Genomic DNA, 42,574 nt, shown 5'->3' with positions numbered 1-42,574 from the left:
GCGGTAGTTCAGTCGGTTAGAATACCGGCCTGTCACGCCGGGGGTCGCGGGTTCGAGTCCCGTCCGCTCCGCCACTATTTAGAAAGCCCAGTCGAAAGACTGGGCTTTTTTTCGTTTCAAGCATGCCGACACTGCACGCATTTCCCCCTCGCCTCGACACCATTTTCACCCGATCATCGCCGCTGACCGTGGTTGCCGCTATAATGGCCGCCCTCAAGCAAGGTGGTGATATGAAAGCAGAATATCTACAGCGATTCGGGGGCATTGCCCGTCTTTATGGTCAGCGCGCCCTTGGTTCCTTCAGCCAGGCCAAGGTCTGTGTGGTGGGGATAGGCGGGGTCGGCTCCTGGGCGGCGGAGGCGCTGGCCCGCGCCGGTATCAACCAGATCACCCTGATCGACATGGATGATATCTGCATCACCAACACCAATCGCCAGATCCACGCCATGCAGGGGACGGTCGGTCGCCTCAAGACCGAGGTGATGGCCGAGCGCATTCGCGCCATCAATCCGGATTGCGAAGTGATCGAGGTGGACGATTTCGTTACTGCTGACAACCTGGCCGAGCATATCAAGCGGGAGTTTGACTATGTGGTGGACGCCATCGACTCGGTCAAGGCCAAGGTGGCGCTGATTGCCTTCTGCAAGCGCAACAAGATCCCGGTGATCGTAGCGGGCGGTGCCGGCGGGCAGATGGATCCGACCCAAATCACAGTGGCGGATCTGGCCAAGACCATTCAGGATCCGCTGGCGGCCAAGGTGCGATCCGACCTGCGCCGGTTGCACAACTTCAGCAAGAATCCGGCTCGCAAGTTCGGAGTGGAGTGTGTCTTTTCGACCGAGCAGCTGAGCTATCCCGATGGCAATGGCGGCACTTGTCAGGCCAAGGCGGCCAGCGACGGCAACATGAAGATGGATTGCGCCTCCGGCTTTGGCGCCGTGACGCCGGTGACGGCGACCTTCGGTCTGGTGGCCGCGTCCCGGGTCTTGAAGAAGATTGCCGAGCGGGGCGCCCGCGCCGAGAAAGAGGCCGGGAATGAAGACACAGGGTCGATTAGCGAAGCCTGATCGACCACTGAACAATGGGGGTTAGGCTGCCAGCTCCCGGATCGCCAGCACGATTGCCCTGAGCCCGTTGCCCCGTGACGGGCTCAAGTGTTTCTCCAGCCCAAGTTCGGTGAAATAGGCTTCCATATCAAAGGCCTGAATCACCTCTGCGGATTGGTGGTTGAGCGCCGCCAGCACGATGACGATCAGCCCGCGCACGATGCGGGCATCGGAGTCGCAGGCAAAGTGCCAGCAACCATCCTCGCTTTTCTCTCCCTTCAGCCAGGCCTGGCTTTCGCACCCTTTCAGGCGGTTCTCTTCCTGTTGCCACTCACCGGGCAGTGCAGGCAGCTGTTTGCCGAGCTGGATTATGAGGCGGTACTGGTTCTCCCAGCCAGGTGCGGCGGCAAACTGCTGGCGGATGCTGTCAGCGTCGGGCTCAAGGCCGATCCGGGTATAGGTTGCGAGGTCACTCATTCGATTGTCTGCCTTAGAAGAAATCACTTAACTTGTGCAGGGCCGCCAGCAGGGCTTCCACATCGTCCCGGTTGTTGTAACAGGCCAGGGAGACCCGCAGGGTGCCGCCTATACCGAGGCTGTCCATCAACGGCATGGCGCAGTGATGGCCGACTCGCAGTGCTATGCCCTGCATGTCGAGCAGGGTGGCGGCATCCTGGGGGTGGATGTCGTCCAGCAGGAAGGAGACGGCGCCTGCCCGTTGTGCTGGTTCCCCGATGAGGCGCAGGCCCGGCACCTGGCGCAGGCCAGCGACCAGATGGTCGGTGAGTGCCTGTTCGTGGCGCACCAGCGCAGCCCTGTCTTGGGTCCTGATAAAGTCGATGGCGGCAGCCAGGCCAATGGCCCCGGCGATATGGGGGGTCCCCGCCTCGAACTTGAAGGGCAGGGCGTTGAAGGTGGTGCCGCTGAAACTGACTCTGTCGATCATCTCGCCCCCCGCCTGCCAGGGCGGCATCCGCTCCAGCAATCCGGTTCTGCCCCAGAGCACGCCGATACCGGTCGGGCCGTAGAGCTTGTGACCGGAGAAGGCGTAGAAGTCGCAGCCTATGGCTTGCACATCTACCTCGAGGTGGGCCACCGCCTGGGCGCCGTCGATCAGCGTCAGGGCGCCAACCGCCTTGGCGGCAGCCACCATCCGGGTGATCGGATTGACGGTGCCGAGGGCATTGGAGACGTGGGCCACGCTCACCAGCCGGGTGCGCGGCCCCAGCATGGCCAGGTAAGCCTCCATATCCAGATCCCCGCGCTTATCCAGCGGAATGACCCGAATGATGGCGCCGGTGCGTTCGGCAATCAACTGCCAGGGGACTATGTTGGCGTGGTGCTCCAGGGTGCTGAGGACGATCTCGTCCCCTGCCTTGAGTTCGCTCATGCCCCAGCTCTGGGCCACCAGATTGATCGCCTCGGTGGTGCCGCGGGTCCAGATCACCTCGTGGCTGCGGGGCGCATTGATAAAGCGGGCGACCGTCTCGCGGGCCGCCTCGAAGGCGCGGGTGGCGCGGCCGCTCAGGGCATGGGCGGCGCGGTGCACGTTGGCGTTGTCGGCCCGATAGTAGTGAGCGATGGCGTCCAGCACCGCCTGCGGCTTCTGGGTGGTGGCGGCGTTGTCCAGATAGATCAGAGGGTGGCCGTTCACCTCCTGTGCCAGGGCCGGAAACTGGCTACGCAATTGGGCGTGCTGTTGCTGATTCATGCTCCCCTCACCTCCTCTGGAAAAGTCGGCCATGATCCGGAAAATGACGGGCAAACACAAGGCGAAGTGGCGGGATCCTGTGTCCGGTTTCGGCTGCCCGCGGGATCTCTGTTACAATGCCGCCCCTCATCATAAGCCAAGAGATCCGGCCCATGAAGCTCAACCCCAATCAGAACGAAGCGGTCAAGTTTGTCTCCGGCCCTTGCCTGGTGCTGGCGGGTGCCGGATCGGGCAAGACCCGCGTCATCACCAACAAGATCGCCTATCTGGTGCAGCAGTGCGGCTACAACGCCCGCAACATCGCCGCTGTGACCTTTACCAACAAGGCGGCGAGGGAGATGAAGGAGCGGGTCGGCCAGACCCTGGGCCGCAAGGAGGCGCGGGGGCTCATGGTCTCCACCTTCCATACCCTGGGGCTCGAGATCATACGTCGCGAGCACAAGAGCCTGAATCTCAAGGCGAACTTCTCCCTGTTCGACGATACCGACCAGCTGGCGCTGCTGAAAGAATTGACTGAGGCTGAGCTCGACAACGACAAGGACAAGCTGTCGGCCCTCATCAGCCAGATCTCCAACTGGAAGAACGACCTCATCCTGCCGGCGCGCGCCATGCGCATCGCCCGAGGGCCGGAAGAGGTGCTGATGGCCCAGCTCTACGAGCGCTATCACCGTCAGATGGTGGCCTACAACGCGCTGGATTTTGATGACCTCATCGTGATGCCGACCCTGCTGCTGAAGAACAACGAGGAGGTTCGGACCCGCTGGCAAAACAAGATCCGCTACCTGCTGGTCGATGAGTATCAGGACACCAACACCAGCCAGTACGAGCTGGTGAAACAGATCGTCGGCGAGCGGGCCCGCTTCACCGTGGTGGGGGATGACGATCAGTCCATCTACTCCTGGCGCGGTGCCAAGCCGCAGAACCTGGTGTTGCTGAACGAGGATTTCCCCAGCCTCAAGCTCATCAAGCTGGAGCAGAACTACCGCTCCAAGGGGCGCATCCTCAAGTGCGCCAACATATTGATCGCCAACAACCCCCATGTGTTCGACAAGGCGCTCTTCTCCGAGCTCGACTACGGGGTGCCGGTCAAGGTGCTGTTCGCCAAGAACGAGGAGCACGAGGCGGAGCGGATCGCCGCCGAGATGATGGGCCACAAGTTCATGAACCGCACCCGGTTCAAGGATTACGCCATCCTCTACCGGGGCAACCATCAGTCGCGCATCTTCGAGAAGGCGCTGATGACCAACCGCATTCCCTATCGCATCTCCGGTGGCACCTCGTTTTTCTCCCGCACCGAGATCAAGGACATCATGGCCTACCTCAAGCTGCTGGTGAATCCGGACGAAGACACCGCCTTCCTGCGGGTGGTCAATCTGCCGCGCCGGGAAATCGGCCCCACCACCCTCGAGAAGCTGGGGCAATACGCCAACCAGCGCGGCAAGAGCCTGTTTGCCGCCAGCTTCGAGCTGGGGCTGGAGCAGCACCTCTCCGGCCGTGGCCTCGTGGCCCTGCAGGCCTTCACCAACTGGCTGGTGCGGCTCGGCGATCAGGCGCTGCGAGGCAACCCGGTGGAGGCGGTGCGGGACATGATCAAGGAGATCCACTACGAGGAGTGGCTCTATGAGACCTCCCCCAGCCCGAAGGCGGCCGAGATGCGGATGCAGAACGTATCCACCCTCTATCGCTGGATCACCGAGATGCTGGAGGGGGACGAGCTGGAGGAGGCCATGACGCTCGCTCAGGTGGTCACTCGCCTCACCCTGCGGGACATGATGGAGCGCAACGAGGGGGAGGACGATGCGGATCAGGTGCAGCTGATGACACTGCACGCCTCCAAGGGGCTGGAGTTCCCCTATGTCTACATGGTGGGAATGGAAGAGGGCTTGCTGCCCCACCAGACCAGCATCGACGAGGACAACGTGGAGGAGGAGCGCCGTCTCGCCTACGTGGGTATCACCCGGGCCCAGACCGAACTGACTTTCACCCTCTGCAAGGAGCGGCGTCAGTATGGCGAGTCGGTGCGCCCCGAGCCGAGCCGTTTCCTGCTGGAGCTGCCCCAGGACGATCTGGAGTGGGAGAACCAGAAGAAGGTGACGGCCGAGGAGCGCCAGCAGAAGGGGCAGGTCGGCGTTGCCAACCTGAGGGCCCTGTTCAAGAAGGATTGAGAGAAGGCTAGGCCGGGGGCTCTGCGAGCAGCGGTATGATGTCGGATCCTGGCAGCGGCGGGGAGATGTGGCGCCCCTGCCCCAGGGCGCAGCCCAGCTCGATCAGCTTCTGCAGTTGCTGCTGGTTCTCTATGCCCTCGACCACCAGGGTGAAGTCGAGATCCTGACAGATGTCCCGCATGGCACGGATCAGCGCCAGATCCTTGGGGGAGTTCAGCATGCGATGGGTGAAGCTGTCATCCACCTTGATGTAGTCCACCGGGAAGTGGAACAGGGCATTGAGGGAGGAGAAACCGGTCCCGAAGTCGTCGAGGCTGATCTGGATCCCCTTGGCCCTGAGCTCATGGAGCGAGGTGAGGGAGTCGGCACTCTGCCTAGAGAGCTCCCGCTCGTTGAATTCGAAGATGAAGTAGCCGGGTATCACCCCCTCCTCCTCCATGATGTGGACCAGCGCCATAATCTGTTCGCGGCTGGCCAGGTGCTTGCCGGACAGGTTGAGCGATATCTTGAAGCGGCCGCCCCCCGAGAGCTGCAGCCAGCTCTTCAACTGCTGGCAGGTGCGTCTGAGGATCTGGCGATCCAGATCCTGAATGAGGCCGCACTGCTCGGCCAGAGGAATGAAGTCGAATGCATCCTTGAGCTCCCCCTCCTCCGTTATCCAGCGCGCCATCACCTCCAGACCGACCAGGCGGCTGTCACACAGCCTGATCACGGGCTGGAAGTAGGGGACAATCCGCCCTTCCCGCAATGCCCTGAACAGCCGCTCCTCCGGCGAGCCCGAGTGCTCCATGCAGGCGTCTGAGTACATGACGATGCGACTGCGGCCGTTGCGCTTGGCCTGGTACATGGCGAGATCGGCCTGGTGCAGCAGCTCGCTGATGTCCGTGGTCTGCTCCGACACACTGGCCACCCCCAGGCTGACGGTCACGGTCAGCTCATTGCCCTGAAGCCGGAACGGGTGGGCGATGCGGCCTACAATGCGGTTGAGTACGGGGCTGACGTCCTCCTCCTGCTGACTGTTGTCCAGATAGATGACGAACTCGTCGCCCCCCAGCCTGGCCACCATGTCATTTTGCCGGATGCAGCTCTGCAGGCGCTTGGCCAGCTCCTGCAGCAGCTGGTCACCGGCACTGTGGCCCAGGGCGTCATTGACCTGCTTGAAATGATCAACGTCGGCGAAGATCAGGGTGAAGCCGGCCGTCTGGTAACGGCGGTAACGGGTCATGGCGTGATGGAGGTGGTTCATCAGCAGGGCCCGGTTCGGCAACTGGGTCAGCGGGTCGTGCAGCGCATTGAACTGGAGTCGCCGCTCCAGCTCCTGATGATGCCTGAGTCGTTTCTGCAACCGCAGGTTGGTCTGGCGCAACTGCTGGAGCCGCTGGTTGATGGACTCTTCCGAGTTGAGTTCATCCAGCTGCTGCCTGACTCTCGTGAGCTCAAGCAGCAGGGTCAACTGGTGGCGCAGGAAGTCGAGGAACAGCCTGTCATCGGCTTCCAGGGGCTGGGCAGTATTGATGATGAGGTGGGCGAAATACTGCTGCTGCTGACGCAGTGGCAGGCTGTACCAGAACAATCCGGCCTCGCTGCGCTCTATGCTGTTGGTGCTGTGGCACAGGGCCCTGATGACGTCGTCAGCATAGGCAAGCCGCATCGGATAGAGTTTCTCCAGCCGCGAGTTGTCGAGGCGGACCAGCAGCATGTCATTGACGGCCAGCATCTGGCGCAGCACGGCCTCAAGCTGGGAAAACAGGGCATGCTGCGGCAGGTTGTGGGCCAACCGCATGATACGGCTGATTTTTTCAATCTTCTGCTGCCATTGGGGATCCCGTTGCATGAGGGGGGACGCCTGCCCCGCCAGCTGGGTGCCGGTCTGGGTTTCGTGCAGGCGCTTGGCCAGACACTCCAGCAGCAGTCTCAGGGTCGGGGTCTGTTCGGGGGCGCCGCGGGCCAGCAGCCATTGCACCTCATAGTGCTCCACCGCCTGCACGCACCATCCCTGATGTTCATCGAGCCGGGTGAGCTGTTCGGTGAGACGAGGCCCTTCACGCCCCAGTTGCTGCTTGAACGCCTCGGGCAGCCGATGTTCATACAACCAGTGCAGGCCGCCATCGGCCAGCCCCAGCATGGCAAAGTGCTGCAGGGGGCAGAGTCTGCCCAGCTGCTCTACCAGTCTGGCGTAGTCCTCAGGAGAGGCGATGCCGGGCGCGGGAAAATCCATGATGGAAGAAACGACCGCCAGCAAGGGGGGGGGATCTGGCGGTGTGAGGGGCTGGACTGACATGCAACACTCCCGAATTAACTCATCTACAAGCGTAGTCGGAAGTGATTGGATTGAAAGGGCTGCTATAGAAGCCCTTTCAACCACTTAGAGCTTGTCGATCATGTAGTGAATGGCGTTTTCGATCTCTTCGTCACTACAGGCCGCGCAAGTACCCCGTGCCGGCATCATGCCGGCCTTGCCGGTGAAGCCTTCGATGGCATGCTTGCGCAGGGTGTCGAACCCCTGGGCGATGCGTGGTTCCCAGGCGGCCTTGTCCCCGCGCTTGGGCGCGCCGGCCGCGCCGGTATCGTGGCAGGCAAAGCAGGCGCCCTTGAACACTGTCTCGCCATCCCGAGGGCCGGACGAGGCAGCAGCAGGGGCGGCCGCTGCGGTCGCAATGCCTTCCAGATCCTTGGCGGTGTAGACCTGGCCGACCGGGGCTATGCGCTCGGCGATGGCTTCCGTCGACATCTCATCGGCGGCAAGGACGGCGCCGGACAGGGTGGCGGCCGCCATCCCGGCAGCCAGCAAATAGCTCAGTTTTTTCAACACGCTCATGTACTCCCAGCAGGCTCTTATTATCCCTAGAAAACGACGGGATTATAACCGAATAGTTACAGGCATTTAAACGCTTGTGTGTGAAGTGTTAAGCAATCTGCGAACAAAGTTTCTGCGGCGGCAGGGGCAGCAGGCAAGGCAAGGGCAAAAAGAAACCCGGCTTTCGCCGGGTTTTTGCATTCAGCCGTGAAAAAGGCTGACTTGTCTCCACTCAGGATCCCGGTGCTGGACCGGGCCTTCGCACCTATCCACAAGCAGTTGTCCAGGCTTCTCAATCCCAGTTCAGGATCACCTTGCCGGACTTGCCTGAACCCATGGCTTCGAAGCCCTGCTGGAAGTCATCGATGTGGAAGTGATGGGTGATGATGGGGCTGAGATCCAGTCCAGACTGGATGAGGCTGGCCATCTTGTACCAGGTCTCGAACATCTCGCGGCCGTAGATCCCCTTGATGAACAGTCCCTTGAAGATCACCTTGTTCCAGTCGATGGCCATGGTGGAGGGGGGAATGCCGAGCATGGCGATCTTGCCGCCGTGGTTCATCTTGTCGATCATGTCCTGGAAGGCGCTGGGCACGCCGGACATCTCCAGCCCCACGTCGAAGCCTTCGGTCATGCCGAGCTCGGCCATCACGTCGGAGAGCTTCTCCTTGGCCACGTTGACGGCGCGGGTGGCGCCCATCTTGCGGGCCAGCTCCAGCCGGTATTCGTTGACGTCGGTGATCACCACGTGACGGGCGCCCACATGGCGGCAGACGGCGGCAGCCATGATCCCGATGGGGCCGGCGCCGGTGATGAGCACGTCTTCACCCACCAGATCGAAGGAGAGGGCGGTATGCACGGCGTTGCCGAACGGATCGAAGATGGCGGCCAGCTCGTCGGGGATGTTGTCCGGCAGCTTGAAGGCGTTGAAGGCCGGGATCACCAGGTATTCGGCGAAGGAGCCCGGGCGGTTGACGCCGACCCCTATGGTGTTGCGGCACAGGTGGGTGCGACCGGCGCGGCAGTTGCGGCAGTGGCCGCAGGTGATGTGGCCTTCGCCGGAGACGCGATCGCCGATGGCGAAGCCGCGCACTTCCTGGCCGACGGCGACCACCTCTCCCACATACTCGTGACCGACCACCATGGGCACGGGTATGGTCTTCTGGGCCCACTCGTCCCAGTTGTAGATGTGCATGTCGGTGCCGCAGATGGCGGTCTTGCGGATCTTGATCAGCAGATCGTTGTGGCCGAGCTCGGGAGCCGGGACGTCCGTCATCCAGATGCCGGCTTCGGATTTGAGTTTGGAGAGTGCTTTCATGACAGATTCCTCACGGCGCTGTGCCGGGTACAGAGGGTAATAAAATGGGGCCCAACCTTGGCCCCCGTTTTAATCAGCTAGCCATGTGATCAAATCACACCGAGCTCGCGGCCGATGCGGATGAAGGCATCGATGGCCTTGTCCAGCTGCTCGCGGGTATGGGCGGCAGACATCTGGGTACGGATGCGGGCCTGGCCCTTGGGCACCACGGGGAAGGAGAAGCCCACCACGTAGATGCCGGCGGCCAGCATGCGGCTCGCCATCTCGGCGGCCAGCTTGGCATCCCCCAGCATGACCGGAATGATGGCGTGATCGGCACCGGCCAGGGTGAAGCCGGCGGCGCTCATCCGGGTGCGGAAGTACTCGCTGTTCTCTTTCAACTGGGCACGCAGGGCGTGGCCATCGGCCAGCATGTCGATCACCTTGATGGTGGCCGAGACGATGGAGGGCGCCAGGGAGTTGGAGAAGAGGTAGGGACGGGAGCGTTGACGCAGCCAGTCGATCACCTCTTTCTTGCCGGAGGTGTAGCCGCCGGAGGCGCCGCCGAGCGCCTTGCCCAGGGTGCCTGTGATAATGTCGACCCGCTCCAGCACGTCGCAGTATTCGTGGGTGCCGCGGCCGTTCTCGCCGATGAAGCCCACCGCGTGGGAGTCATCCACCATCACCAGGGCATCGTACTTGTCGGCCAGATCGCAGATGGATTTGAGGTCTGCGATGACACCGTCCATGGAGAAGACGCCGTCGGTGGCGATCAGCTTGAAGCGGGCGCCGTCGGTATTGGCCTGCTTGAGCTGGGCTTCCAGCTCGGCCATGTCGTTATTGGCGTAGCGATAGCGCCTGGCCTTGCACAGCCGCACGCCGTCGATGATGGAAGCGTGGTTGAGTGCATCTGAGATGATGGCGTCTTCGGCGCCGAACAGGGTCTCGAACAGACCGCCGTTGGCATCGAAACAGGAGGAGTAGAGGATGCTGTCCTCGGTGCCGAGGAAGGCGGACAGCTTCTGCTCCAGCACCTTGTGCTGATCCTGAGTGCCGCAGATGAAGCGCACCGAGGCCATGCCGAAGCCGTGGCTGTCGAGCCCCTGATGGGCGGCGGCGATCAGATCCGGGTGGTTGGCCAGCCCCAGGTAGTTGTTGGCACAGAAGTTCAGAACCTGCTCGCCGCCCACCGCAATCTGGGCCTGCTGAGCCGAGGTGATGATGCGTTCCTGCTTGTATAGCCCTTCCGCCTTGACCTGTTCGAGCTGTTCGGCCAGGTGACGATAGAATCCGTTAGACATCCTCGGTCCTCATTGACTGTGTCGACTGTGTTATCAGGATCTTGGGCCGTGCGAGGTGCACGGACTGACGTCGTCGCGGTCGTGACGAAACCTCGACAGACCCTGGAATGGGCAACATTTTACTGCAATCGTTGCGCACCAATTCAAATTATTATGCTGATATTCAACAATTGTGAAACAGATCTCACCCTGCTGGTTGGGCCAGTTGGTGGTAGTGCTGCTCCAGTTGGCGGATCTGGGCGATCACCTGGGGCTGGACATAGGGGCGCAGCAGGAATAGCACCCGCAAGACCCCCTGATAAAGCAAGGGCTTGGTGATGCGGGTATGGGGCGCCTGGGCAATCTGGAAGGGGATCCAGCAGGTGACCACCATCTTGATGGTCTGGCCGAGATCCGGCAGGTCTTCGTCGCTGACGTCTATGATGCCACCCTCGCGCAGGCTCCTCAGCAGCGCCTCCACGGCGGCGCGCAGCTGCTCCTGGGCCTTGAGGTACTTGTGCTGCAAGGGTTCGTCGCGACTCAGGATGTCCGGCAGATTCGCGTAGAAGAAGCGGAACTGCCACATCAGATAGAAGATGGCATCCAGATAACCCATCAGATCTTCCAGCTTGATCTCGTGGCTGCGGGCCGGAGTGAAGCTCTCGCTCAGATGGCGGGCGTACTGATCGAAGATGGAGTGGATGATGTCTTCTTTATTGCGGAAGTGGTAGTAAAGGTTGCCCGGGCTGATGCCGAGATGGGCGGCAATGTGGTTGGTGGTGATGTTGCGTTCACCCTGATCGTTGAACAGCTCGGTGGCGCTGTGGATGATCCTGTCTCTGGTCTTCATCACTGATCCCTCTGCCGGGCCCTGTGCGCCGAGGTCGAATCCCCTGGCGGCCCGTGATAAACTTTTCGGCAATTTCAAATTGGCCCACTATACACAGCTTTAACAGGCAGTCACACGGGGCCATCAACGTACGCGAGGCAAACTCCATGATCGTAGTAACTGGCGGTGCTGGCTTTATCGGCAGCAATCTGGTCAAGCAGCTGAACGCTCAAGGACGGACCGATATCGTGGTCATCGACGACCTGACCGACGGCACCAAGTTCGTCAACCTGGTCGATCTCACCATCGCCGACTACATGGACAAGGACGAGTTCCAGGCGCGGATCGTCTCCGGTGACGAGTTTGAAGAGTGGGATGGCGGCATCGAGGTGATCTTCCACGAAGGTGCCTGCTCTGCGACTACCGAGTGGAACGGCAAGTTCATCATGGAGGTCAACTACGAGTACTCCAAGGATCTGTTCCACTACTGCATCGAGCGGGAAATTCCCTTCATCTATGCCTCCTCCGCCGCGACCTATGGCGGCCGCAACGACAACTTCATCGAAGATCCCAAGTTCGAGCAGCCGTTGAACGTCTATGGCTACTCCAAGCAGCTGTTCGATCAATACGTGCGCCGCTGGCTGCCGGAGATCGACTCCCAGGTGGTGGGCCTGAAGTACTTCAACGTCTACGGTCCGCGCGAACAGCACAAGGGTTCCATGGCCTCCGTCGCCTTCCACCTCAACAACCAGGTGAAGCAAGGGGACAATCCCAAGCTGTTCGAGGGCTGCGACGGCTTCCCGGATGGCGGCCAGATGCGCGACTTCATCTATGTGGACGACGTCTGCAAGGTGAACCTCTGGTTCTGGCAGAACCCGCAGCACTCCGGCATCTTCAACTGCGGCACCGGCCGTGCCGAGCCGTTCCAGAACGTGGCCGAGGCCGTGATCAAGCATCACCAGCAAGGCGCCATCGAGTACATCCCCTTCCCGGATCACCTCAAGGGTCGCTATCAGAGCTTCACCCAGGCCGATCTCACCCGCTTGCGTGGCGTCGGTTATGACGGCGAGTTCAAGACTGTCGCCGAAGGCGTGGCCGATTACATGGCCTGGTTGAACCGGGCTTGATCCCCCTCTGACGGGCGGCCCTGGCCGCCCGTCGATCGGATGCGCTTGCATGAACATATTGATGGCACTCTCCCAGCTCGAAGTCACGGGAGCTGAGGTCTATGCCACCACGGTCGGCAACGAGCTGACCCGGCGTGGTCACAACGTCTTTTACGTGTCAGATACCCTGACCAAGCCCACGCAAGGGCCCGTATTCAAGCTGAGGTTCAACAAACGCAGCATACTGCGCCGCTTCTGGCATGTGTTTTACCTCATCTATCTCATCAGGAAGCACCACATCCAGCTGGTCCATGCCCACTCCCGCGCCTCCGGCTGGAGCAGCTACGTGGCCTGCAAGCTGACCGGCACCCCCATGATCACCACAGTTCATGGTCGTCAGCCGGTGCATGCCTCCCGCAAGGCCTTCCATGCCCTTGGCTATCGGGCGGTTGCCGTTTGTGAAGATATCGCCCGCCAGATCATCGACAACCTGGGGGTGGATCCCGCCATGGTGCAGGTGCTGCGCAACGGCATAGAAACCGACAAATTCCAGCCTGTGCCTGCGCCGGATAATCCCAAGCCGGTGATCGCCATCATAGGGCGACTGAGCGGCCCCAAGGGGGAGCTCTGCTATCGCCTGCTGGACGAGGTGCTGGATCTGGACGCCAGCCAAGTCCGTGTCGTCAGCGGCACCCGAGTGCCGGAGCGCTTTGCCCGCTTCCAGGACAAGGCCGATTTCGTCGGCTATGTGGATGATGTGCCCGCCCTGCTGGCACAGTGCGATCTGGTGATCGGCGCCGGCCGGGTGGCGATGGAAGCCCTGCTGTGCGGCCGTCCGGCGTTTGCCATCGGCGAGGCCAAGGCCATCGGGCTGGTGACCGAACAGAATCTGGACGAGGCGCTGGCCAGCAACTTCGGCGACATAGGGCCCAGCGATCTGGCCATCGATTTTGCCGCGCTGAAGGGGCAGATAGCCCCTGCGCTCGCGAGCAAGAGCGCGCCGGACAGCCTGCGTCAGCGCATCCGGCAGGAGTATGACTTGCAGGAGGTGGTGAGCGGGCTCGAGTCCATCTATCAGGATGCCGTGGTCGAGACCCTGCGCCGGGAGATGCCGGTCATCATGTATCACCGCTTCATCGAGCAGGAGAGCGAGAAGGGGGTGCACGGCACCTGGCTGCCCATCGCCATGTTCGAGAAACACCTCAAGCTGATGAAGTGGCTGGGTTACGAGAGCCTGACGTTCGCCGATCTGGCAGAGAAAGGGTTTATCCACCGGCTGCAATACGGCAAGAAGTACCTGATGATCACCGTCGACGACGGTTATCGGGACAACCTCACCCGCATGCTGCCCCTGCTGGAAAAATATGGTTACAAGGCGGTGGTGTACATAGTGACCGGCGAGGATCACAATCGCTGGGACGTGGAGCATCCGACCCACCCCGATACGCCTGTGGCCCTGATGAATGGCGACGAGATCAAGGCGCTGGTGGCCTCCGGTCACGTGGAGATCGGTGGCCACACCCTGACGCACCCGCGCCTCAGCACGCTGGCTCCCGAACAGCAGGCCCAGGAGATCCGGGCCAACAAGGAGAGGCTGGAACGGCTGCTTGGCCAGCCGCTCCTGTCGTTTGCCTACCCTTACGGGGATCTGAACGAGAGCGCGAAAGCCGAGGCCTGTGCCGCAGGCTACCGCTATGCTGTGGCCACCAACAGCGGCCCCAGGGCCATGCATCGGGATCCGCTCCAGATCCGCCGGATCGCCATCTTCCCCCGCACCGACATGTTCGGGTTGTGGCGCAAGATCCGTGGCAACTATGTCTTCAGAAAATCTTGATGGGAAAATACACATTGCTCGGGATGAAAGATCAGGCCTTGTCGACGAATCACGATTTCCTCGGCTTTTTTCACGGCAAGGCGTTCAGCAGCTTCATCTTCCTGAATATTCTGGGTTACACCCTGTTCAAGGATTCGATACAGCTGATCGCCGACGTCTGCCAGACCATCATCGTCTTCGCGACTCTGCTGGCATTCTATGTGGACAGGGCTTTTTTCATAAAAAACAGAGTCTTTCAACTGCTCTGTCTGGCCGTGGTGATACAGTGCCTGAGCTGGGTGTCATCGCGATATTATGTCCATGACTATGCCCTCAAGTACCCTTCGGTGAAGTCGATGGCCTACCTCTTCTTCTTCATCGGCCTCGCCTACTGGCTGAAGGGGGACACTCGCCGCATCGTTATCACCTTGCTGACCTTCTGCGTCGGGGTGGTCTTCACCTTTGCCTACCACTCGGCCTTTTTCTCCATCTTCGAGACGGGGCTCGACGGTGCCAGGGTGGATTTCAATTACCGCAATGCCCAACATGGCTCCCTGATCGCGGGGGCCTGTTTCCTGTTTTTTGCCCTGTTGCTGCTCACCTCAAAATTCAGGAAACTGTCGCTGATCAATGGGGGCATACTGCTCGGCATAGTGCTGTTCGGCGTCTTCTCCATCATTTTGCAATCCCGCCAGTCCTGGCTGGCCATCTCGGTCTCCCTGGCCATTCTTCCCTTGCTGGGGGATGGTGAGCATTGGCCAACACGCAAGGTGGTCATGACCTATGCCATCTTGCTGGTGACCGTGCTGGCCCTTTATCAGGTCCCATTCATCAGGGAGAGGCTGCTGTCAGGCTTTGGGCATCAAGGGGATCTGCATGCCATCTTGACGGGCAACTGGACCGAGGTGCAGGATTTCAGCATAGGAGTCAGGCTGAGGACCTGGCTGGAGGCCATCCAGTGGTTCCTGGCACACCCGCTCTTCGGTACCGGCTATGGCAGTCAATCACTGGTCATTACCCTGTCCAAGACCCTGCCGGACTACATCACCCAGGAGTTCCGTCATCTGCACAACTCCAACATGGAGACTCTGGTGTGCTGGGGGATCGCCGGGTTCCTGGTGCTCTATGGCACACTCTTCACCGTGGCCCGTCAGGTGTTGTCCTGTTCGAGTTCTTCACGTTTCATCAAGATGCTGACCATCTCTTTCATCATCTATTGGCTCATCATCAACAACTTCGAATCCTTTTTCTACATGCGCTCCGGGCAGTGGGTATTCAGCGTCTTCATGGGCGCCATCTACTCGGTTGCACTGCATGGAGAACTGAAGCAGTTTGCAAGGGAAGGTCATGAAAATTTACGTCATTAGTCTGGAGCGGGCCGTCGAGCGGCGCAGTCGCGTCGAGTCCGTCCTGGCGGCCAGAGGCATCGATTTCGAGTTTTTCAATGCGGTGAATGGCTTTGAAGGTCTCCCTGAGCGGTTGCAGGCCTTGCCGGATGACCAGCACAGGATCCGTTTCAGGAGCCGACCGTTGACCCCGGGGGAGAAGGGCTGTTATGCCAGCCACTTCCTGTTGTGGGAAAAGTGCGTCGAACTCAATGAGCCCATCCTGATTCTGGAAGATGACTTCCTGCCTACCCAGTATTTTGAAGAGGTGCTGGGGACCCTGCCCAAGGTCCACGAGCAGTATGAGTATGTGAAGGTGGAACCCCAGGTCGGGTCGGCCACCGCACTGACCACCATAGACAACATGCAGCTGATGTTCTGGCACAACAACTCCTGCTGGACCACGGGTTACAGCATCTCGCCCCAGGGGGCTCGCCGCCTGCTGGCGCACAGCAAGCGGTGGCTCTGTTCGGTCGACAACTTCATCGGTGAGTCCTATCGTACCGGCCTCATCTGCACCGGCCTTATCCCCTATGCCATCTACAGTCCGCGGGACATGGGCAGCGATATCCAGAATCAGGTCGAACTGAAGAAGGTGCCGCTGGGGTTCAAATTGACCCGTGAGTTGTACCGCTTCTACCGGTTCATCAGAATGACCCTGTGGAACATGAAGCACTGCGGGGGCAAGTCATGAGCGCGACCAATAAAACCATTCACGCCATCTGGCTGGGCAACCGGCTGCCTCCTCTGGCCCATGTGTGCATCGACGACTGGCGAAAGCAGGGTTACGACTACAAGCTGTGGCTGGATACGGACCCGCAGATAAAGCGCTGGATCCAGGAGTGCACCTTTGCACGGGAGTGCTACCGACGGGGTTTGCTGGCCTTCGTGACCGATTACCTGCGCCTCAAGATCCTCGCCCAGGAAGGGGGTCTCTATCTGGATACCGATGTCACCATCAACCAGGATCCCTTCCCGCTCTTCGAGTCAGTGGCGTTTGGCGCAGGCTACGAGTCCGATCGGCTGGTCGGCACCGCTGTCATCTACGCCAGGAAAGAGTCGGTGATGTTGTCCGAGCTGGTGCGGTTCTATGAAGAGGAGATCATGTCTTCCCCCATGTACATGGGGCCCGAGATCATGACCAGACTGGTGGCAGACAAGCTGGCACAGTCCGGCGATGCCGCCCTGATCGCCCCGGTTCATTACTTTTACAACTATCAGGGGGAAGCGATTCACTTTGAGCCCGCTGCGGAGCGCTACATGACGCACTGGTTCCAGCACAGCTGGAAGCGCTCATCCGGCCTCATCTTCCTGCGGGCCAAGTCCAAGGGGTGGTCCGGATACCTCTATGAGTGGCAGAAGGAGTTCTTCCGTCTGAGGAAGTGACGACCCGACGCTGTCGACTACCCGACTGGCATAAGGTCGGGGGTCGGCTCTTCCGGTTTGCCATGGGGCTGCGTCACTTCGTCCCAGAGCATGCTCAGCTGGTGTTGAACGGCCAGGACTTCCTGCTGCGCATCCTGATGGTTGGTATCGATGAATCGATAGCGGGGATGAGAGACGGGATTGGCGATGGCGGAGTGCCCCAGGGGAGAGACTATGGTCAGCAGCGGTATGTCCAGCGCCTGCGCGATATGCCGCGGACCTGTGTCGTTGCCGACGAACAGCTGGCAGTGGGCGATGAGCCCTGCCAATTCCCGCACCGAGCGGGTCTGTATGCGGTCAAACACGCTGGTCTGCAGCGTCTCTGGCAGCAAGGGCTTCAGGCTGCGGTTGTACTCTTCCTCCCCAGGGCCGCAGTAGATCAGGATCTGGGCGTGGTGCTGCTCGATGAGCCAGCGCGCGACCTCGGCGAAACAGTCGATGGGCCAGCGCTTGTAGTGCCCAAGGGAGTTGACCCCCATGGCGATCAGCGGCCTGCCCGTATCTATGCCGGCGGCCTGCAGTGTCTCCCGTCCCCGTTGCTTCTCCGCTTCACTCAGCCAGAGATAGTAGTTGCGATCCTCCTTGGCGAGCCCCAGGGGCTTTAGCAGCGAGAACCTGTCATCCACCAGGGTGCTGTTGCCCTGATGTTCGGTGTCGTGGCGAAAGCGCACTATGCGGTTGTGGCCGAGTCGCCAGGGGAAGGAGTCGAAGCCGATCCGCAGTGTTGCCCCCGAGATGAGGCAGGTGAGCAGGCCTATCATCTGGCCCTGGCTGTTGATCACCACGTCATAGCGCTCGCGGCGAATGCCCAGCAGCAACTCTTTCATGTAGCGCCACTCGTTGCGGCGCGCCTTCTCGATGACGATCAAGCGATCTATGTTGGGATTCCCCTCCGCCATCCCCGCGCAGTAATCCATGACCAGATAGTGAACCTCCCCGGCGGGGTCGTGCTGCTTGAGGTTGTTGCACAGTGCGGTGGAGATCAGCACATCTCCTATCTGTTTGGTTTGTACTACCAGGTATTTCATGGAAGAGGCCTCGGGTGAGGTCGGGTGGAACGTCAGCGCATCAGCATATCGCACTCCCCCGTCAGATGCTGCCGCTGTGGGCTGAAAATCCGATCCAACGCACTGTGTTTGCACATATTTTCGGCGTCGATGGGGTGAGGCTGCCGCAAGCAACAGGCGCGGCCCATAGACCGCGCCTGCTGACTATCTGGTCGAAGCGGCCTCAGCGCACTATCAGGCCCAGTAGTATGCCCACCACGCCGAAGTCGGCATCGCTGAAGGTGGTGTTGGCAAAGCCGAGATCCCCCAGCACCGGCAGCAGGAACACCGGCAGGAAGGTGATCAGCAGGCCGTTGGCGAAGGCTCCCAGCAGGGCGCCGCGACGGCCGCCAGTGGCGTTGCCGAACACACCGGCCGCCGCGCCGACGAAGAAGTGCGGCACCACCCCCGGAATGATGACGGTGAGCCCCAGCAGATAGAGCAGCACCATGCCCACCAGGCCGGCGGCGAAGCTCGACAGGAAGCCGATCAGCACCGCATTGGGGGCGTAGGGGAAGACGATGGGGCAGTCGAGCGCCGGTTTGGCGTTTGGCACCAGCTTGTCGGAGATCCCCTTGAAGGCCGGCACTATCTCGGCGATGACCATGCGCACCCCCTGCAGGATGACGTAGACCCCGGCGGCGAAGGTGATGGACTGCATCAGGGAGAACATGAACCAGTGCTTGCCCTTGGCGACGCTGGCGACGAACTCGGGCCCGGCGAAGGCGGAGGTGATGAGGAAGATGATGCCCATGGTGAAGGAGATGGCCACCGGGGTGTCACGCAGGAACAGCAGGCTCTTGGGCACCTGCACCTCTTCGCTGCTGTGGGCCTTGTTGCCAAATTTGGCACCGATCCAGCCGGCCAGCACGTAGGAGCAGGTGGAGAAGTGGCCGAGTGCCACGTCGTCCGAGCCGGTGATCTGCTTCATGTAGGGGTGGGCGAGAGCCGGGAACAGCACCATGGTCACGCCGACCACCAGGCTGCCCACCGCGATGAGCGGAATGCCGCTCATGCCGCCGGCGGAGAGGATGGCCGCCACCATCATCGACATGAAGAGGGTGTGGTGACCGGTCAGGAAGATGAATTTCCAGGGGGTGAGGCGGGCGATCAGTATGTTCACCAGCATGGCGAAGAACATGATCATCGCCATCTCCTTGCCGAACGACTGCTGGGCGATGGAGACGATGGCCTCGTTGTTGGGGACCACCCCCTTGATGCCGAAGGCGTGCTGGAAGATGGCGGCGAAGTCGCCCAGCGAGTTCACCACCAGGGTGGCACCGGCCCCCAGGATGACGAAGCCCATGATGGTCTTGACCGTGCCCTTGATGCACTCGGTCACGGGTTTCTTCTGGGCAATCAGGCCGATAAGGGCGATCAGGCCGACCAGCACGGCCGGCTCCGACAGCACGTCAAACATCAGAAAATTGAAAAATTCCATGGTCAGCTCCAATCAGAGGAAAGGGGCGGCCCGCAGGCCGCCCAGAGAGTTGCAAAAGGATTAGAGTGCGCCCAGCTCGCGCAGGGCGGTGGCGAGCCTTTCTTTCATGGCGGCCTTGTCGACCATGTTGTCCAGGGAGACCAACCGGCCGTTGACCCCCATGGATTGCAACTGCTCGGCGATGTCCCGAGTGGCGATAAAGATGTCGGCGGTCTCGCTGCCGGCGGAGGCGAGATCCCGGTGATCCACCTCGGCGGTGACGCTCAGCTCCTTGAGGATGCTCTTGATGCTCATCTCCATCATCAGGCTGGTGCCCAGGCCGTGTCCGCATACAACCAGAATGTTCATTGTCATTTTCCTCAGTCGGGCGCAGGGCGCCGCTCAGTAACGCGCCAGTATGCGCAGGATGTCGTCTTTGGTGTCGGCCGCCATGATGGCCGCCACGTCCTCTTCGTTCATGAACAGCTCGGCCAGCCGGGCTATGGTCTCCACGTGGGAGTTGCCGTCGCTGGCGGCCAGGGTGATGAGCAACCGGACCGGGTCGTTGCCCTCGGAGCCGAAGTTGACCCCCTCCTTCAGCACCGTCAGCGCCAGCCCCAGCCGGTTGACGCCGTCTTCCGGGCGGGCGTGGGGCATGGCCAGGCCCGGGCCCAGCACGTAGTAGGGGCCGAGCTCCTCGTGGGAGCGAAACAGCGCCGCCACATAGGAGGGCGCTATGGTGCCGTTGGCCAGCAAGGGAGCGGTGGCGAGCTCGATGGCATGGCGCCAGTCGCGGGCTCCCGCTTCGATGGAAATGACCTCCTCGGTCAGCAATTGAGTCAGCATGGCAGTGTCCGGCTGGATGAGATGGCGCCAATCTAGCGATCTCGCCGGTGGATAACCGTGAGCTGGATCTCGAAAGTTAGCGCTACCAGATAGCGCTAACATCGATCTGTGATAGCGCTATCATTTATACCATGAGCGGGATTCATCTTGCCCCGTCACTCCGTCGAAGGAGGTAAAATCCGGCTTGAGCAAATAGTCAGTGCCGCACTTTTGCCTTAAAGTGAGTACCCGCATGCCGAGGAAGGGAAAGGATGTCAGAAGCGAAGAAACGCCGTAGCACGGGTCGGGTGACCCTCAACGAAGTGGCCCAGCTGGCCGGGGTGGGGGCCATGACGGTGTCGCGCGCCCTGCGCACTCCGGAGCTGGTGTCGGACAAGATGCGCGAGCGCATCGAGGCGGCGGTGGATGAACTCGGCTATATCCCCAACCGGGCGGCGGGGGCGCTGGCTTCCGCCACCTCCCAGACCATAGTGGTCATAGTCCCCAGCCTGGCGGAGCGCGCCTGCGGCGACATGATAGCCGGCCTGCAGCAGACCCTGCTCGCCGAGGGCTACCAGATCATGCTGGGGGACGCCCAGCACCTGAAGCGGCAGGAAGAGAGCCTGCTCAGCAACTTCCTGCAGCACAACCCGGCCGCCGTGGTGCTGTTTGGCGGCGATCCCGGCGAAACCATACGCACCCGGTTGAAGGCCGCCCGCCTGCCGGTGGTGGAGGTGGGCGCCATGGCGCGCCAACCCATCGACATGAACGTGGGGGTCTCCAACTTCGATGCCGGCTATCAGCTGACCCGTCACCTCATCGAGCGCGGCTACCGCAACATAGGTTTTCTCTGTGCCCGCCAGGAGCAGTGGATGCTGCAACAGCGCATGCAGGGCTGGCAGAAGGCGCTGCTGGACAACTACCTCTCCCCCGACGCCATCATCAACACCTCGGAACTGCCGAGCTTCAGCACGGGGGCGGCCATGCTGGGGGAGTTTCTGCTGCGCTGGCCCGAGCTGGATGCGCTGGTGTGCGTCAACGACGAGCTGGCGGCGGGCGTGCTGTTCGAGTGCCAGCGCCGCCACCTGAGCGTGCCCGGCAAGCTCGCCATCGCCGGTTTCGACGACCTGGACGTGGCACGGGCCTGCTATCCGGCGCTCACCTCGGTCAGGATCCCCTATCACCAGATGGGCCAGGAAGCGGCCGATCTCATCCTGCGTCAGCTGGCAGGCGAGACGGTGGCCGGCCTGGCCCTGACCCTGGATTTTCAACTGCAAAGGCGTCAAAGCACCTGATGGGTGACGTCACAACATCGAGAGGCAAGCATGTTCAAGGCTCTGTTACTGGACAACCAAGATGGCAAGACCAAGGCAACTCTGACCCAGCTGGCCGAGAGCCAACTGCCGGCGGGGGAGGTGCGGGTGGCGGTGAGCTACAGCTCCCTCAACTACAAGGACGGGCTGGCCATCACCGGCAAGGGCAAGATAGTGCGCCAGTGGCCGCTGGTGCCGGGCATCGACTTCGTCGGCACTGTGCTGGAGTCGGCCGACAGCCGCTACCAGAGCGGTGACAAGGTGGTACTGACCGGTTGGGGCGTGGGGGAAGGACACTGGGGCGGTATGGCCGAACAGGCGCGGGTCAAGGCCGACTGGCTGGTGCCGCTGCCGGCCGGGCTGGATGAGCGCCAAGCCATGTGCATCGGCACCGCCGGCCTCACCGCCATGCTCTGCGTGCTGGCGCTGGAAGAGGCGGGCATAACCCCCGACAGCGGTGAGGTGCTGGTGACAGGTGCCGCCGGTGGAGTGGGCACCACAGCCGTCGCCCTGCTGTCTGCGCTGGGCTATCGCGTCGCGGCCCTGACCGGCCGTCCCGAGGAGCAGGGCGCCATGCTGACGGCGTTGGGTGCCAGCCGCATAGTGCCGCGCAGCGAACTGCTGGAGCCTGCCAAGCCGCTGGAGAAACAGCTGTGGGCCGGTGCGGTCGACACCGTCGGCAGTCAGGTGCTGGCCAAGCTGCTGGCCCAGATGAACTATGGCGGCGCCGTGGCCGCCTGCGGCCTGGCGGGCGGTTTCGATCTGCCCACCAGCGTCATGCCCTTCATCCTGCGCAACGTGCGCTTGCAGGGGGTGGATTCGGTGATGTGCCCGCTGGCGCGCCGTCAACTGGCCTGGCAGCGACTGGCGCGGGATCTGCCCGCCAGCTTCTTCGCCCAGGCGGTCACCGAGATCGGGCTGGAGCAGGTGGTGGAGGCCGCCGAGGCCATCACCCAGGGTCGGGTAGCGGGGCGCACCCTGATCAGGCTCTGACCGGCACCACTGGCGAGCCCCATTTTTCTGGATAGACTTTGAAGGCCGGTGCACTATCCAAGGAGAATGAGCATGGGTACGCAGACGCCGGATTTCGAGCTCGACGATGAGTGGGAGCCGGAATCCTGGGAAGACGAGCTGGAGGAGCTGGACGACGAGGGCTGGCAGGACTATGACCCCCTCGACGATCAATGACTCCCTGTAACGCGTGCGGGCGGGCCTGGTGGCCCGCCCGATTTTTTGTGCGTTCGGCAGCATGCCCCTTGGTGGCCGGGCGAGGCTCTGGTTAGAATGAACTGCTCAAATGGCGCTGTGGGAAGAGGGATGCCCGTCAGGCCAGAGACGCCATAAACCACTCAAACAACGCCCAAGGATGATTATGCGCTCACTCGTCATCATGCTCTGTGCCACCCTGCTCGGGGGCTGTGTCTCCAACTCGGACGATCCCTGCGAAAAGGTGTGGAGCGACGTCGGGGAAGCCGATGGCAAGCTGGGGTTTGCCGATGACAGGGTGGCATTCCACCAGACACAGTGCGGCGACAAGGTGGACGTTGCCATGTGGCAGCAGGGCCGCCAGAAGGGATTGGCCTGGTATTGCCGCCCGGAGCACCTCTATCTGGCCGGGCGATCGGGGGAGGAGTACCGCGGTGTCTGCCCCAATGACGTCCAGGCCCGCAGACTGTTTGCGCAGGGTCGTCAGGGCTGGACCGATCAATAGGGCGCCCCCCTTATTCCAGACGCTTGAGCGGCGAGTTGCGGGGGACTTACTCCCCTTTCTCCTTCAGTCGCAGCGGCTGGCACAGGTACTCTTTGTCATTGGCGCTGCGGGCGCATTTGCCGCACACGAACTTGGGTTTGCGCAATATCTTGCGCAGTATCTTGAGATCGGCGGGGATCTCGTGACGGCGCCATTCACACAGCGTCTTGTGGCCCATGACGATGACTTCCTCGACAGTGAATGGGAGCGGCAGGGAGAGCAGACTGCCGGTCGGCACCCTGCTCGCTGTTCATTACTGATAAAGATACTTGGTGAAGATGAGCTCGCGTACCGCCTTCTTGCCGGTCTCTCTGACCAGCAGTTCGTTGACCTTGGCCTCGCACTCCTTGCGCAGCTCTTCCCGGCTCACCAGAGACTTGATCTGGGCCCCCGTCTTGCTGCCAATCAGGCGAATGATGGCGTCGCGGATCAGGGGGTCGTGCTGCTCCAGCAACTTGAGATCGGCGGCGTTTTCGGCCATCAGCTCCACCGTCACCCGCACATAGCCCAGGGTTTTGCCATCGCCGAGGTAGTTGGTGATGATGTCCGGATCCAGCGCGTGATAGGCGAATCCCGGCTGGACGGCGGCGGAGGCCGGATCGGCGGCCGCTTCCTCGTTGGCGAAGGCGTGGGTATTCAACAGGGTACAACCCAGGGATAACACCAGCAGAATTCTGAAGATCTTCATCTAGATGGCTCGGCAGCGACGGATGCCCCATTTTTGATGCTGCCATCGGGGCCGTCAAGCACGGATGTTCTTACAATTCGCCATTGATTTACGGATAATAAACGGGATTTTAACCTGACAACGGAAATCTCCGGATGGTGAAGCTGTGAAGTCCGAGTTGACTGTTCCCCTCATCCAGCTCGTCCCCTGGCGGGCACCCGCAGAGTGTGACCCCCCCGAGGCACTGCGCCCCTGGTTGCTGGAGGCCGACTCCATGACCCGGCGCCTGCGGCGTTACAATAGTCACCTCTCGGTGCAACTGCTCGGCAATCGCAGCGTGTCGCTGGGAGCGGACGAGCAGACGCTGGTGGCCGTTGCGGATCCCGTGGGGATCTGCCGCGAGGTGATCCTGCACGGTGACGCCGGGCCGGCCATTCTGGGCTGGACCCTGTTTGCCGAGGCGGCGCTGCAAGGGAGCGGCCTGCAGGATCTGGGGGAGCAGCCATTGGGGGAGCGTATCTTCGGTGATGCACCGGCACGGCGCGATCACCTGCAACTGGCCTGCTTCGAGATCGCGAGCAATCCCTGGTGCCAGGCCGCCACCGTCTGGGGGCGCCGCTCCCGTCTCTATCTGGGGCAGTGGCCCTTGCTGGTCCACGAACTCTTCCTGCCCTCGCTATCGTCTCATTCGCTGCCATCGCATAAGGAGCTGGAGTGAAGCTGTTAACCAAGGAGCGGGGACTGGCCTATGTGCAGTTGGCCCGCATCGACAAGCCCATCGGCACCCTCTTGCTGCTGTGGCCGACCCTGTGGGCGCTCTGTCTCGCGGCGGGCGGCCTGCCTGATCCCTGGATCCTGACCGTGTTCGTGGTGGGGGTCTTCCTGATGCGCTCGGCGGGCTGCGTCATCAATGACTATGCGGATCGCAACTTCGACGGCCACGTGAAACGCACCGCCGGGCGACCGCTGCCCATGGGCCGGGTCGACGAACGGGAGGTGCTGATCCTGTTCGCCGTGCTGGCGCTCATCTCGTTCGCCCTGGTGCTGACCCTGAACCCGCTCACCATAGGCCTGTCGTTCGCCGGCCTGCTGCTGGCGGTCTGCTACCCCTTCATGAAGCGTTTCATTCCCATCCCGCAGCTGGTGCTCGGGATGGCGTTCTCCTGGTCCATTCCCATGGCCTATGCGGCCCAGGCCAATGCCCTGCCGCCCGTCGCCTGGCTGCTGTTTCTCGCCAACCTGCTGTGGACCATCGCCTACGATACCCAGTACGCCATGGTGGACAGGGACGATGATCTCAAGCTCGGGCTCAAGTCGAGCGCCATCCTGTTCGGCCGTCACGACAAGCGGATCATCGGCGTGCTGCAACTGACAACCCTGCTCATCCTGCTGCTGGTGGGTCAGCTGATGGCGCTGGGGTCCGGCTACTACTGGGGTCTGCTGGGGGCGGCGGCGCTGTTCGTCTATCAGCAGCGGCTGATCCGGGAGCGTCAGCGGGAGGCCTGCTTCCAGGCCTTCCTCAACAACAACTATGTGGGGGCCCTGGTGCTGCTCGGGGTGATCGCCCACTACCTGTGAGCAGCCCCTGTCGATAAAAAAGGCCGCATGATGCGGCCTTTTTGTTGCTCGTGGCTGGCTCTTCTTGAGGTCAGAGCCGGTTGCCCGCCTGTATGGTGCGGCGGATCTTGTTGCTGAGCAGCGGCACTATGTTGTCGGCCAACGCCTGGAAGCGGCCGAGATCCGGCTTGCAGCCCGGATCCAGATAGCCTTCGCTGCGCAGGGTGTGGATCAGGGTGCTGAACAGCTTCTGGTCGAAGAACTCGGGGGCGTTGATGCCGTGCAGGGTGCCGAGGCGCTCCGCCATCATCAGGCCGTCCGCCTCCAGTTGCTCCGCCTCGATGTGGGGTTGGGCCAGCACCCGGGTCAGCACTATGGCGTAGCGTTGCAGCGTCTCCTGAATGCTCTCGGCCAGTAACAGCAGGCGCATCTGGTTGCCCGGATTGACCCAGTAGCCGCCGTCGCGGGCCTCGATCAGCTGCTGGCGTTGCAGCTCGGCCAGCAGGGCATCGACCAGCTCCGGCAGCTCGTCCTCTTCGTAGCGCAGGAACAGCTCTGTCTTGAGCAGCGGGTAGATGTCGATGCAGCGGGCGACGATCTCGCCGCGGGAGATCCCTTCGCAGCGCTCGATCAGGGCCGCCACCAGGGAGGGCAGGGCGAACAGGTGGAGTATGTTGTTGCGGTAGTAGGTCAGCAGGATCGCCTGATAGCGATCGAGGCTGATGATCTGCCCCAGCTTGTCCTCGCTCACCTCGAACTTGTTGAGCTCCATGGCCTGATCCAGCAGTGTCCTGGCATCCTCGTCCGGCATGGTGCTCTTGGGGCTGTAGGGCACCTGCTTGAGCAGGTCCAGATAGGTGTTGATCTGGGCCTGCAGCTCGTCCCGGGTCAGGGCATGGCGTTCGGCGGCCAGCAGCGCCAGGGCACTCAGGGTCAGGCCGTTGACGGCGGCGGCATCGTTGATCCGGGTCATCAGCAGCTCGGCCAGCTGGTTGACGGTGGGGGCCATCCATTCGGGGCGCTCCTCCCGGCCTATGCTCTCCTTCCAGTGCGGCACATGCTCGCCGAGGTAGCTGTTGAGGGTCAGCGGCTCGCCGAAGTTGACGAAGCCCCGGCCATAGTTGCGCAGCTTGCGCAGTATGCCGAGCACCTGCAGGAAGCTCTCCTTCTCCTTGCGGCTCCCCTTGAGCTCGTTGTGGTAGGTGTTCACCTCCATCACGTGCTCGTAGCCCAGATAGACGGGCACCAGGGTGACCGGCCTGTCCAGCCCGCGCATCATGGCCTGCAGTGTCATCGCCAGCATGCCGGTCTTGGGGGGCAGCAGGCGGCCGGTGCGCGAGCGACCCCCTTCGGTGAAGAACTCCACCGAGTAGCCCTTGGCAAACAGCAGGTTCAGGTATTCACGAAATACCGTGCTGTAGAGCGGGTTGCCCTTGAAGGTGCGGCGGATGAAGAAGGCGCCGCCGTGGCGGAAGATGGGGCCCGCCGGCCAGAAGTTGAGGTTGATGCCCGCCGCGATATGGGGCGGCACCATGCCCTGGTGGTAGATGACGTAGGAGAGCAGCAGGTAGTCCATGTGGCTGCGATGGCAGGGGACGTAGACTATCTCGTGCCCTTCCTGGGCGAGCTGGCGCACCTGCTCGGCACCGTTGACCGAGAGGCCGCGGTAGAGCTTGTTCCACAGCCAGCCGAGGAAGCTCTCCCCGAGCCGGATCAGCCGGTAGGAGAAGTTGGAGGCGATCTCGTCCATGTAGCCATGGGCGCGCTTCTGGGCTTTTTCGAGGCTGATCCCCTCCCGTCTGGCCTCTTCCTCGATGGCCTGCTGGATCACGCTCGACTCCAGCAACTGCTTGAACAGCAGGTTGCGGTTCGGCAGCTTGGGGCCGGTGGCCGCCAGCTGCTGGCGACTGAAGTGGGTGCGGGCCACCCGCGCCAGCTTGTGGGCGATGGCCTCGTCGGTGCCGTGCTTGTCCGCCATGTAGCGCAATGAGAGCGGCGGTGAGAAGCGCACCAGGTTTTCGCGCCCTTTCAGGATCACGATCAACGCCTTCTTGAGCCGGTTCGGGGCCAAGCTGCTGATGATGTTCCAGCCGGAGGCTTCCTCGCCTTCCCGGCCGGGGGCGCGGCCCCAGAACAGGGTGACGGGCACCACCTGGATATCCAGCTCGGGATCCTGCTTGTGCAAGTCCAGCAGCTGGTGGAACTCCTGCAGGAAGGGCAGCGGCTTGTTGCGCGTGCCAAACAGGGGAGGCGGACGATCCAGACAGACGTAGCGCGGCAGCAGCTGGCCACCCAGCTCCAGCGGCGTGAACGGGCCGGGCAGGCCGAGATCCTCGCAGCACTGTTGCAGGGTCATCAGGTCGGTGATCGAGCTGGTCTTCAGGGCATAGACTATGGGTCTTGCCGGATCCAGCTTGAGTTCCGTGATGGGATTTTCCGGCAGGCTCTTGTGATTGACCAAGCCACTGACCGGCCATTGCAGGATGGCTCTGGAAATGTTCTGTCCAAGGGACATGTGCGTCTGCTCTCCAAAAAAATGCGGCGTGAGCATAGCAAATCACCGACGGCTTGTCGCCGAGAGGTAGGATGAGTGCCTTTTCAGGATAGAAGGTGCGGGAATTTTGCGACAAGGTGGGGACAAATATCAGCAACGCCTTGCCTTGGCCACAGCACTGTATATACTGCCAGTGTGCTGTATAAAAAGACAGGTGCCAATGCTATGAAACCCCTTACCCCCCGCCAGGCTGAAGTGCTGGAGCTTATCAAGGCGAACATGAGCGAGACCGGCATGCCGCCGACTCGCGCCGAGATCGCCCAGAAGCTTGGCTTCAAGTCGGCCAATGCGGCCGAGGAACATCTGAAGGCCCTGGCCAAGAAAGGGGTCATCGAGATCATGCCCGGCACCTCCCGCGGCATCCGCCTGCTGCTCGAGGAAGAGGAGGCCGCGCCAGAAGAGAACGGCCTGCCGCTCATCGGCAAGGTCGCGGCCGGCGAGCCCATCCTAGCCCAGGAGCACATCGAGAGCCACTATCAGGTGGATCCCGCCCTGTTCCACCCGCGGGCAGACTTCCTGTTGCGGGTGCAGGGCATGAGCATGAAGAACATCGGCATCATGGATGGGGATCTGCTGGCGGTGCACAAGACCCAGGAGGTGCGCAACGGCCAGGTGGTGGTGGCGCGTCTCGATGAAGACGTCACCGTCAAGCGCTTCCAGCGCAAGGGCAGCCAGGTGTGGCTGCTGCCGGAGAACGAGGATCTCTCCCCCATCGAGGTGGATCTCTCCAGCCAGCACCTGACCATCGAAGGGCTGGCGGTCGGGGTCATTCGCAACGCCGACTGGATGTAGCCATCGAACATGCCAAGGGGCCTCCTGCGGGAAGCCCCTTCGTTTGTGCGTTTTCCCCGATCTCCTTTCCTCCCCGATCCCCGCCATTGCCGCCACCCAGATCCACCGCAAACAGTACCGCCACGCATCGTGCATTTCGGATATATCCTTTGAGAAGGCCCGCAGTGTCATGGCCGGATAACCGCCATGACCTTGAGTGTGCCGCCAGGTCAGCATGGGTAGCAGGGATGCATCACGGCTGGGGCGGTGCGGGACAGGAGAGTCGTCAGGCAGCAGGACGACTCAATACAGTCAGTACGCGACGGTGCCTGGTCTGCCTCCCGATGGCAGTCACACTGGTCGGCGTGGCCTGTTGAGCAAGGAGGACAGGTATGGCTTCAAGCTCGCCGTGGGATCCGGGTCCGGCCGCAACCGCAACCCCCGCATCCTCCATCACCCGATTCATCAAGGGCAGTCGGATGACGTGGTTTTATGCGCTCTGGGTCTATCACAAGGGCGATGGCTGGACCATCTGGCTGGGGTGCCCCAAGGACAAGATTGTCCGCCTGGTTCGTCTGTTCCGCCGCCACCACGACATAGGTTTGCCAGATGCTCCCTGGACGGCCCCGGTCATTCCGCTGCGCGCCACTATCCGGCGCCCCCAAGGGCAGCGAAGACTGCGACCCTGAGCCAGTCCCCCGAACAGTGTGTGAGCCCCACCCGGTGTGGGGCTTTTCTTTATCCCCGCCATGGCCGGGAGATAGTGGTTGTCTCCTCCCTATGGGGACCTTTCCTGACCGGGTTCCGGACTCGGGACTAGGCAGAAACGGGGCCTGGCGGGTTACAATAGCCCTTCATTGGCCCCGCCATCTGGCTGGTTGAACTAGCAAGGTTCTGTTTTATATGGTTAAACCACGTTTTTCCCTGCTGTTGTTGCTCTTCGTCGGCAGCATAATGGCGGCTTATTACTGGAGCCAACCCTCCCTGCCTGCGCAGGCGGATTATTATCCGGTAGGGCGCGACATCAATCCCTTCACCCTCACGGATGGGGATGGGAAGCCCTTCACCGCCGCCAATCTGGCGGGGCACTGGACCTTCCTGTTCATCGGCTACACCTATTGTCCCGACGTCTGCCCGACCGCCCTGGCGGATCTGCGCTCCATCTACCCGGATCTGAAGAAGATCTCGCCCAGCAGCCAGGTGGTCTTCGTCTCGGCGGATCCCCAGCGGGATGACAGTGCCCGCCTCAAGAGCTACACCGCCTTCTTCCATCCGGAGTTCAAGGCGGCGACCGGCCCCCACCGCGCCCTCTTCCCCCTGGTGCGCAACCTTGGCCTCGTCTATTCCATCGTGGAGAGCGAACGCAAGGATTACCTCATAGACCACTCGGCCTCGATCGTGCTGATCAGCCCCGAGGGCAAGCTGGTGGCCATGTTCCGTCCCAAGGTGGCCCCGGGTGAGGTGCCTCATGTGGACATGCAGACCATGGTCTCCGACTTCGCACGCATAGTGCGGCTGGCCGACGAGTGAGCCGCCTGCGCCGATCGTGCCCAGCTTGATGGCGTCCTGGCTGAGGGATCCCCGCCGCCACAGGGCCGTGTTTGCCCTAGCCCTGCCCATGGTGTTCTCCAACGTCACCACCCCCTTGCTCGGCCTGGTGGACACCTGGGTGATCGGTCATCTCGGTCAGGCCTGGTTCCTCGGGGGCGTCTCGGTCGGGGCAACCCTCATCAACCTCCTGTTCTGGCTGCTCGGTTTCCTGCGCATGTCCACCACTGGCCTGACCGCCCAGGCCCAGGGCGCCGCCAGCGCCGAAGGGCAGCTGGACACCCTGGCGCGGGCGCTCGGCCTCGCCGTCGGGCTGGGGCTGGCCCTGCTGTTGCTGGTGCTGCCTTTCTTGCCGGCCATCATAGGGCTCAGCGGGGGATCCCCCGAGGTGCAGGTCTATGCCGGAGACTATGTCTCGGTGCGGATCTGGAGCGCCCCGGCGGCCCTGTGCAACCTGGTCATCATGGGCTGGCTGCTGGGCATGCAGGATGCGCGCAGCCCCATGCTGCTGCTGATCCTGAGCAACCTGGTGAACATGGTGCTGGATGCATGGTTCGTGCTGGGGCTGGGCTGGCAGGTCAGGGGGGTGGCTGCCGCCTCCCTGCTGGCGGACTACTGCTCGCTCGGGGTGGGGCTCTGGCTGGTGAGCCGCCGCCTGCGCCATCTCCCGGCCGAGGTGTGGCAGAACGCCTGGTGGCGCTGGTGGCGATGGCCCGCGGTGCGGCGGCTGCTCGGCCTGAATCGGGACATCTTCATCCGCTCCCTCTGCCTGCAGCTCTGTTTCGCCTTCATGACTCTGCAGGGGGCCAGGCTGGGGGACGTGGCGGTGGCCGCCAATGCGGTGCTGCTCAACTTCCTGATGCTGATCTCCTACGGGCTGGACGGTTTTGCCTACGCGGTGGAAGCCATGGTGGGGCGTGCCATAGGACGGCGGGACAGGCAGGGGCTGCGGGAGGCCATAGTCCTCAACCTGGGTTGGGCCTTGCTGATCGCGATCGCCTTCGCCCTGGGGTTTGCCCTGGGGGGGCGGCAGCTCATCGCCCATATCACCGACATCCCTGCGGTGATTGCCGAGGCGAACCGCCAGCTGCCCTGGCTCATCGCCATGCCCTTGCTGGCGGTCTGGTGCTTCCTGCTGGATGGGGCCTTCATCGGGGCCACCCGGGCTCGCGAGATGCGCAACAGCATGCTGGTGGCGGTGTTTGCCGGCTTCTTCCCGATCTGGTGGCTGTGCCAGGGGTGGGGCGTGGCGGCCTTGTGGGCCGCCATGGCGGCGCTGATGACAGGGCGGGGCCTGACTCTGGGCTGGCTATGCTGGCAACTTGAGCGTGACGGCCGCCTGCTGGGTCAAGGCCGGGAACCCGCCTGACGTGGTCTCATGGTCGGCACCGCCTCTGAGGGCGCCGCGCCGACGGAGGCTAGAGAGATCCCTCATAGCCGAACTGGCGCCAGCTCTCGTAGACGAAGACAGCGACCGCGTTGGCCAGATTCATGCTGCGGCTCTGGGGCAGCATGGGAATGCGCAGCCGCTGCTCGAACGGCAGGCTCTCTATGATCTCCGCCGGCAATCCGCGGCTCTCAGGCCCGAACAGCAGGGCATCCCCCGGGGCGAACTGCGCCGCCGAATGAGCGGTGCGCCCCTTGGTGGTGCAGGCGAATACCCGCTTGGGGGCCACGGCCGCGAGAAAGGCCTCATAGCTCGGCCAGCGCTTCACCTCGGCAAACTCGTGATAGTCGAGCCCGGCCCGCTTCACCCGCTTGTCATCCCAGGCAAAACCCAGGGGCTCTATCAGGTGCAGCCGGTAGCCGGTGTTGGCACAGAGGCGGATGATGTTGCCGGTGTTGGGCGGGATTTCCGGTTGATAGAGCACTATGTCGAGCATGACGGGATCCTGATGCGGGGCTGGGGTGGTGCGAAACGGGCGCCAGCATACCCAGCGCCCGTGCCGATGAAAAGGGGTGGCTCACACCATGGGCAGGCGGATGGTGATGACGAGCCCGGTCGGATGATTGTTGCTGGCCTTGATGGTGCCGCCATGACGCTGGATCGCCTCGGCGGCGATGGCGAGACCGAGACCTGTGCCCCCTGTCTTGGCGTTGCGGGCATCGTCCACCCGGAAGAAGGGCAGAAACAGCATGGGCTGCTGCTCCACCGGCACGCCGGGGCCGTCATCCCTGATGGTCATCACCCACTCCCGTCCCTCCTGATACCAATCCACCTTGATGAACTCGCGGGCATACTTGAGCGCATTGCGCAGCGGGTTCTCCAGGGCCCTCGCCAGCAGCTCGGGCCACATCCGCAGCGATTCGGTCGGCAGCGGCGGCAGCCTGAGCTGCTTGCCGTTCTGATTGGCCTCGAACATGGCGTCGTCCAGTATGGGCTCCAGCAGATCCGCCAGCGGCAGGGTCACCGGGGCCTCCACGTGCTGCTGGACCCGGGACAGGTCCAGCAGATCCCCGATCAGCTTGTCGAGCCTGGCGATTTCGCTCTCGATCCGCGCCAGCTCCGAGCTGTCCCCCTGCTTGCGGCGGATCAACGCCTGCGCCAGCTGAATGCGGGTGAGGGGGCTGCGCAGCTCGTGGGAGATGTCGGAGAGCAGCTGTTTCTGCTTCTGGATCATGCGCTTGAGGGTGTCCACCATGTGGCTGACATGATCCGCCAGCTGACCTATCTCGTCCCGCCGCCCCAGGTTGGGGATCCGCGTCTCCAGCTTGCCTTGCGCCAGCTGGGAGACCGACTGCTGCAACTGCAGGATGGGGCGGGTCAGCCGCCAGGCCAGCAGCAGGCAGAGGGGGGTGCTGACCAGCATGGCGATGCCCAGGATCTGGATGGGGTGATCCAGGATCTGGATGAACAGGAACAGATAGGAGTTCTCGACGTTGAGCCCGAAGTAGACGTGATAGCTCTGGCCGTGGTGCTGCATCAGGAAGGGGCCGGCGATGGCCCGCTGGTGTTCGCTGCCCAGCATGGGCTTGGCCGGGTCGTCGGCATCCAGCATGAAGCGGATCACGAACTTGCTCAGCCGGGTGGTGGATTGCATCTGGCCCTTGGCATCGCGCAGGTAGACGTTGTCCACCGGCAACAGTCCGGCCGTCGTGATGGCCTGCTGCAGATCGAAATCCTGGTGCGGATCGGCACCGGCCTGCAGTGCCCGCAGGTTGTTGTTCATCCTGGCCATCTCGTGCTCGGGCAGGGGTATGGTGTTGCGGGGATCCAGGGTGGGCAGTGTCACCACGGCGGCCAGCACGAGCAGCAGCATGAACCAGAACCAGAGAAATATCTGGGTGGAGAGGCCATTGAAGGTGCGGGCCGTTTTCATGCCTGCTCCAGCCAGAGGTAGCCTCGGCCACGCACCGTCTTGAAGCGGGGCTGGCCATCGCTGCGCTCAGGCAGCTTCTTGCGCAGGTTGCTCAGGTGCATGTCGATGGCCCGATCGAAGGGCTCGAGCTTCTTGCCAAGCACCTGCTCTGACAACAGGTTCTTGCTGACGATCTGGCCCGGGCTGCGCAGCAGGCACTCCAGCAGGCCGAACTCGGTGGCGGTGAGCTCCAGCAGCTGATCGTCGCAGCGGGCCTGCTGCAGGCCGGGCTGCAGCACCAGATCCATGAAGCGCAGCTCGTCGGATGCGCCGCGCTGGGGGGAGGGATGCTGGGTGCGGCGCAAGATGGCGCGCACCCGCGCCAGCAACTCTCTGTCGTCGAACGGCTTGGCCAGATAGTCATCGGCCCCCGCTTCGAGCCCGTTGACCCGATCCTGGCTGTCGCCCCGGGCGGTCAGCATCAGCACTGGAGTGTCGTGGGTCTTGCGCAGCCTGGTCAGCATGGCGAACCCGTTGAGTCTGGGCATCATGACGTCCAGCAGCACCAGATCGAATGCCTGCTCTGCCAGTCGCAGCAGCCCCTCCTCCCCATCCTCGGCGACGGTGACGTCAAACCCTTCCAGGGTCAGGATTTCGGTGAGCAGCTGGGTCAGTTCGAGATCGTCGTCGACCAGGAGTATTTTGTTCATTCGGGGTCACTCCGTTGATTTTGCGCGCCAAACTGACGTTCGGGTCAGGGTATAATAAGTTTTTACGCGTCAGAGGAAAGCCGGTTTTGAGCCACCAACACTATTCCCGCTGGGTCACCCTCGCCAGCACGGCGGCGGTCGTCACCGCCACCCTGCTGATCCTGGGCAAGCTGATCGCCTGGTTGATGACGGACTCTTCCAGCCTGCTGGCATCCCTCACCGACTCCTTCATGGATGTGAGCGCCTCCATCATCAACCTGCTGGCCATTCGCTACGCGCTGGCGCCGGCCGATGAGGAGCACCGCTTCGGCCACGGCAAGGCGGAGTCCCTGGCGGGTCTGATCCAGTCGGCCTTCATCTCGGGCTCTGCCCTGCTGCTGATGATGCACGGTATCTCGTCGATGCTGAACCAGGTTCCCGTGGTGCGGCTCGAGGCCGGGATCTGGGTCAGTGCCGGCTCCATCCTGCTGACCCTGCTGCTGGTCAGCTTCCAGAGCCTGGTCATTCGCAAGACCAACAGCGTGGCCATCAAGGCCGACATGCTGCACTACCGCTCGGACTTGCTGCTCAATGCCGGTGTTCTGGTGGCGCTGGTGCTGGCGGGGCAGGGGTGGTACTGGGCCGATGGCCTGTTCGCCATCCTGATCGGTCTGTTCCTGGTATGGGGAGCCGTCCAGATCGGCTACGAATCGGTACAGGCCCTGCTCGATCGTCAGTTGCCAGAGGAAGAACAAGCGAGAATAATGGCGCTCTGCTGTGCCGTAGAGGGGGTGCATGGCGTACATGATCTGCGCACCCGTCAATCCGGGCCGACCCGCTTCGTTCAGTTGCATCTGGAGCTTGACGATCAGCTCCCCCTGGTCAAGGCCCATCAGATAGCCGACGAGGCTGAACTGGCGGTCCGCCAGTCCTTTGAGCGGATGGATGTCATCATCCACATGGACCCCATCTCGGTGCTGACAAAAGAACAACAAGGCACTCACCCTGAACAACAGTAGGCTGCAACATGGATGATCTGGTTGCCCAAACGTGGCAAAAAATTCAGCAGGAAGCGCAGAGCATGGCGGCCCAGGAGCCCATGCTGGCCAGCTTCTTTCACTCCACCATTCTCAATCACAGCGATCTGCGCTCGGCGCTGAGCTTCCAGCTCGCCAACAAGCTCGACAGCACCACCATGCCGGCCATCGCCCTGCGGGAAGTGATCGAGCTGGCCCTGCGCAGCGAACCCGAGCTGCTGGCCGCGGTGGCCGCCGACATCTGCGCCGTGCAGGACAGGGATCCCGCCGTCGACCTCTTCTCGACGCCGCTGCTCTACCTCAAGGGGTTCCATGCCCTCCAGGGCTACCGGGTTGCCAACTGGTTGTGGCGCCAGGGGCGTCGCTCGCTGGCGCTCTACCTGCAAAACCAGATCTCCGTGGTGTTCGGGGTCGACGTGCACCCGGCCGCGCGGATCGGCAAGGGCATCATGTTTGACCACGCCACCGGCATAGTGGTCGGTGAGACCGCGGTGATCGAGAACGACGTCTCCATCCTGCAGAGCGTGACTCTGGGGGGCACCGGCAAGGAGAGTGGCGACCGTCATCCCAAGATCCGCGAAGGGGTGATGATAGGGGCGGGCGCCAAGGTGCTCGGCAACATAGAAGTGGGGGTCGGCGCCAAGATAGGGGCCGGCAGCGTGGTGATCAATCCGGTGCCACCCCACACCACGGTCGCCGGCGTGCCCGCCAAGATAGTGGGCCGACCCGAGTGCGACAAACCCTCCCTGGACATGGATCAGTGTCTCTGATCCCCTGACCGAGGCCGCTGTATGGTCAAGCGCTGGTCAGGCTATCTGATCCTGGGGATGTGGCTGCTCAACCTGCTGCACCTCTATCTGGGATTCTCCCCCTGGCCGGCCGCCGTCGCGGCCTGGGCCGCCTCCCTGCTCACCTGGCCCTGGCTGGTGGGCGCCGCCCGTCGTCAGGCGCTGGCGCTCTACGGGGCGGCGTTGCTGCTGCTGATCTTCTCCTGGTGGCGCGGCGCCAGCCTCAGCCCCGGAGACTGGCTGCTGCCCAACATCAACATGCTCACCATGTTTGCCGCCGTCAGCACCCTCAACCTCGCCACCTCGGGTCTGCTGACAGGCACCGCCTCCTGGTCCGGGCGCAAGGGGTTGTGGAGCACCATGGCCAGCCTCAATCTGCTCGGCGCCGTCATCAACCTCTCGGTGCTCTTCATCATCGGCGATCGGCTGGAGCGCAACGGTACCCTTGAACGGCGCCAGGTCATGGTGCTGAGCCGGATCTTCTGTGCCGCGGCCTTCTGGTCCCCCTTCTTCGTCGCCATGGCAGTGGCGCTCACTTACGCCCCCGGCCTGCAGCTCTCCCAGATTTTGCCGTTTGGCATCCTTGCCGCCCTGCTGGCCATGGGTCTGACGGCCTGGCAGGTGGAGCGGCTCGGGGTGGCGGATTTTGCAGGTTATCCCCTGAGGCTGCAGACCCTGGGGTTGCCGGTGACCCTGGCGCTGCTGGTGCTGCTGATCCACCGGATCTGGCCCGGGCTCAGCATCCTGGCGGTGATCGCCCTGGTGGCCCCCTTGCTGGCGCTGCTCTTCATGCCAAACCAGGGGCGCGGGGCGGCCCTCAAGCGGCAGGTGGTGGAGCGTTTCCCCGCCATCGGCGGCCAGCTGGTGCTGTTTCTCGGGGCTGGCCTGCTGGCTGCCGGCATCAACAGTGCCCTCTCTGTCATCGACTTCGGTGCGGGTCACGGCCTGCCGCTGTTCAACCACTTCGGCTGGCTTGAGGCATCCCTCACCCTGCTGCTCATCTTCCTGGTCGCCATCATAGGCGTGCACCCCCTCATCAGCATCTCGGGGGTGGCTCCCTTGCTGTGGCCGCTGTCACCGGATCCCAGTCTGCTCGGCATGTGCTTCCTGCTGGGGTGGGGGCTCGCCACCGGTACCAGCCCGCTCTCCGGCTCCAACCTGGCGCTGGCCTCCCGCTACAACCTGAGCGCCGGGCTGCTGCTGCGCTGGAACCTGCTCTACGGGCTGCTGATGTACGGGGTGGCCTGTCTGTTGATGGGGGGCTTCATCGCCCTGCACGGCTGATGCCGGCGGCGGGAGAGGAGCCGGTTCGCAGGGGGCCGTGACGCCGCGGCGAGCGTCCCGGATCGTGGTTCCTGCCGCCTGCGAGAAAAACCGACGCATATTTAAGCAATACCGGCACGGAGGGCGCATTTTGCAACGCGCTGGCTTGTTTGTGCCGAGCGCATCAGGGTATGCTGGCTTCACGCGCTTGAATCGCCCCCTGTGGGGCATCGCAATTGAACATACAGGTATGCATATGTCACTAGAAGTCCTTGAGCAACTCGAATCCAAAGTACAATCCGCCGTCGACAACATCTCCCTGCTGAAAATGGAGCTGGACGAGCTGAAAGAGCAGAACAACAAGCTGCAAGACGAAAACCATCAGCTGCGCAACGAGCACGTTGCCTGGCAAGAACGTCTGCGCGCCCTGCTGGGCAAGATGGACCAGATGGGCGATGCCATCTGATCCTGTCTTGACTGACTGGAATGAAAGCGGGCCGCTCCTTGAGCGGCCCGCTTGTTTTGGCAGGGGAGGGGATCACAGGGCCAGCAACTGCCTGACCGTCTTCTCTATGCCGTCGGCGGCCTCGACGATGTTCTGCGCCAGCATGTAGGCCGGGGTCGAGATCACCTTGCGTTCCTGATCCACCACGAACTCGCTGACCGGGCAGTTGAGATGGCTGCCCCCCATGGCCTCGATGGCATTGGCGGCGCCCTCGTCATGACCTATGGTGGCCAGGGTGCCGGCGCCATAGATGAGGGGTATCATGGCCGGTGCTATGCAGATATAGGCCGCCGGTTTACGGGCTTCGGCAAAGCTCTGGCAGGCTTTCAGCACATCGGGCTGGATCTGGCAGTTGGCGCCCTGGACGGCGAAGTCGCACAGATTCTTGGCTGCGCCAAAGCCGCCGGGCACCAGCAAGGCATCGAAATCGGTCGCATCCAGCTCGGCCACATTCCGGATCTGGCCGCGGCAGATGCGGGCAGCCTCGACCAGGACGTTGCGGCTCTCCCCCTCGCTCACCTCGCCGGTCAGGTGGTTGATGACGTGCAATTGAGGCACGTCGGGCGCGAAGCACTGGACGGTGGCGCCCTGACGGGCCAATGCCAGCAGGCTGATGACGGCTTCATGGATCTCGGCGCCATCAAACACGCCACAGCCACTCAAGATCACGGCCACTTTTTTCATGGCAGACTCCTCGTTGTTGAAAATGTGAGCCAGGGTAGATTGTTGTACTTTTGTATGGTTATCGTTCGGCCTCCACTGGTCAAGTCATCTTGCTGTGCTAGGATTGTTTCGTTTTGGATCCTGCCTCGTTGACCCCCTTGAATTTTTTTCCACATTGATCGAGATCATGATGAAGGTGTCATGGTTTGTTTTTACGATCTCAATCAACTGTTTTATATGTGTTTTTTGTTTTTAATCCACAACTTTGCCACCATGGCACAGCCATGAGTCCATTTTTGGGCACAGAGTTATCCACAGGTCATGGGGCGGTTCGTGGCACGAATGGGAGGGGGCCAGCCCCTTGGTGTGCCGCGGGCCCTGTGGCATCCTAGCGACTGTTTATTCCTGGCAGGACGATTTCATGGCCCCTAGCAATCCCCTTATCTTGGTCGACGGCTCTTCATATCTTTACCGCGCCTTCTTCGCCTCCCAGCAGGCCGATCTGCGCACATCGACCGGTTTGCCAAGCGGCGCCGTCCGAGTGATGGCCAACATGATGCGCAGCCTGCGCAAGCAATACCCCGACTGCCATGTGGCCGTGGTGTTCGACGCCAAGGGCAAGACCTTCCGTGACGACATCTACCCCGAGTACAAGGCGACCCGCGCCAGCATGCCGGACGATCTGCGCAGCCAGGTTGCCCCCATCCATCAGATGATCAAGGCGATGGGCTTCCCCTTCCTGATGGTCGAAGGGGTCGAGGCCGACGACGTGATCGGCACGCTCGCCCGCCAGGCGACCGAGAAGCAACTGCCCGTGCTCATCAGCACAGGTGACAAGGACATGGCGCAGCTGGTCTCCGACCATGTCACCCTGATCGATACCATGAAGGATGTGAAGACCGATCGGGAAGGGGTGATCGAGAAGTTCGGCGTGCCTCCCGAGCTCATCATCGACTACCTGGCCCTGATGGGGGACAAAGTGGACAACATTCCCGGCATGGCAGGGGTGGGCGAGAAGACGGCCCAGGCGCTGTTGCAGGGGATAGGCAGCATCGATCAGATCGCCGCCAACCTCGACAAGGTCGCCGCCCTCGGCTTCCGTGGCTCCAAGACGTTTGCCGACAAATTCCGCGAGCAGGAGGATCAGGTTCGCCTCTCCTACCAGCTGGCGACCATCAAGACCGACGTCGAGCTGGAGCAGAGTCTCGAAGAGCTGCTGCTGGGCCCGATCGACAAGGAGTCCCTGCTGGCGGTCTACCGGGAGTACGAGCTGCGCAACCTGATCAAGGAGCTGGAGTCCGGTGGCGAAGAGAGCGCCGGACAGGAAGAGGCCGCTGATGACGCTGCTGCTCCCGCTACCGCCATCGAGACCGACTATAGCTGCATTCTGGAGGAGGCCGAGTTCGACGGCTGGCTGGCACAGTTGCAGGCGGCACCACTGTTTGCCTTCGACACCGAGACCACCAGTCTCGACTACATGGAGGCGCGAGTGGTCGGCGTGTCGTTCGCCATCGAGCCGGGCAAGGCGGCCTATGTTCCCTTCGGCCACGACTATCTGGGGGCACCAACCCAGCTGACCGAACAGCAGGTGCTGGGCAAGCTCAAGCCGCTGCTGGAAGATCCGACCCGCCTCAAGGTGGGGCAGAACCTCAAGTACGATCGCAACGTGCTGCAGAACCACGGCATCGATCTGCAGGGCATCGCCTTCGACACCATGCTCGAATCCTATGTGCTCAACTCCACCGCCAGCCGCCACGACATGGACTCCCTGGCCAGCAAGTACCTCGGGATCGAGACCATCTCATTCGAGGATATCGCCGGCAAGGGGGCCAAGCAGCTCACCTTCAACCAGATCGAACTGGAGCAGGCCGCGCCCTATGCGGCGGAAGATGCCGACATCACCCTGCGTCTGCACCAGACCCTGTGGGGCGAACTGAGCAAACAGCCTGAGCTGGCCAAGGTGTTCACCGAGATCGAACTGCCCCTGCTGCCGGTGCTGGCACGGATGGAACTGCTCGGGACCACCATAGATCCCAAATTGCTGCACCAGCAGAGCCAGGAGATCGAAGTACGTCTGGCGGAGCTGGAGCGGCAGGCCCACGAGCTGGCCGGGCAGGAGTTCAACCTCTCCTCGCCCAAGCAGCTCGGCGAGATACTGTTCGTCAAGCTGGGGCTGCCCATCCTCAAGAAGACTCCCAAGGGGGCCCCGTCCACCGCCGAAGAGGTGCTGGCGGAATTGGCGGAGACCTATGATCTGCCGCGCCTGCTGATGGAGCACCGTGGCCTGGCCAAGCTCAAGTCCACCTATACCGACAAGCTGCCGCTGATGATCAAGCCCCAGACCGGGCGGGTACACACCTCCTACCATCAGGCGGTGGCGGCGACCGGCCGGCTCTCATCCACCGATCCCAACCTGCAGAACATCCCGGTGCGCAACGAGCAGGGGCGCCGGATCCGGCAGGCCTTCATCCCGAGCGCCGGCTACAAGCTGGTGGCGGCGGATTACTCCCAGATCGAACTGCGCATCATGGCGCATCTCTCCGGTGACCAGGGCTTGCTGACCGCCTTTGCCGAGGGCAAGGACATCCACAAGGCGACCGCCGCCGAGGTGTTCGGTGTGGCGCTCGAGGCGGTGACCACCGACATGCGCCGCAGCGCCAAGGCGATCAACTTCGGCCTCATCTATGGCATGAGTGCCTTCGGTCTGGCCAAGCAGCTGGGGATCGGCCGTGCCGAGGCGCAGAAGTACATGGATCTCTACTTCGAGCGCTACCCGGGCGTGCTGGAGTACATGGAGCGCACCCGCCAGCAGGCGGAAGCCCAGGGCTATGTCGAGACCCTGTTCGGTCGTCGCCTCTACCTGCCGGACATCAAGTCCCGCAACGCCGGTCTGCGCAAGGCGGCGGAGCGGGCGGCGATCAACGCTCCCATGCAGGGCACGGCCGCCGACATCATCAAGCGCGCCATGATCGCCGTCGATGGCTGGATCCGGGGCATTACCGATGGCTCCATCCACATGCTGATGCAGGTTCACGATGAACTGGTGTTCGAGATCCGCGAGGAGAAGCTGGAGGAGTACATCGCCCTCATCAAGGAGAAGATGTCTGCGGCGGCTGAGCTGCACGTGCCGCTGGTGGCGGAAGCCGGGACCGGCGACAACTGGGATCAGGCCCACTGAGCCCGACCACAGTGATTGGCTAGCTATATAAGCAGAGAAGCCCGGCGCATGCCGGGCTTCTTGTTTTCGTTCTCTGTCTGTTTCAAGCCTCTTGCAGATACTCATCCTTGAGCAGGACATAGTTGTCGGCCGAGGTCTTCAGAAAGGCAATCTCTGCCGGCTTGAGCGGCCGTGCCTGCTTGACCGGGTTCCCCATATAGAGGAAGCCGGATGCGAGCCGCTTGCCCGGTGGCACCAGAGAGCCGGCGCCTATCATCACATCATCCTCGACGACCACCCCATCCAGCAGTATGGCCCCCATGCCGACCAGTACCCGGTTGCCTATGGTGCAACCGTGCAGCATGGCCTTGTGGCCCACGGTGACGTCTTCCCCGATCAGCAGGGGATAACCATCGGGATTCGCGGCGCTCCTGCGGCTGAGGTGCAGAACGGTGCCGTCCTGCACATTACTGCGGGCGCCGATATGGATATGGTTCACATCCCCCCGTGCCGCCACCAGGGGCCAGATGCTGGCATCGTCGCCGAGCACTATGTCTCCCACCAGGGTGGCGCAGGGGTCCACATATACCCGTTTGCCCAGTTGCGGGCGTTTTCCTTTATAGGATCTCAGTCGCAAGTCCATCTTGGCCTCCTCAATTTTCTGGCCATTCTAGCAATCCCGAGTCCGTTTCTGTGGATAAGTTTGTACAAAAGCTGTGGTTGGCTATGAATAACTAGAGAAAGGCCTGTTTTTGAAGATTTATTGCCACTTTTTGCAAAAATGGGCTTGCCAGAAAGTTTCAGCTCCCTATAATGCGCCTCCATCGACAGGGCAAGCGGCAACGCAGAAAGCCAAGTCGATAACCTC

Annotated in this window: 42 protein-coding genes; 22 read left to right on the top strand and 20 right to left on the bottom strand. The window is 62.3% G+C overall.

Annotated elements, in window-relative coordinates; all coding sequences use genetic code 11:
* Positions 1 to 230 precede the first annotated feature (230 nt).
* The gene (tcdA, locus tag AC3WR3_RS20280; RefSeq protein ID WP_492293219.1) at positions 231 to 1,067 is read left to right on the top strand and encodes a tRNA cyclic N6-threonylcarbamoyladenosine(37) synthase TcdA; all 837 of its coding nucleotides are present in this window, start codon (positions 231 to 233) and stop codon (positions 1,065 to 1,067) included.
* A 21-nt stretch (positions 1,068 to 1,088) separates the two neighbouring features.
* Here the strand turns inward: tcdA and AC3WR3_RS20275 are convergent, their stop codons facing one another.
* Both AC3WR3_RS20275 and AC3WR3_RS20270 read right to left on the bottom strand, forming a co-directional pair.
* Complete coding sequence (locus AC3WR3_RS20275) at positions 1,089 to 1,523, bottom strand: SufE family protein (RefSeq protein WP_492293217.1); 435 nt, start codon at positions 1,521 to 1,523, stop codon at positions 1,089 to 1,091.
* A gap of 13 nt (positions 1,524 to 1,536) precedes the next feature.
* Entirely contained in the window at positions 1,537 to 2,757 is a 1,221-nt protein-coding gene (locus AC3WR3_RS20270; RefSeq protein WP_454010609.1) for an aminotransferase class V-fold PLP-dependent enzyme, read from the bottom strand.
* 152 nt (positions 2,758 to 2,909) lie between these two features.
* On the opposite strand from AC3WR3_RS20270, the gene rep reads away from it, so the two are divergent.
* A complete protein-coding gene (gene rep / locus AC3WR3_RS20265; RefSeq protein ID WP_492293215.1) occupies positions 2,910 to 4,922 on the top strand; it encodes a DNA helicase Rep in 2,013 nt (670 codons plus the stop codon).
* A 7-nt stretch (positions 4,923 to 4,929) separates the two neighbouring features.
* On the opposite strand, the gene AC3WR3_RS20260 is transcribed toward rep, so the two are convergent.
* The 5 genes from AC3WR3_RS20260 to AC3WR3_RS20240 all read right to left on the bottom strand — a co-directional run bounded on the left by AC3WR3_RS20260 (position 4,930) and on the right by AC3WR3_RS20240 (position 11,146).
* Positions 4,930 to 7,203, bottom strand: coding sequence for a putative bifunctional diguanylate cyclase/phosphodiesterase (locus AC3WR3_RS20260; protein ID WP_492293213.1), 2,274 nt, complete (start codon positions 7,201 to 7,203; stop codon positions 4,930 to 4,932).
* 84 nt (positions 7,204 to 7,287) lie between these two features.
* On the bottom strand, positions 7,288 to 7,740 hold the full coding sequence (locus tag AC3WR3_RS20255) for a c-type cytochrome (RefSeq protein ID WP_162519260.1): 453 nt from the start codon (positions 7,738 to 7,740) through the stop codon (positions 7,288 to 7,290).
* 271 nt (positions 7,741 to 8,011) lie between these two features.
* A complete protein-coding gene (tdh, locus tag AC3WR3_RS20250) occupies positions 8,012 to 9,037 on the bottom strand; it encodes an L-threonine 3-dehydrogenase (protein ID WP_043132655.1) in 1,026 nt (341 codons plus the stop codon).
* Positions 9,038 to 9,126: 89 nt separating this feature from the next.
* The gene (locus AC3WR3_RS20245) at positions 9,127 to 10,317 is read right to left on the bottom strand and encodes a glycine C-acetyltransferase (RefSeq protein ID WP_492293211.1); all 1,191 of its coding nucleotides are present in this window, start codon (positions 10,315 to 10,317) and stop codon (positions 9,127 to 9,129) included.
* A gap of 184 nt (positions 10,318 to 10,501) precedes the next feature.
* Positions 10,502 to 11,146 (bottom strand): TetR/AcrR family transcriptional regulator, encoded by a 645-nt coding sequence (locus tag AC3WR3_RS20240; RefSeq protein WP_025325250.1) that lies wholly within the window; start codon positions 11,144 to 11,146, stop codon positions 10,502 to 10,504.
* Positions 11,147 to 11,292: 146 nt separating this feature from the next.
* Here AC3WR3_RS20240 and rfaD point away from each other — a divergent pair, with 146 nt between their 5' ends.
* Genes rfaD through AC3WR3_RS20215 form a run of 5 tightly spaced genes read left to right on the top strand, consistent with a single transcriptional unit; the run spans position 11,293 to position 16,815 of the window.
* The gene (rfaD, locus tag AC3WR3_RS20235) at positions 11,293 to 12,252 is read left to right on the top strand and encodes an ADP-glyceromanno-heptose 6-epimerase (RefSeq protein ID WP_025325251.1); all 960 of its coding nucleotides are present in this window, start codon (positions 11,293 to 11,295) and stop codon (positions 12,250 to 12,252) included.
* 49 nt (positions 12,253 to 12,301) lie between these two features.
* A complete protein-coding gene (locus AC3WR3_RS20230; RefSeq protein ID WP_492293208.1) occupies positions 12,302 to 14,065 on the top strand; it encodes a bifunctional glycosyltransferase family 4 protein/polysaccharide deacetylase in 1,764 nt (587 codons plus the stop codon).
* A gap of 38 nt (positions 14,066 to 14,103) precedes the next feature.
* Positions 14,104 to 15,411: an O-antigen ligase family protein gene (locus tag AC3WR3_RS20225; protein ID WP_492293206.1), complete on the top strand. Its 1,308-nt coding sequence runs from the start codon at positions 14,104 to 14,106 to the stop codon at positions 15,409 to 15,411.
* Positions 15,392 to 16,123, top strand: a complete 732-nt coding sequence (locus AC3WR3_RS20220; protein ID WP_492293204.1) for a glycosyltransferase family 25 protein — start codon at positions 15,392 to 15,394, stop codon at positions 16,121 to 16,123. The genes AC3WR3_RS20225 and AC3WR3_RS20220 overlap by 20 nt, the downstream gene beginning before the upstream one ends.
* Positions 16,120 to 16,815, top strand: a complete 696-nt coding sequence (locus AC3WR3_RS20215; protein WP_139437806.1) for a glycosyltransferase family 32 protein — start codon at positions 16,120 to 16,122, stop codon at positions 16,813 to 16,815. The genes AC3WR3_RS20220 and AC3WR3_RS20215 overlap by 4 nt, the downstream gene beginning before the upstream one ends.
* 17 nt (positions 16,816 to 16,832) lie before the next feature.
* Here the strand turns inward: AC3WR3_RS20215 and AC3WR3_RS20210 are convergent, their stop codons facing one another.
* The 4 genes from AC3WR3_RS20210 to AC3WR3_RS20195 all read right to left on the bottom strand — a co-directional run bounded on the left by AC3WR3_RS20210 (position 16,833) and on the right by AC3WR3_RS20195 (position 20,166).
* On the bottom strand, positions 16,833 to 17,882 hold the full coding sequence (locus AC3WR3_RS20210; protein ID WP_492293202.1) for a glycosyltransferase family 9 protein: 1,050 nt from the start codon (positions 17,880 to 17,882) through the stop codon (positions 16,833 to 16,835).
* Between the two features lie 202 nt (positions 17,883 to 18,084).
* Positions 18,085 to 19,341 carry a PTS ascorbate transporter subunit IIC gene (ulaA, locus tag AC3WR3_RS20205; protein WP_016349012.1) on the bottom strand — a complete coding sequence of 419 codons (1,257 nt, stop codon included), beginning with the start codon at positions 19,339 to 19,341 and terminating at the stop codon, positions 18,085 to 18,087.
* Between the two features lie 60 nt (positions 19,342 to 19,401).
* Positions 19,402 to 19,689 carry a PTS sugar transporter subunit IIB gene (locus AC3WR3_RS20200; RefSeq protein ID WP_265436764.1) on the bottom strand — a complete coding sequence of 96 codons (288 nt, stop codon included), beginning with the start codon at positions 19,687 to 19,689 and terminating at the stop codon, positions 19,402 to 19,404.
* Positions 19,690 to 19,722: 33 nt separating this feature from the next.
* Positions 19,723 to 20,166 (bottom strand): PTS sugar transporter subunit IIA, encoded by a 444-nt coding sequence (locus AC3WR3_RS20195; RefSeq protein WP_247627779.1) that lies wholly within the window; start codon positions 20,164 to 20,166, stop codon positions 19,723 to 19,725.
* Positions 20,167 to 20,417: 251 nt separating this feature from the next.
* On the opposite strand from AC3WR3_RS20195, the gene AC3WR3_RS20190 reads away from it, so the two are divergent.
* The 4 genes from AC3WR3_RS20190 to AC3WR3_RS20175 all read left to right on the top strand — a co-directional run bounded on the left by AC3WR3_RS20190 (position 20,418) and on the right by AC3WR3_RS20175 (position 23,169).
* Positions 20,418 to 21,440: a LacI family DNA-binding transcriptional regulator gene (locus tag AC3WR3_RS20190; RefSeq protein ID WP_492293200.1), complete on the top strand. Its 1,023-nt coding sequence runs from the start codon at positions 20,418 to 20,420 to the stop codon at positions 21,438 to 21,440.
* A gap of 30 nt (positions 21,441 to 21,470) precedes the next feature.
* The gene (gene acuI, locus AC3WR3_RS20185; protein ID WP_202048082.1) at positions 21,471 to 22,451 is read left to right on the top strand and encodes an acrylyl-CoA reductase (NADPH); all 981 of its coding nucleotides are present in this window, start codon (positions 21,471 to 21,473) and stop codon (positions 22,449 to 22,451) included.
* A gap of 72 nt (positions 22,452 to 22,523) precedes the next feature.
* A complete protein-coding gene (locus AC3WR3_RS20180) occupies positions 22,524 to 22,646 on the top strand; it encodes a hypothetical protein (protein WP_080675028.1) in 123 nt (40 codons plus the stop codon).
* 178 nt (positions 22,647 to 22,824) lie between these two features.
* The gene (locus tag AC3WR3_RS20175) at positions 22,825 to 23,169 is read left to right on the top strand and encodes a DUF2799 domain-containing protein (RefSeq protein ID WP_139437792.1); all 345 of its coding nucleotides are present in this window, start codon (positions 22,825 to 22,827) and stop codon (positions 23,167 to 23,169) included.
* A 46-nt stretch (positions 23,170 to 23,215) separates the two neighbouring features.
* On the opposite strand, the gene AC3WR3_RS20170 is transcribed toward AC3WR3_RS20175, so the two are convergent.
* Positions 23,216 to 23,446, bottom strand: coding sequence for a hypothetical protein (locus AC3WR3_RS20170; RefSeq protein WP_492293221.1), 231 nt, complete (start codon positions 23,444 to 23,446; stop codon positions 23,216 to 23,218).
* Positions 23,447 to 23,461: 15 nt separating this feature from the next.
* The gene (locus AC3WR3_RS20165) at positions 23,462 to 23,896 is read right to left on the bottom strand and encodes a flagellar basal body-associated protein FliL (protein ID WP_139437790.1); all 435 of its coding nucleotides are present in this window, start codon (positions 23,894 to 23,896) and stop codon (positions 23,462 to 23,464) included.
* Positions 23,897 to 24,041: 145 nt separating this feature from the next.
* On the opposite strand from AC3WR3_RS20165, the gene AC3WR3_RS20160 reads away from it, so the two are divergent.
* Positions 24,042 to 24,593: a chorismate--pyruvate lyase family protein gene (locus AC3WR3_RS20160; protein ID WP_139437788.1), complete on the top strand. Its 552-nt coding sequence runs from the start codon at positions 24,042 to 24,044 to the stop codon at positions 24,591 to 24,593.
* A complete protein-coding gene (gene ubiA / locus AC3WR3_RS20155; protein ID WP_492293196.1) occupies positions 24,590 to 25,453 on the top strand; it encodes a 4-hydroxybenzoate octaprenyltransferase in 864 nt (287 codons plus the stop codon). The genes AC3WR3_RS20160 and ubiA overlap by 4 nt, the downstream gene beginning before the upstream one ends.
* A gap of 70 nt (positions 25,454 to 25,523) precedes the next feature.
* Here the strand turns inward: ubiA and plsB are convergent, their stop codons facing one another.
* On the bottom strand, positions 25,524 to 27,947 hold the full coding sequence (plsB, locus tag AC3WR3_RS20150; protein WP_492293194.1) for a glycerol-3-phosphate 1-O-acyltransferase PlsB: 2,424 nt from the start codon (positions 27,945 to 27,947) through the stop codon (positions 25,524 to 25,526).
* Between the two features lie 204 nt (positions 27,948 to 28,151).
* Between plsB and lexA the strand changes: the two genes are divergently transcribed.
* The 4 genes from lexA to AC3WR3_RS20130 all read left to right on the top strand — a co-directional run bounded on the left by lexA (position 28,152) and on the right by AC3WR3_RS20130 (position 31,674).
* The gene (gene lexA / locus AC3WR3_RS20145; RefSeq protein WP_025325267.1) at positions 28,152 to 28,778 is read left to right on the top strand and encodes a transcriptional repressor LexA; all 627 of its coding nucleotides are present in this window, start codon (positions 28,152 to 28,154) and stop codon (positions 28,776 to 28,778) included.
* A 458-nt stretch (positions 28,779 to 29,236) separates the two neighbouring features.
* Entirely contained in the window at positions 29,237 to 29,446 is a 210-nt protein-coding gene (locus tag AC3WR3_RS20140; RefSeq protein WP_234567867.1) for a hypothetical protein, read from the top strand.
* 214 nt (positions 29,447 to 29,660) lie between these two features.
* Positions 29,661 to 30,287 (top strand): SCO family protein, encoded by a 627-nt coding sequence (locus AC3WR3_RS20135; protein ID WP_139437782.1) that lies wholly within the window; start codon positions 29,661 to 29,663, stop codon positions 30,285 to 30,287.
* 28 nt (positions 30,288 to 30,315) lie between these two features.
* Positions 30,316 to 31,674 (top strand): MATE family efflux transporter, encoded by a 1,359-nt coding sequence (locus AC3WR3_RS20130; RefSeq protein ID WP_492293191.1) that lies wholly within the window; start codon positions 30,316 to 30,318, stop codon positions 31,672 to 31,674.
* A gap of 49 nt (positions 31,675 to 31,723) precedes the next feature.
* Here AC3WR3_RS20130 and trmL read toward each other — a convergent pair whose 3' ends face one another.
* From trmL to AC3WR3_RS20115, 3 genes are all read right to left on the bottom strand, one after another.
* On the bottom strand, positions 31,724 to 32,188 hold the full coding sequence (gene trmL, locus AC3WR3_RS20125) for a tRNA (uridine(34)/cytosine(34)/5-carboxymethylaminomethyluridine(34)-2'-O)-methyltransferase TrmL (protein ID WP_139437779.1): 465 nt from the start codon (positions 32,186 to 32,188) through the stop codon (positions 31,724 to 31,726).
* 81 nt (positions 32,189 to 32,269) lie between these two features.
* Positions 32,270 to 33,625, bottom strand: a complete 1,356-nt coding sequence (locus AC3WR3_RS20120; protein ID WP_319914355.1) for an ATP-binding protein — start codon at positions 33,623 to 33,625, stop codon at positions 32,270 to 32,272.
* Positions 33,622 to 34,314 (bottom strand): response regulator, encoded by a 693-nt coding sequence (locus AC3WR3_RS20115; RefSeq protein WP_139437775.1) that lies wholly within the window; start codon positions 34,312 to 34,314, stop codon positions 33,622 to 33,624. Before AC3WR3_RS20115 ends, AC3WR3_RS20120 begins: the two co-directional genes overlap by 4 nt.
* 86 nt (positions 34,315 to 34,400) lie before the next feature.
* On the opposite strand from AC3WR3_RS20115, the gene fieF reads away from it, so the two are divergent.
* The 4 genes from fieF to AC3WR3_RS20095 all read left to right on the top strand — a co-directional run bounded on the left by fieF (position 34,401) and on the right by AC3WR3_RS20095 (position 37,847).
* The gene (fieF, locus tag AC3WR3_RS20110; protein WP_205642766.1) at positions 34,401 to 35,312 is read left to right on the top strand and encodes a cation efflux pump FieF; all 912 of its coding nucleotides are present in this window, start codon (positions 34,401 to 34,403) and stop codon (positions 35,310 to 35,312) included.
* Between the two features lie 8 nt (positions 35,313 to 35,320).
* Positions 35,321 to 36,100, top strand: a complete 780-nt coding sequence (cysE, locus tag AC3WR3_RS20105; RefSeq protein ID WP_025325275.1) for a serine O-acetyltransferase — start codon at positions 35,321 to 35,323, stop codon at positions 36,098 to 36,100.
* Positions 36,101 to 36,121: 21 nt separating this feature from the next.
* Positions 36,122 to 37,402: a hypothetical protein gene (locus AC3WR3_RS20100; protein WP_404837515.1), complete on the top strand. Its 1,281-nt coding sequence runs from the start codon at positions 36,122 to 36,124 to the stop codon at positions 37,400 to 37,402.
* 235 nt (positions 37,403 to 37,637) lie between these two features.
* Positions 37,638 to 37,847, top strand: a complete 210-nt coding sequence (locus AC3WR3_RS20095) for a cell division protein ZapB (protein ID WP_025325277.1) — start codon at positions 37,638 to 37,640, stop codon at positions 37,845 to 37,847.
* A gap of 72 nt (positions 37,848 to 37,919) precedes the next feature.
* Here the strand turns inward: AC3WR3_RS20095 and elbB are convergent, their stop codons facing one another.
* On the bottom strand, positions 37,920 to 38,570 hold the full coding sequence (elbB, locus tag AC3WR3_RS20090; protein WP_429110771.1) for an isoprenoid biosynthesis glyoxalase ElbB: 651 nt from the start codon (positions 38,568 to 38,570) through the stop codon (positions 37,920 to 37,922).
* A 400-nt stretch (positions 38,571 to 38,970) separates the two neighbouring features.
* Here elbB and polA point away from each other — a divergent pair, with 400 nt between their 5' ends.
* Positions 38,971 to 41,727, top strand: coding sequence for a DNA polymerase I (polA, locus tag AC3WR3_RS20085; protein WP_492293186.1), 2,757 nt, complete (start codon positions 38,971 to 38,973; stop codon positions 41,725 to 41,727).
* An 82-nt stretch (positions 41,728 to 41,809) separates the two neighbouring features.
* Here polA and AC3WR3_RS20080 read toward each other — a convergent pair whose 3' ends face one another.
* Both AC3WR3_RS20080 and AC3WR3_RS20075 read right to left on the bottom strand, forming a co-directional pair.
* Positions 41,810 to 42,349: a gamma carbonic anhydrase family protein gene (locus AC3WR3_RS20080; RefSeq protein WP_492293184.1), complete on the bottom strand. Its 540-nt coding sequence runs from the start codon at positions 42,347 to 42,349 to the stop codon at positions 41,810 to 41,812.
* Positions 42,334 to 42,574: hypothetical protein (locus tag AC3WR3_RS20075; RefSeq protein ID WP_492293182.1), on the bottom strand; the 241-nt coding region annotated here is incomplete at its 5' end. The genes AC3WR3_RS20075 and AC3WR3_RS20080, both read right to left, overlap by 16 nt.

The sequence above is a fragment of the Aeromonas sp. EU05-FHT14A05 genome (assembly GCF_058791175.1).
The sequence above is the reverse complement of the archived record's forward strand: the minus strand, read 5'-3'. Positions and strand labels throughout refer to the sequence as shown.

Coding starts and splice junctions, on each gene's coding strand:
- tcdA (WP_492293219.1), top strand. CDS start 231: ATGAAAGCAGAATATCTACAGCGATTCGGGGGCATTGCCCGTCTTTAT.
- AC3WR3_RS20275 (WP_492293217.1), bottom strand. CDS start 1,523: ATGAGTGACCTCGCAACCTATACCCGGATCGGCCTTGAGCCCGACGCT.
- AC3WR3_RS20270 (WP_454010609.1), bottom strand. CDS start 2,757: ATGAATCAGCAACAGCACGCCCAATTGCGTAGCCAGTTTCCGGCCCTG.
- rep (WP_492293215.1), top strand. CDS start 2,910: ATGAAGCTCAACCCCAATCAGAACGAAGCGGTCAAGTTTGTCTCCGGC.
- AC3WR3_RS20260 (WP_492293213.1), bottom strand. CDS start 7,203: ATGTCAGTCCAGCCCCTCACACCGCCAGATCCCCCCCCCTTGCTGGCG.
- AC3WR3_RS20255 (WP_162519260.1), bottom strand. CDS start 7,740: ATGAGCGTGTTGAAAAAACTGAGCTATTTGCTGGCTGCCGGGATGGCG.
- tdh (WP_043132655.1), bottom strand. CDS start 9,037: ATGAAAGCACTCTCCAAACTCAAATCCGAAGCCGGCATCTGGATGACG.
- AC3WR3_RS20245 (WP_492293211.1), bottom strand. CDS start 10,317: ATGTCTAACGGATTCTATCGTCACCTGGCCGAACAGCTCGAACAGGTC.
- AC3WR3_RS20240 (WP_025325250.1), bottom strand. CDS start 11,146: ATGAAGACCAGAGACAGGATCATCCACAGCGCCACCGAGCTGTTCAAC.
- rfaD (WP_025325251.1), top strand. CDS start 11,293: ATGATCGTAGTAACTGGCGGTGCTGGCTTTATCGGCAGCAATCTGGTC.
- AC3WR3_RS20230 (WP_492293208.1), top strand. CDS start 12,302: ATGAACATATTGATGGCACTCTCCCAGCTCGAAGTCACGGGAGCTGAG.
- AC3WR3_RS20220 (WP_492293204.1), top strand. CDS start 15,392: ATGAAAATTTACGTCATTAGTCTGGAGCGGGCCGTCGAGCGGCGCAGT.
- AC3WR3_RS20215 (WP_139437806.1), top strand. CDS start 16,120: ATGAGCGCGACCAATAAAACCATTCACGCCATCTGGCTGGGCAACCGG.
- AC3WR3_RS20210 (WP_492293202.1), bottom strand. CDS start 17,882: ATGAAATACCTGGTAGTACAAACCAAACAGATAGGAGATGTGCTGATC.
- ulaA (WP_016349012.1), bottom strand. CDS start 19,341: ATGGAATTTTTCAATTTTCTGATGTTTGACGTGCTGTCGGAGCCGGCC.
- AC3WR3_RS20200 (WP_265436764.1), bottom strand. CDS start 19,689: ATGAACATTCTGGTTGTATGCGGACACGGCCTGGGCACCAGCCTGATG.
- AC3WR3_RS20195 (WP_247627779.1), bottom strand. CDS start 20,166: ATGCTGACTCAATTGCTGACCGAGGAGGTCATTTCCATCGAAGCGGGA.
- AC3WR3_RS20190 (WP_492293200.1), top strand. CDS start 20,418: ATGTCAGAAGCGAAGAAACGCCGTAGCACGGGTCGGGTGACCCTCAAC.
- acuI (WP_202048082.1), top strand. CDS start 21,471: ATGTTCAAGGCTCTGTTACTGGACAACCAAGATGGCAAGACCAAGGCA.
- AC3WR3_RS20180 (WP_080675028.1), top strand. CDS start 22,524: ATGGGTACGCAGACGCCGGATTTCGAGCTCGACGATGAGTGGGAGCCG.
- AC3WR3_RS20175 (WP_139437792.1), top strand. CDS start 22,825: ATGATTATGCGCTCACTCGTCATCATGCTCTGTGCCACCCTGCTCGGG.
- AC3WR3_RS20165 (WP_139437790.1), bottom strand. CDS start 23,896: ATGAAGATCTTCAGAATTCTGCTGGTGTTATCCCTGGGTTGTACCCTG.
- plsB (WP_492293194.1), bottom strand. CDS start 27,947: ATGTCCCTTGGACAGAACATTTCCAGAGCCATCCTGCAATGGCCGGTC.
- lexA (WP_025325267.1), top strand. CDS start 28,152: ATGAAACCCCTTACCCCCCGCCAGGCTGAAGTGCTGGAGCTTATCAAG.
- AC3WR3_RS20140 (WP_234567867.1), top strand. CDS start 29,237: ATGACGTGGTTTTATGCGCTCTGGGTCTATCACAAGGGCGATGGCTGG.
- AC3WR3_RS20135 (WP_139437782.1), top strand. CDS start 29,661: ATGGTTAAACCACGTTTTTCCCTGCTGTTGTTGCTCTTCGTCGGCAGC.
- AC3WR3_RS20130 (WP_492293191.1), top strand. CDS start 30,316: ATGGCGTCCTGGCTGAGGGATCCCCGCCGCCACAGGGCCGTGTTTGCC.
- trmL (WP_139437779.1), bottom strand. CDS start 32,188: ATGCTCGACATAGTGCTCTATCAACCGGAAATCCCGCCCAACACCGGC.
- AC3WR3_RS20120 (WP_319914355.1), bottom strand. CDS start 33,625: ATGAAAACGGCCCGCACCTTCAATGGCCTCTCCACCCAGATATTTCTC.
- AC3WR3_RS20115 (WP_139437775.1), bottom strand. CDS start 34,314: ATGAACAAAATACTCCTGGTCGACGACGATCTCGAACTGACCCAGCTG.
- cysE (WP_025325275.1), top strand. CDS start 35,321: ATGGATGATCTGGTTGCCCAAACGTGGCAAAAAATTCAGCAGGAAGCG.
- AC3WR3_RS20100 (WP_404837515.1), top strand. CDS start 36,122: ATGGTCAAGCGCTGGTCAGGCTATCTGATCCTGGGGATGTGGCTGCTC.
- AC3WR3_RS20095 (WP_025325277.1), top strand. CDS start 37,638: ATGTCACTAGAAGTCCTTGAGCAACTCGAATCCAAAGTACAATCCGCC.
- elbB (WP_429110771.1), bottom strand. CDS start 38,570: ATGAAAAAAGTGGCCGTGATCTTGAGTGGCTGTGGCGTGTTTGATGGC.
- polA (WP_492293186.1), top strand. CDS start 38,971: ATGGCCCCTAGCAATCCCCTTATCTTGGTCGACGGCTCTTCATATCTT.
- AC3WR3_RS20080 (WP_492293184.1), bottom strand. CDS start 42,349: ATGGACTTGCGACTGAGATCCTATAAAGGAAAACGCCCGCAACTGGGC.